Origin of the sequence: Saccharothrix sp. CCNWYY140 (assembly GCF_037401995.1) — a bacterium.
GTDB lineage: Bacteria > Actinomycetota > Actinomycetes > Mycobacteriales > Pseudonocardiaceae > Actinosynnema.
In genome coordinates, this window is the sequence record NZ_JBBEGC010000046.1 from 1 (window position 1) to 57,671 (window position 57,671).

A 57,671-nucleotide genomic window follows, 5' to 3' on the forward strand; every position below is an offset into this window, starting at 1 on the left:
ATGACACAAGCAAGAAGCCCAAGTTGCGCTGTGTCCTCCTCGGTGGACTGCCGCTTGCCGGCTCCGCCGAAGAGCACGCGCTGCGCGCGGAAGGGTGTGGAGTGGGGTGGGGGTGGCGTTGGGCTGGTGGGTGCGGGGCGGGGTGTTGTGCGGGGCGGGCAGGTGTTGTGTGTGGGTCTGGCGGGGTGGTGTGGGGGAGGACACAGTTGGGGGTTTGGGCTGGAACCGCAAAAGTGCGGATAGGCCGGACGGGTGCACACGGCGGCAGAGCCGCGTGAGGTCCACCAAACACGAGGGCTCGACGGGTAGCGTGCGCTGCCGTGACCCCATCCCCGGAGCCGCCGCCTGCGCACGTGCGTGCTGCGTTTGGTGCGCGTGATGCCGAACCGGAGTTGATCGACGCCGGGCCGGTGTGGCGGTGTGGTGATGCGGCTATTCGACCGGCGGGGAAGCCGGCCGAGGCGACCTGGGTGGCGAAGACGTTGGACACGCTCTCCGTGGACAACCTTCGGGTCGCCAGACCCCTGCGGTCCACTGACGGGCGGTATGTCGTCGGTGGGTGGGCTGCCACCAAGTACCTGTCTGGGCGGGCTGAGCCTCGGTATGACGAGGTGGTCGAGGTGGCGGTGAAGTTGCACGCTGCTACCGCCGGGTTGGCGAAGCCCCGCTTCCTGGACGCTCGTACCGACCTGTTCGCCAAGGCCGACCGGCTTGCCTGGGAGGACGAGCAGGCCGAGCTGGACCCGAGTCTGGGCGGGCGGCTGTTCGAGTTGCTCTCCGCCTACCGGAAGCCGGTCCAGCTCAAGCCGCAGGTCGTGCACGGGGATCTGTTCGGCAATGTGTTGTTCGCCGGGGACGCTGCGCCCGCGATCATCGACTTCACCGCCTACTGGCGTCCGGCCGAGTACGGTGCGGCAGTCGTCGTAGTGGACGCGCTGTCCTGGGGTGGCGCGGATCACGGGTTGATCCAGCGGTGGTCCCACCTGGCGGAATGGCCGCAGGTGTTGTTGCGCGCGACACTCTTCCGGCTCGCCGTGCACGCGCTGCACCCCCTGTCGAGCACTCAGTCGCTGGTAGGGCTCGAACGGACGGCCACGAAGGTGACCGCGTTGCTGTGACCTCACCCGCAGTCCACGCGTGGTGCCGGAGCAAGTTCGCGTGGACGAAACATTCTGCGGTTCGCCGTTAACAGCGCGTTCTTACCGTCGGCCCCGTGACCGACACCCACTGCCCGTACTGCGCGCTCCAGTGCGCGATGTCCGTGACCGGGGGCAAGGTGTCGCCGCGGGAGTTCCCGACCAACCGCGGCGGCCTGTGCCAGAAGGGCTGGACGTCCGCCGAGCTGCTGTCCTCGCCCGCCCGGCTGACCACGCCGCTGGTGCGTCGCGACGGCGCGTTGCACCCGGCCACGTGGGACGAGGCGCTCGACCTCGTCGCCGCCAAGCTGCGTGAACTGCGTGCCGAGCACGGGCCGGACTCGGTCGGCGTGTTCGGCGGTGGTGGGCTGACCAACGAGAAGTCCTACCTGCTGGGCAAGTTCGCCCGGGTGGCGCTGGGCACCTCCCAGATCGACTACAACGGCCGGTTCTGCATGTCCAGCGCGGCGGCGGCCGGCACGAAGGCGTTCGGCCTCGACCGGGGCATGCCGTTCCCCGTAACAGATCTCGATCACGCCGACGCGGTGCTGTTGGTCGGAGGTAACCCGGCCGAAACGATGCCGCCGTTCGTGCAGCACCTCAAGGGCGCGGAACTGATCGTCGTGGACCCGCGCCGCACGGCCACCGCCGAGCTGGCCACCCTGCACCTCCAGCCCGCGCCGGGCACGGACCTGGCGCTGGCGCTGGGCCTGCTGCACTGCGCCGTCGCGGACGGGTACCTGGACAAGGACTACCTCGCGGAACGCACGAACGGGTTCACCGAGGCGTGGCAGATCGCGGCCTCCTGGTGGCCGGAGCGGGTCGAGCGGGTCACCGGTGTCCCGGTCGCCGACCAGCGGGCCGCCGTGCGCATCCTGGCCGAGGCCGAGAACGCCTACGTCCTGACCGGCCGGGGCACCGAGCAGCACGCCAGCGGCGCGGACACCGTGTCGGCGTGGATCAACCTGGCGCTGGCGCTGGGCCTGCCGGGTCGGCGCGGCTCCGGCTACGGCTGCCTGACCGGCCAGGGCAACGGCCAGGGCGGGCGCGAGCACGGCCAGAAGGCCGACCAGCTGCCCGGCTACCGCAAGATCGACGACCCGGCCGCCCGCGCGTACATCCAGGACGTGTGGGGCGTGGACGACCTGCCCGGCCCCGGCCGCTCCGCCTACGAGCTCCTCGACGCCCTGGGCCAGCCGGACGGCCCGAAGGCGCTGCTGGTGTTCGGCAGCAACCTGGTGGTCTCCGCGCCCCGGTCGCAGCACGTCGTGGACCGGTTGGGCGCGCTGGACCTGCTCGTGGTGTGCGACCTGGTGCTGTCGGAGACGGCCGCGATCGCCGACGTCGTGCTGCCGATCACGCAGTGGGCCGAGGAGAGCGGCACGATGACCAACCTCGAAGGCCGCATCCTGCTGCGCCAGGTGGCGGTCGACCGCCCGGACGGCGTGCGCAGCGACCTGGAGGTGCTCCAGGGACTGGCCACCCGGCTGGGCCAGCCGGTCGAGCGCTTCCCGGTCGAGCCCGAGGTGGTGTTCGAGGAGCTGCGGGTCGCCTCCAAGGGCGGTCTCGCCGACTACTCGGGCGTCACCTACGACCGGCTGCGCGCGGGGGAGGCCCTGCACTGGCCGGTGGTGGAGAAGAGCACCCCGCGGGTGTTCCTGGACCGCTTCGCCCACCCGGACGGCCGCGCCCGGTTCATCCCCGTGGACCACCGCGGACCCGCGGAGATGCCCGACGCCGACTACCCGTTGCAGGCCACCACCGGCCGCGTCCTCCAGCACTACCAGTCCGGGGCGCAGACCCGGCTGGTGCGCGAGCTGGTCGCCGCCGAGCCGGAGGCCTACGTCGAGGTCCACCCGGACACCGCGACCCGCGCCGGCCTGCGCGAAGGCGACCTGAGCGCGGTGGTGTCGCGGCGGGGTCGGACGGTGGCGCGGGTGCGGTGCGTGCCGTCCATGCGCATCGACGTGGTGTTCCTGCCGTTCCACTTCGCCGGCGAGGGCCGCGCGAACCTGCTGACCAACCCGGCGCTGGACCCGACCAGCCGGATGCCCGAGTTCAAGGTGTGCGCCGTCCGATTGGAGTCGGTATGACCAGGAACGTTGTCGTCGTGGGCTACGGCATGGCCGGGGCCCGGCTGGCCGACGAGATCCGCAGGCGGGACCCGCGCGCGGAGCGGGTGTCCGTCACCGTCCTGGGCGCCGAGGCCCACCCCGCCTACAACCGGGTGCTGCTGTCCAGCGTGGTCGCCGGCTCGCTGTCGCCGGAGGCCGTGCGGCTGCACGACCCGGACTGGGCCGCCAAGCACCACGTCGACCTGCGGCTGGGCGACAGCGTCAGCAAGATCGACCGCAGCCGCCGGGTCGTGCACGTGGGCGACACCGAGGTCCCCTACGACTCGTTGGTGCTGGCCACGGGCGCGCGCTCGTGGGTGCCGCCGACCGCCGGCCTGCTGGACGGCAACGGCGGCCTCGCGCCGGGCGTGGTGGCGTTCCGGTCGCTGGACGACTGCGCGCGGATCGTCGCCGCGGCCTCGCCGGGCACGCCGGTCGCGGTGCTGGGCGGCGGTCTGCTCGGGCTGGAGGCCGCCCGCGGCCTGGCCGGGCGCGGCTGCCTGGTGACCGTCGTGCACCCCGTGGGGCACCTGATGGAACGCCAGCTGGACCCGGGCGCGGGCCGGGTGCTGGCCAAGACCTTGGAGACGCTGGGTATCGAGTTCCGGCTGGGCGCGCTGGCCTCGGAGTACGTGCCCGGCGAGGGGCTCGTGCTCGACGACGGCACGCAGGTGCCCGCCGAGCTGGTCGTGGTGTCGGCCGGGGTGCGGGCGGAGACGGGGCTGGCCGAGCAGGCCGGCATCGTCGTGGACCGCGGCATCCTCGTGGACGACGCCCTGCGCACCAGCGACCCGCGGGTGCACGCCATCGGCGACTGCGCCCAGCACGTCGGCACGGTGTCGGGGCTGGTGCAGCCCGCGTGGGAGCAGGCGGCGGTGGTGGCCGACCTGGTCACCGGCACCGCGCCCGCGTCGCGCTACGCCGGGACCACCGTCGTGACCCGCTTGAAGGCCCGGGACGTCGACCTGGCGGCCCTGGGTGACGTGCACTGCGAGGTGGACTCCCCGGACGCGGAAGTCCTGTGCTTCCAAGACCCCGCGCGCGGCCGGTACGCGAAGTTGGTGCTGCGCGACGACAAGGTGACCGGCGCCATCGTGCTGGGCGCGCCGGACGCGGCGGCGGCCATCACGCAGCTGTTCGACCGCGGCCTGCCCGCGCCCACAGACCGGTTGGCGCTGCTGCTGGGCCGTGCGCTGCCCGCGGAGAACGTCGCCAGCCCGGCGGACCTGCCCGCCTCCGCGGTGGTGTGCCGGTGCAACACGGTGAGCAAGGGGCAGATCGTCAGCGCCTGGCGGGCCGGCGCCACGACGGTGTCGACGATCGCGGAGAAGACCCGGGCGAGCACGGGCTGTGGGGGCTGCAAGGACGCGGTGTGCGGCATCGTCGACTGGCTCGCCGCCTCACAACCGCAGCCCGTCTGATGTGCGGCGGAGTTGCCGCCCACGACACCTGATCGCACGCCGAGGTAACGGGCCGTTCCTACGGTCTGCGCAATCACGAGCTTGGGAGGCCGCTATGAGCACGGTGGTGGAGACCGAAACCCTTGCGCCGCAGACGAAACGACGCGGCCGGTGGATCGACGACTGGAACCCGGAGGACGCGGAGTTCTGGGAGCGCACCGGGAAGAAGGTCGCGCGGCGCAACCTGATCTTTTCGATCCTCGCGGAGAACCTGGGCTTCACGGTGTGGAGCCTGATGAGCATCGTCGTGGTGAGCCTGGGCTCGGTCGGGTTCAGCTTCAGCGTCGGCCAGACCTTCTGGCTGCTGATCGTGCCGAACCTGGTCGGCGCGGTGCTCCGCATCCCCTACACCTTCGCGGTGCCGAAGTTCGGCGGCCGGGCGTGGACCACGATCAGCGCGAGCCTGCTGCTGATCCCGTGCGTCATGCTGATCATCGCCGTGACCAACCCCGGCACGCCGTTCTGGTTCTTCCTGCTCACGTCGGCGGCGATGGGCTTCGGCGGCGGCAACTTCTCCTCCTCGATGGCGAACATCTCGTTCTTCTACCCGGAGGGCAAGAAGGGCCTGGCGCTGGGCCTGAACGCGGCGGGCGGCAACCTGGGCGTCGCGATGGTGCAGCTGGTGGTGCCGATCGTGATCACCATCGGCACGGGCGTCAACCTGGCCTACGCGGCGGCGTTCTGGATCCCGTTCATCGTGGTGGCCACGGCGTGCGGGTGGTTCCTGATGGACAGCCTCACCCAGGCCAAGCCGGACGGCACGTCCTACCGCAAGGCGCTGACCAACAAGCACACGTGGGTGATGTCGTTCCTGTACATCGGCACGTTCGGCTCGTTCATCGGCTTCTCGTTCGCGTTCCCGTCGCTGATCAAGATCAGCTTCGTGGAGTACAAGTCGTTCGTCGGCCTGGCGTTCCTGGGCGCGCTGATCGGGTCGGTGAGCCGGCCGTTCGGCGGGTGGCTGTCGGACCGGTTCGGCGGCGCCCGCGTGTCCCTCGTGGTGTTCCTCGGCATGGGCCTGGGCGTCGTGGGCGTGCTGGTGAGCGTGAGCACCAAGACGTTCCCGCTGTTCTTCAGCTCGTTCATCGCCCTGTTCGTGCTGGCCGGCATCGGCAACGGCTCGACCTACCGGATGATCCCCGCCATCTTCGCCACCCAGGTGCCGGACACCGCGTCGGCCAAGCGGCAGGCGGCGGCCGTGGTCGGCATCGCGGGCGCGATCGGCGCCTTCGGCGGTGTGCTGGTCAACCTGGTGTTCAAGTTCTCGCTGGAGGGCAGCAAGACGCTGGCCCCGGCGCTGACCGCGTTCCTGGTGTTCTACGGGCTCTGCGTGGCCACCACGTGGTGGTTCTACCTGCGCAGCCGCGTCTTCACGCAGGTCCCGAGCCTCGCGTACGCGGGTATCTGAAGCCCGGGGTGTGACGCGCACGACGCTCTGAAGTGCGGCGTGAGGCTGCTTTAACACCTGCGCAACATTCGCGACCTTGTCACGACACGGTGCCCGGTGAGCATAGCCGGGCAAGAGGAAGGAATGGTCCCATGACGCGAACGCTGGTTGTCGTCGGTCACGGCATGGTCGGACACCGTCTCGTGCAGGCGCTGCGCGAGAAGGACGTCACCGACCAGTGGCGGATCGTCGTGTTCGCCGAGGAGGGGCGTCCCGCCTACGACCGTGTCGCCTTGTCGTCCTATGTGGACACCTGGGACGCGGAGACGCTGAGCCTCGCGCCGCACGAAGACCCGCTCGTCGAGCTGAACCTGAACGACCTGGTCGTGCACATCGACCGGGACAACAAGGTCGTCCGGAGCATGTCGGGCCGGGCGCAGGAGTACGACGCCCTGGTGCTGGCCACCGGGTCGGTGCCGTTCGTGCCGCCGGTGCCCGGCCGCGACCTGCCCGGGTGCCACGTGTACCGGACGATCGAGGACCTGGACGGGATCCGGGCCACGGTCGAGAACGCGCACTCCTCCGGTCGGCACGCGGGCATGGTGCTCGGTGGCGGCCTGCTGGGCCTGGAGGCCGCGAACGCGCTGCGCGGCATGGGCATCTCGCCGCACGTGGTCGAGCTCGGGCCGCGCCTGATGCCGTTGCAGGTGGACGAGGGCGGCGCCGGGCTGCTGAAGCGGCTGGTGGAGAAGCTGGACCTGACCGTGCACACCGGCACGTCGGCGTCCTCCATCGAGCGCGACGGCGACCGGCTGATCGCCAAGCTGTCCAACGGGACCGAGCTGGACCTGGACGTCGTGGTGTTCTCGGCGGGCATCCGGCCGCGCGACCAGCTGGCCCGCGAGTTCGACTTGGAGGTGGGCGCGCGCGGCGGCATCGTCGTGGACTCGGCGTGCCGGACCTCGGACGAGAACATCTACGCCATCGGCGAGTGCGCCAACCTCGACGGCATGGTGTACGGCCTGGTCGCGCCCGGCTACTCGATGGCCGAGGTGGTCGCGGACCGGCTGCTCGGCGGCACCGCCGAGTTCCCCGGCGCCGACATGTCGACCAAGCTGAAGCTGCTGGGTGTGGACGTGGCGTCGTTCGGCGACGCGCACGCGCAGACCGAGGGCGCGCTGGAGGTCGTGGTCAACGACGCCGTCGCCGGCACCTACGCCAAGGTCGTGGTGTCCGACGACGCCAAGACGCTGCTGGGCGGCATCCTGGTCGGCGACGCCTCGAAGTACCCGGCGCTGCGGCCCCTGGTCGGCCGTCCCGTGCCCGGCGACCCCGTGTCGCTGATCGGCCCGGCGGGCGGTGTCGAGCTGACGCTGCCCAACGACGCCCAGGTGTGCTCGTGCCACGCGGTGACCAAGCAGCACATCGTGGACGTCATCGGGTCCGGCGAGGCCGTGGACGTGCCCGGCATCAAGGCGTGCACCAAGGCCGGCACGGGCTGCGGCTCGTGCGTCCCGATGCTGAAGAAGCTGCTGTCGGAGTGCGGTGTCGAGCAGTCCAAGGCGCTGTGCGAGCACTTCGAGCAGTCCCGCGCGGAGCTGTTCGAGATCGTGCGGGTGACCGGGATCACCACGTTCACCGAGCTGATCTCGCGGTACGGCCGCGGGCGCGGCTGCGACCTGTGCAAGCCCGCCGTGGCCTCGATCCTCGCGTCGCTGGACAACGGCCACGTGCTGGAAGGCGAGCAGGCGGTGTTGCAGGACACCAACGACCGCTTCCTGGCCAACCTCCAGCGCAACGGCACGTACTCGGTCGTGCCGCGCATCCCCGGCGGCGAGATCACGCCGGAGAAGCTCATCGTCATCGGCGAGGTGGCGCGGGACTTCGGGCTGTACACCAAGATCACCGGTGGCCAGCGGATCGACCTGTTCGGCGCGACCGTCGACCAGCTGCCGCAGATCTGGAAGCGGCTGGTGGACGCCGGTTTCGAGTCCGGCCACGCCTACGGCAAGGCGCTGCGCACGGTGAAGTCGTGCGTGGGGACGACCTGGTGCCGCTACGGCGTGCAGGATTCGGTGGGCCTGGCGATCGAGCTGGAGCTGCGCTACCGGGGCCTGCGGTCGCCGCACAAGCTCAAGTCCGCCGTGTCCGGGTGCGCGCGGGAGTGCGCCGAGGCCCGCGGCAAGGACTTCGGCATCATCGCCACCGAGAAGGGCTGGAACCTGTACGTGGGCGGCAACGGCGGCTTCACGCCCCGGCACGCCGACCTGCTGGCGTCCGATGTGGACACCGAGACGCTCATCAAGCTGATCGACCGGTTCCTGATGTTCTACATCCGCACCGCGGACCGGTTGCAGCGCACGTCGACCTGGATCGAGGGCCTGGAAGGCGGGTTGGACCACCTGCGCGCGGTCATCGTGGACGACAGCCTCGGCATCTGCGCCGACCTGGAGGCCGCGATGGCCAAGCACGTGGACAACTACGCCGACGAGTGGCGTGGCGTGCTGGAGGACCCGGAGAAGCTGGCCCGGTTCACCTCGTTCGTGAACGCGCCCGGCACGCCCGACCCGACGATTTCCTTCCGCGAGGAACGCGGTCAGAAGGTGCCAGTTGTGCTGGGGATTCCGGAGGTCGTCCGATGACACCCGTGTGCGAGTTGAGCGCGTTGCAGCCGGAGCGCGGGGTGGCCGCGCTGCTGCCCGACGGCACCCAGGTCGCCGTCTTCCTCACCCATGACGGCCAGGTGCACGCGCTGGGCAACATCGACCCGTTCAGCGGCGCCGCCGTGCTGTCCCGGGGCATCGTCGGCGACCGGGGCGGCGTGCCGGTGGTGGTGTCGCCGGTCTACAAGCAGGCGTTCGAGCTGAGCACCGGCAAGTGCCTGGACGACCCGTCCACCGGCGTCCCCGTCCACCCGGTCCGCGTGGCCGACGGGATCGTCCAGGTCGGGTCGCCGTGAACGCCGCCCCGCTGGCCGGGTACACGGTCGGAGTGACCGCCGCCCGGCGGGCCGACGAACTGACGGCGCTGTTGGAGCGCAAGGGCGCGACGGTGGTGCACGGTCCGGCCATCCGGATCGTGCCCCTGCCCGACGACGCCGAACTGCTGGCCGCCACCCGCGAGGTGGTGGAACAGCCGCTGGACGTCGTCGTGGCCACCACCGGCATCGGCTTCCGGGGCTGGGTCGAGGCGGCGGAGGGCTGGGGCCTGGCGGCGCGCCTGCTGAACCGCTTGGCGAGCGCGCAGGTCATGGCCCGTGGTCCCAAGGCGCGCGGGGCGGTGCGCGCGGCGGGCTTGGTCGAGGCGTGGTCCCCGGAGGGCGAGAGCAACGCCGAACTGCTGGACCACCTGATCCGGGCGGGTGTGGCGGGCAAGCGGATCGCGGTGCAGCAGCACGGCGAGCCGCTGCCCGATTTCGTGTCCGCGCTGGAAGCCGCCGGTGCGGAGGTCGTGCCGGTCTCGGTGTACCGCTGGACCGGCCCGGTGGACCCCGCGCCCTTGGACCGGCTGGTGGACGCGGTGCTGGCGAGGCAGGTGGACGCGTTGACCTTCACCAGCGCGCCCGCGGCGGCGAACGTGCTGCGGATGGCTTCCGCGACCGGCCGTTACAAGGAGCTGGTGGGGGTTCTGCGGTCGGATGTGCTGGTGGTCGGGGTGGGTTCGATCACCGCCGGCCCCTTGGTCGCGGCCGGCGTGCCCGTGATCCAGCCCGCCAGGGCGCGGATCGGTGCCCTGGCCCGCGAACTGACCTTGGCGTTGCCCGCACGCGCCACCCGCCTGCGCATCGCCGGCCGAGACATCGAACTGCGCGGCCAGGCGGTCGTGGTGGACGGCGAACTCCGCCCCGTCGCACCCGCCCCGATGGCCGTGCTGCGCGTCCTGGCGGCGGCCCGTGGCCGGGTCGTCTCCCGCCGGGAACTGCTCGCGGCACTGCCGAGCGGCGGTGAAGAACACGCGGTGGAAACCGCGATCGGCCGCCTGCGGACCGCGCTGGGCGAGCCCCGGATGGTGACGACGGTCGTGAAGCGCGGCTACCGATTGGCAATGGACCCCGCTGGAGTCGCGGTATGACGTTGGTTCTGGTGGCGCACGGCACTCGTGATCCCGCTGGTGCCGTGGTCGTGGAGGAGATCGCTGCCCTGGTGCGGTCGCGGTTGGGCGGCGTGCCGGTGCGGGTGGCTTATGCGGACGTGCGGCAGCCCGATGTGACGGCTGTGCTCCGGGATGTGCCTGGGCCGGCTGTTGTTGTTCCGGCTTTTCTGGCGGCTGGGTACCACGTGCGGGTGGACATTCCGGAGCAGATTGCGGCTTCCGGTCACCCTGATGTGGTCGTGACGGCTCCCATTGGGCCTGCTTTGTTGCCGGCTGTGGTGGCGCGGTTGGAGGAGGCTGGCTGGGAGCCCGGTGACTCCGTCGTGCTGGCGGCGGCTGGGTCTTCCGATGCTCGGGCTTTGGGCGAGGTGCGGAAGGTGGCTCAGGCGTTGTCCCGGCGGGTTGGTGGGCCGGTGCAGGTGGGGTACGCGGCTACTGCTTCGCCTCGGATCGCGGACGTCGTGGCTGCTACGCCTGGGCGGGTGGCGGTGGCGTCTTGGCTGCTTGCGCCTGGGTTGTTCCACCGGGCGGTGTCGGAGTCGGGTGCGGCCGTGGTGGCGGCTCCGATCGGTGCGCACCTCCGAGTGGTGGAGGCCGTCTTGTTGAGGTACTACCAGGCCAGATGCTTCGAGGACGTCGCCTAGAACGCGCTTCGCGCTCTCAAGATCACAAGCGCCTCGCCGGCGGGCAGGCCGCCAAGGATGACTCAAAAGAAAAGGCGGGGGCTTTTTGCGTCATCCCCGTATGGCCTGGCGGAGCCAACCACAGATTTCCCCGGGTGCTGCTAAAAACTTTTGCTCGTTCCTCGCAAAACTTTTTGGCTGCACCCGGGGAAATCTGTGGTAGCCCTTCGGGCAGGCCATACGGGGATGACGCAAAAAGCCCAAGCAGGGGAGTGCCGCGCGGCAGCTTCGTGAAAAGCCGTCGCGCGGTGGCTGGCGGAACGTTGTCGTGCGGCGGCTGGCGGAAGGTTGTCGTGCGGCGGCGCGGGCGAGGCGGTGCCGCGCGGTGGCAGGGCGAGGCGGTGCGGGCTGGGAATAGTTGAGCCTTCAACCAGGTTGACCTGGTCGAGCGACCCCCGCACCCTGGAGGTCCCGCCGAAGGAGGCAGTGATGCCCGCCATCACCGCAGACACCCTGACCCTGCCCAGGCTCCCCGACCTGCCCGAAGCCGCCACGACCTGGCGTCCGGTGCGGAAGGTGGTCCAGGCGCAGAAGTTCTTCGAGGGTGAGGGCTTCCAGGTCCGGCGGCCCTTCCCCGGTGTGGACCTCGCGCTGGCCGACCCCTTCCTCCTGCTCGACCACATGGGTGCCGTCGAGTACGGGCCGGGGGAGGCCAAGGGTGCCCCCTGGCACCCGCACCGCGGGTTCGAGACGGTCACCTACATGATCGACGGGGCCTTCGAGCACCAGGACTCGACCGGCGGCGGCGGGCTCATCACCGACGGGGCGACCCAGTGGATGACTGCCGGAAGTGGAGTCCTCCACAGTGAACTCCCGCCGCAGGAGATGGTGGCCAAAGGCGGCCTGTTCCACGGCGTCCAGCTGTGGGTGAACCTGCCCAAGGCAGCCAAGTGGACGCCCCCGCGCTACCAGGACATCAAGGCGCGTGACGCCGTCCTGCTCTCCAGTGACGACGGAGGCGCCCTGGTCCGGGTGATCGCGGGGGACGTGGCGGGCTTCCGCGGTCCGGGCATGACCTACACGCCGATCACCTACCTGCACGCGACGCTCAGCGCCGGCGCCCGTCTCGCGCTGCCGTGGCCCGAGGACTTCAACGCCCTGGTCTACGTGCTGTCCGGGCGGGGGACGGTCGGGGCGGAGGGCCGTCCGCTGGAAGAGGGACGGCTGGCCGTGTTCGGGCACGGCTCGGCGTTGACCATGCGGGCGGACACCGCTTGGGACGTGCTCGTCCTCGGTGGTCTGCCGTTGAACGAGCCCGTGGCCAGGTATGGGCCGTTCGTGATGAACACCCGCCGGGAGATCCTCGACGCGATCGAGGACTTCCAGGCCGGGCGACTGGGCCGGACCCACGTGCCGCACGTGAGCCCGGCGGACGAGGAGGTCTGACGTGTCCGACATCCGTGAGCTGGTGGCCAAGGGCCGGGAGTTCCGGGCCGCCGGCGACCCGAGTGGCGCGGTGCGGTTCCTCGCGGAGGCGGCCGAGCGCGTGCCGGGCGACCGGACGGTGCTGACCGAGCTGGCGCTGGCGCACTTCCAGTCCGCCGCGCTCGGGCGGGCCGAGGTCGTGCTGCGCACGCTGGTCGACCTCGACCCGTCCGACGGCTACGCCCGGCTGCTGCTGGGGCGCACGTTGTCCCGGCAGAGCCGGCACGCCGAGGCGTTGCCGCAGTTGCGGCTGGCCGCCGCGTTGACCCGGGACCCCGACGTCGACGCGGAGGTCGCGCGGGTCGTCGCGCGGGTCACCACAGGCCCGGCGGCTCCTCCTCCTTCTCCTTGACGGCCTCTTCCCAGCGGTACGTGCGCAGGTTGACCTTCCCGTTGTCGGCCACCACGCCTTCCTCGCGCAGCAGTTGCAACTGCTCGTCGGCGATGTGCGGGGCGCACGTGCCGTTGGCCCGCAGCACCCGGTGCCACGGCAGGTCGTGCCCGTCCTGGTTCAGGATCTGGCCGACCAGCCGGGGTGACGGGGCGCGGGACAGGTCGGCGACGTCGCCGTAGGTGGCCACGCGTCCGCGGGGGATCGACCGCACCACCTCGCGGACCAACTCGTGCAGCTCTTCATCCACCGGCCAAATATTCCACGACCGCTCCTCCCGGAGGGCCGCCCCCGGAATTGTCGGTACCCCGTGGTTCTATCGGCACGTGGCACACAACCGGGCTCCGTTGCTGGTGCGCCGGGTGCGGGAGGACCGCCCCGAGCGCCACTGGGACGTGCCCGCGCGCGCGGTGTTCGACCACGCCGGCGGGCCGCTGCGGGTGCTCGGCGGCCCCGGCACGGGCAAGACCGAGCTGCTCGCGGAGGTCGTGGCCGACCGGGTGCGGCGGGGCGGGGTGCACCCCGAGCGGGTCCTCGTGCTGACACCGAACCGGCGGGCGGCGGTGTCCCTGCGCGCCCACATCACCCGGCTGCTCACCAGCAGCGCCGAGGGCGAGGTGCTGCCGACCACGCAAGAACCGCTGGTCCGGACAGTCCACTCCTACGCGTACGCGGTGCTGCGGGCGCAGGCCGTGCAGGCGGGGGAACCCGCGCCCCGGCTGCTGTCCGGGCCGGAGCAGGACGCGGTGGTGCGCGAGCTGCTGGCCGGTGACGTGGGGATGGGCGCGCGGAAGTGGCCCGAGCGGCTGCGGCCGGCGTTGGGGCTGCCCGGGTTCGCCCACGAGCTGCGGGACCTGCTGCTGCGGGCCACCGAGCGCGGCCTGGCCCCGGAGGACCTGGTCGAGCTGGGCCGGGCGCAGGGCCGGGACGAGTGGGTGGCGGCCGGGCTGTTCGCGATCCAGTACGAGCAGGTCAGCCTGCTGGCCGGGGCGGGGCAGGGGCTGGCGGCCTCCTACGACGCGGCGGAGCTGGTGGGCAGCGCGCTGCTGGCGTTCGACACCGAGCCGGAGGTGCTGGCGGCCGAGCAGCGCCGGGTCCGGCACCTGCTGGTGGACGACGCGCAGCACCTCGACCCGTTGCAGTTCGAGTTCATCTCGCGGCTGGGCGGTGCGGCGCAGGAGTTCGTGCTGGCGGGCGACCCGGACCAGGCGGTGTTCTCCTTCCGCGGCGCGGACCCGGTGCTGCTGGCCGACACCGACTGGCCCACGGTGGTGCTGCGGCGCAGCCACCGGATGGCGCCGGAGATCCGGGACGCGGTGCGGCGGCTGTCCGGTCGGTTGCCGGGCACGTCGCCGACACGGGACGTGCTGCCCACAGAAGGCACAGGCCACGTGCAGGTGCGGTTGTTCGCGTCCGGCGCGCAGGAGGCGAGCTGGGTGGCCGACCAGTTGCGGCGGGCGCACCTGATCGACGGGGTGCCGTGGTCGGAGATGGCCGTGGTGGCGCGGTCCACCAGCCGGTCGCTGCCGGTGCTGCAACGGGCGTTGCTGGCGGCGGGCGTGCCGGTGGCGGTGCCGACCGACGAGCTGCCGTTGGCGCAACAGCCCGCCGTGGCGCCGTTCCTGGCCCTGCTCCGGTGCGCCGCGTCGCCGGGCACGTTGGACGAGGACACGGCGGCGATGCTGCTGGCGTCGCCGCTGGGCGGTGCCGACCCGTTGGCGCTGCGGCGGTTGCGGCGCGGTCTGCGCCGGCTGGAGATGGCCGCCGGCGGCGACCGGCCCAGCGGTGAGCTGCTGGTCGAGGTGATCGAGGCCGACGACCGCCTGGCCGCGCTGGAGGACGCCGAGGCCATGCCCGCGCGGCGCGTGTCGGGCCTGTTGCGCAAGGCGCGCAAGGGGATCGCCGAGGGGCAGAGCGTCGAGCAGGTGCTGTGGGACCTGTGGCAGGCCACCGGGCTGGAGAACCGCTGGGTCGCGCAGTCCGCCCGGCACGGCACGTCCGGCATGCAGGCCGACCGCGACCTGGACGCGATCGTGGGCCTGTTCGAGGCGGCGGCCAAGTACGTGGACCGCCTGCCCGGCGCGGGGGCCGAGGGTTTCGCGGACTACCTGGCCGGGCAGGAGATCGTGGGCGACACGCTGGCCGCGTCCGCCCCGGTGGGCGAGGCGGTGACCGTGCTGACCGCGCACGCGTCGGCCGGTCGGGAGTGGACCGTGGTGGCGGTCCCCGGCGTGCAGGAGGGCAGCTGGCCGGACCTGCGCCTGCGCGGCTCGCTGCTGGGCGTGGAGCGGATGGTCGACACCCTGGCCGGCGTGGGCGACGAGGTCTCCGCCGTCGCGCCGCTGCTGGCCGAGGAACGCCGGCTGCTGCTGGTCGCCGTCAGTCGAGCGCGGCGGACACTGCTGGTCAGCGCCGTGCGCGGCGAGGACGAGCAGCCGTCGAGGTTCCTCGACGAGATCGAGGAGCTGTCCACCGACCAGCCCGAGCGCCCCACCTTCACCCCGGAACGCGGCCTGGTCCTGGCCGAACTCGTGGGGGAGTTGCGCCGGGTCGTGTGCTCCGACGACGAGACGGAGGACCGCCGCACCCGTGCGGCGACCCAGCTCGCCCGGCTGGCGGCGGCCGGTGTCCCGGGCGCCCACCCCGACTTCTGGTACGGCTTGGCCGAGGTGACCACCGAGGATCCACTGTGGACGGAGGAGCACACGGTCAGCGTGTCGCCGTCCACGGTGGAGGTGCTGGCCAAGTGCCCCCTGCGCTGGGTGGTGGAACGCCACGGTGGCCAGGACCCGGCCGAACTGGCGTCGATCACCGGCACCCTCGTCCACGCCCTGGCCCAAGCCGCCGCGACCGGCGCCGACGAGAAGGAACTCCGCGCCCGGCTGGCCGAGGCGTGGTCGGCCGTGGACGCCGGCGCGCCCTGGTTCTCCCGCCGGGAACGCCTGCGGGTGGAGAAGATGCTGGACACCTTCCTCACCTGGCTGGCCGCCAGCCGCGACCAGTTGACACAGGTCGCGGTGGAGCACGAGATCAACGTGGAGGTGCCCAAGCAGGAGGGCGGGCCGTGGCTGCGCGTCCGGGGCCGGGTGGACCGCCTGGAGACCGACCGCGAAGGCCGTCCGGTGGTGATCGACCTCAAGACCGGCAAGTCCCCGGTGACCAGGGAGGAAGCCCGGCAGCACCCGCAGCTCGCGGTCTACCAGCTGGCCACGTCCCTGGGCGGCTTCACCCACCTGGGCCTGGGCACGGACCCGGGCGGCGCGCGGCTGCTGTACGTGGCGAAGGAGAACAAGAAGACCGGTGCCACCGAACTGGAGCAGGCCCCGCTGGACGAGCAGGGCGTGCGGGTCTGGCTGGAGGCCGTGCAGGCGGCGGCCGGGTCCAGCGTGGGTCCGTCCTACACGGCCACGGAGAACGCCGACTGCGACCGCTGCCCGGCCCGGACGACCTGCCCCATCCACCCCTCGGGCCGGCAGGTGAGCCAATGAGCACACCCCCTCCGCCCGTGTAACGCACGCCACGCCGCCGAGCCCGTCGGGCCCGCTACTGCGGGTCGCCGAAGATTCCCCCGACCGGAGTCGGAGAATGCAGGGCGTGGTGGCGCCGGGTGGACGACGAGCGGACGAGCTGGGACAGCTCGCCAGCCCGTTCGAGGTCGCCGAAGCGCTCGGCCTGCCCAAGCCCACCCCCGAGCAGGCCGCCGTCATCGCCGCGCCCACCGCACCGGCCCTGGTCGTCGCGGGCGCCGGCGCGGGCAAGACCGAGACGATGGCCGCCCGGGTCGTCTACCTGGTCGCCAACGGCTTCGTCACCCCCGACCGCGTCCTCGGCCTGACCTTCACCCGCAAGGCCGCCCGCCAGCTGTCCGACCGCGTCCGCGCCCGGCTGCGCCGCCTGGGCGGGTCACCGCTGCTGGACCGCCTCGACCCCGGCGGCGAGCGCCGGGCCGCCGTCCTCACCGCCGAGCCGGTCATCCTGACCTACCACGCCTACGCGGGCCGCCTGGTCGGCGAGCACGGCCTGCGCCTGCCCGTCGAACCCGGCGTCCGCCTGCTCACCGAGACCGCGTCCTGGCAGCTGGCCCACCGGGTCGTGTCCACGTGGGCCGAGGACATCGACACCGACAAGATCCCGCCCACCATCACCGGCTACCTGCTGGCCCTGGCCGGCGAACTCGGCGAACACCTGGTCGACCCGCAGGACCTGCGCAAACACGCCGAGACGTTCACGCGGATCATCGAGTCCGCGCCCAAGACCGCCCGCCAACGCGACGGCCTGCCCGAGAAGCTCAAGGACGTCGTCAACGCCCAGCGCCTGCGGGTGAACCTCCTCCCGCTCCTGGAGGCCTACCAGGCCCGCAAGCGCCGGGAAGCGGCGATGGACTTCGCCGACCAGATGTCCCTCGCCGCCCGCCTCGCCGACCACTACCCGGAGGTCGCCCAGGGCGAGCGCGAGCGCTACGGCGCGGTCCTGCTCGACGAGTACCAGGACACCGGGCACGCCCAACGCGTGCTGCTGCGTGCCCTGTTCGGGCGGGGCGAGCCGATGGCCGTCACCTCCGTGGGCGACCCGGCGCAGGCCATCTACGGCTGGCGCGGCGCGTCGGCGGCCAACCTGCCCCGGTTCGTCCAGGACTTCCCGCCGGCCCGCAAGTACGGCCTGCTCACCAGCTTCCGCAACCCGCCCGAGGTCCTCGCCCTGGCCAACGCGGTCTCCGCGCCCCTGCGCGCCTCCGGCCTGGACGTGGACGAGCTGCGCGCCCGCCCCGGCGCGGGACCCGGTGACGTGCGGCTCGCCCTGTTCGACACGGTCCGCGCCGAGCTGGACTGGATGGCCGACACGGTCGCCGCCCAGTGGGAAGCACACCTGGACGAAAGCGACGAACCGCCCACGGCCGCCGTCCTGGTCCGCCGCCGCGCCGACATGGCGCCCATCGCCGCCGCCCTGCGCGAACGCGGCCTGCCCGTCGAGGTCGTCGGCCTCGGCGGCCTGCTGGACGAGCCGGAGGTCCGCGACCTGGTCAGCGCCCTGCGCGTGCTGGTCGACCCGCTCGCCGGCACTGCCGCCGCCCGCCTGCTGACCGGCTCGCGCTGGCGGGTCGCGGCCAAGGACGTCGCCGCGCTGTGGACTCGGGCCCGCGACCTCGCGGGGTCGCCCAGCCGCCAGTCCGTCGTGGAGGACCCGCTGGCCGTTCTCGCCGACGCCCTGCCCGGTGAACACGCCGAACAGGCGGGCCTGGCCGACGCGCTGGACGACCCCGGCGACCCGACCGCGTACTCCGCCGAGGGCTACCGCCGCATCCGCCGGCTGGGCGCGGAGCTGTCGGCCCTGCGCCGCCGCCTCGACCAGCCGCTGCCCGAGCTGGTCGCGGACGTCGAACGCACCCTCCTTCTCGACATCGAGGCGATGGCCCGACCCGGCGGCGTCGGCCGGGCCCACCTGGACGCGTTCGCCGACGTCGTCGCGGACTTCGCGGCGGCCAGCCCATCCGCGACCCTGCCCGCCCTGCTGGACTACCTCTACACCGCCGAGCACGCCGAGGACGGCCTGGAGCCCGGCGAAGTGGAGGTCGCGGAGAACCGCGTGCAGGTGTTGACCATGCACTCCGCGAAGGGCCTGGAGTGGCACATCGTCGCCCTGCCGCACGTGGTCAAGGACGTGTTCCCGGGCCGGAAGAAGACGTCGTGCTGGCTGAAGGCGGTCGCCGAGCTGCCCGCGGACCTGCGCGGCGACGCCCAGGACCTGCCGAAGCTGCGCATCCCGCCGGGCGCGAACCGCAAGGAGGTCGAGGAGGCGCTGGACAAGCACGCCGACGACTTCGAGGACCGCCGCCTGGTCGAGGAACGCCGCCTGCTCTACGTGGCACTGACCCGCGCCGAGCACTGCCTGCTGGTGTCCGGCCACTGGTGGGCCGAAACCGGCGACAAGCCGAAGGGGCCGTCCGCATTCCTGGTCGAACTCCGCGACGCGGTCCTGACGGCCGACCACCCACCCGCCGACATCGCCCACTGGTCCCCGCCCCCGGCCGAGGACGAGCCGAACCCGCTCGCGTCCGAGGTCAAGAGCGCCCACTGGCCCGCCGACCCGCTGGGCAAGCGCCGCGAGGCCGTGGCCGAAGGCGCCCGCCTGGTCCTCGACGCCCTGGACCGCCACCTAGCCGAACAAACCCCACACCAGGCCGAACTCCCGCTCGCCCTGGCTCCCGAGCCGTCGCCCGCGCCCTCGCCCGAGGACTTCGACCTCCCACCCGAACCGGACGACTACGACGAACCACCCGAGCCCGACGACGACCCCTACGCCGAAGAACCCCCGCTGCCCGAACCGGACGAGCCCGAAGACGCCGACCCCGCCGACGCCTTCCCCGCCGACCCCGATCCCGCCGACCCCGATCCCGATCCCGCCGACGCCGACCCTGACGACACCGACCCTGACGACACCGACCCCGAAGGCTGGGCGCGGGACGTCGAGGTGCTCCTGGCCGAACGCGCCGCCGCCGCGGACCGCCGCGAACGCGTGGTGCTGCCCGACCACCTGTCGGTCAGCCAGCTGGTCGAACTCGCCGCCGACCCGGACCAGTTGGCCCGCCGCCTGCGCCGCCCCCTGCCCTTCCCTCCCAACCCGATGGCCCGCCGCGGCACGGCCTTCCACACCTGGCTGGAACAGCGGTTCGGCGCGAGCCGCCTGCTCGACCTGGACGAACTCCCCGGCGCGGCCGACGAGGGAGCAGCCCCCGACACCGAGCTGAAGCGCCTGCAAGAAGCGTTCCTGGCGAGCAAGTGGGCCGACCGCACCCCGTACGACGTCGAGGTGCCGTTCGAGACCGAGATCGACGGGATGTCCGTGCGCGGCCGGATGGACGCCGTGTTCGCCGACCCCGACGGCGGCTGGACCGTCGTCGACTGGAAGACCGGCGCGGTCCCCGAGGAGGAACGCCTACCGGCGCTGTCCGTGCAGCTGGCGGCCTACCGCCTGGCGTGGGCGGCCCTGAAGAAGACCCCGGTGGACAAGGTCCGCGCCGCGTTCCACTACGTCCGCCACGACCACACCCTGCGCCCCGCCGACCTGCTGGACGCCGACGGCCTCCGCGCCCTGATCAGGAACGTGCCCGTCTAGCTGTTCACCCGGGCGTGGGCGGGCACTTCCTTGAGCACCCGGTCGTACAGGACCTCCAGCAGCCACCGCCCGAACAGCGACGGCCCGAACTCGGTCGACCGGTCCTCCGGCGGCACCAGCAGCTCGGCCGCACCGGCCTCGTCCACCGCCACCACCCCGATGCCGTAGTAGTCCAACTCGATCAGCGGCCACGACCGCGACCCCTGCGGCGCGGGCAGCACCACCGAGCACGGCGCGAGCGTCATCAGCGTCCCGCACGACTGGAGCGCGCGGTCCACCGTCGACTCACCCACCAGGACGCCGACCAACTCCACCGCGGGCACGGGCAGGCGGTCGTGCGCGGCCGGCTCGAACCACGACCGGAACCACGACGGGTCGGCCTGCGGCGGCCAACCGTTCGCGCTGCGCCACTCGTGCACGTCGGCACGGACCCGCACGACAGCCGACACCTGGTGTCCCAGCACGGCGACGTCGGGTACGACGATGCCGCGCCAACCGAGTGCCGACGCGGCAGGGTGGAGGAGCGGTTGCACTCGGGCATCCTAGGGCTGGTTGCGGTTTCAATGACAGTCCTCGGGCGCTCTGGGTGTCGAACCCAACGCCCAGAGTGATCAGGCTCAGCGCCGTCCGGCGCGGCACGATCGGGCTCGGCGCGACCCGGCCCCGCCCCGATCAGGCTCAGCGTGACCCGGCTCGCCCCGATCAGGCTCGGCGCGATCCGGCCGCCCCCGATCAGGCCCGCCCGGATCGGTTCCAGCGCGATCAGGCCAGTCCTGGTCGGGTCGAGCCGATCAGGACGCGCCGCGCCGCACCCTCAGCGCCCACAGCACCAGCGGCACCTGGAGCGGCAACCGCCCGTACGCGATGGCCCGGACCTTGGGCGACTTCGTCCGGTAGTCGTAGGCCATCTTCACGTTCGCCGGGAACACCGCCGCGAAGAAGGCCGCCGCGAGCAACCCGCCCCAGCGCCGCGTGCGCGGTGCCGCGACCGCCGCCGCCAACGCCACCTCCGCGACCCCGGACGCGTAGGTCCAGGTCCGGGGCTTGCCCGGCAGGGAACGCGGGATGATCGCGTCGTACGGCTTCGGCTTGGCGAAGTGCGTGACCCCCGCGGTGCCGAGGAGCGCGGCCAGGGCGAGGGCCGACCGCGAACGGGAACGAGTGGGTTCCATGCCGCCCACCCTGTCATGCCTCCCGCCCGCCGGCCCGCCCAGGGTTATCCTCCCGCACCGTGAGCGGTGATCCCGAAAATCCCGAACATCCCGAACGCGCGGCGGTGGCCGCGCTCGCCGACGACTTCCTGGCCGACCTGCGCGAGTGGATCGCGATCCCGTCGATCGGCGCGGACCCGGCCCACCACGGCGACGTGGGCAGATCCGCCCACTGGCTCGCCGACGCGTTGCGCCGCGACGGGTGGCCGGACGTGCGCGTGTGGGACACCGGCCCGGCCCTGCCCGCCGTCTACGCGTGCTGGCCGGCGGCCGACCCGGACGCGCCGACCGTCCTGGTCTACGGGCACCACGACGTGCAGCCGGTCGACCCGGTCGAGCAGTGGGAGCACCCGCCGTTCGACGCGACCGTCGTCGGTGAGGAACTCTTCGGACGCGGTGCCAGCGACGACAAGGGCCAGGTCGCCATGCACCTGCTGGCCGTCAAGGCCCACCTCGCGGCGACCGGCGCGGACCGCCCGGCGGTCACCCTCAAGCTCTTCGTCGAGGGCGAGGAGGAGTCCGGCTCGCCACACCTGCTGCGCCTGCTCGACGACCACCGCGCCGAACTGGCGTGCGACCTGGTCGTGTTCACCGACACCCCGGTCTACGGGCGCGACGCGCCGACCATCTGCACCGGCCAGCGCGGGGTCTACGGCGCGGAGGTGGTCCTCACCGGCGGCACCTCCGACGTGCACTCCGGCCGCGCCGGCGGCAGCGTGCCCAACCCGGCCACCGCCGCCGCCCGCCTGGTCGCGGCCCTGCACGACGACAAGGATCGGGTCACGCTCCGCGACTTCTACGCCGACGTCGTCGAACCGACCGACGCCGAACGCGCCGACTACGCGGCCCTGCCCTTCGACGAGGCCACCTGGCTCGCCAACTCCGGCGGCGCGCGGGCACTGTCCGGCGAGGAGGGCTGGTCCACCCTCGAACGGGTGTGGGTCCGCCCGACCGCCGAGGTCAACGGCATCCACAGCGGCTACGGCGGCCCCGGCCTGAAGACCATCGTCCCCGCCGAAGCCCGCATCAAGCTGTCCTTCCGCCTGGTCCCCGACCAGGACCCGGAACGAGTCGCCCGAGCACTGCGCGACTTCGTCGCCGACCACACCCCCGCCGGCCTGCACGCCGAGGTCCTGCCCGCGGGCGACGGCGCCCCGCCCTACGCGGTCGACGTCACCCACCCGGCCGTCAACACGCTGCGCGAGGTCTTCGAAGCGGCGTTCGAGCAGCCCGTCCGGTACAGCCGGACCGGCGGCAGCGGCCCGGCGGCACTGCTGCACCAGCGCATCGGCGTGCCGGTCGTGTACCTCGGGGCGACCTTGCCGGATGATCGGATCCACGCGCCCAACGAGCGCGTCGTCGTGCCCCAACTGCTGCGCGGCGCCGAGGCCGCGGCCCGCCTGTGGCGGCTGCTCCCGGAGAGGCTGTCATGATCCGCCGGTTCCACGCGGGCCAGCCGTTGGCCGAACGACCAGGCCACTCGCTCGTCGGCGTGATCAGGATGCCCGACGTCGTGCAGAGCCCGACGCGCGCGATCTTGAAACGCGTGATCGGGGCGATGACCGCCCTGCTCGCCGCCGTGCTCATCGTCTACCTGGACCGCGACGGCTACCGCGACGTCAACGAGGACGGCCTGTCCTTCCTGGACGCCTTCTACTACGCCACAGTGTCCCTCTCGACCACCGGCTACGGCGACATCACGCCCGCCAGTTCGTCGGCACGCCTGGTGAACGTCCTGGTCATCACCCCCCTGCGGGTGCTGTTCCTGATCGTGCTGGTCGGCACGACCCTAGAAGTGCTCACGGAACGCTCGCGCCAGGCGCTGCGCATCCAGAAGTGGAGGACCAAGGTGCGCGACCACGTCGTCGTGATCGGCTACGGCACGAAGGGACGGTCGGCGGTCAGCGCCCTCCTGGGCGACGGCATCGAGCCAGGCTCGATCGTCGTGGTGGACACCACCCAGGAGGCCTTGGACGCCGCGTCCGCGATCGGCCTGGTGACCGTCCACGGCACCGGCACCAGCAACGACGTACTCCGCGTGGCAGGCGTCCCCCGAGCCCGCGCGGTGGTGGTGGCGGCAAACCGCGACGACACAGCCGTCCTGGTCACCCTCACCGCCCGCGAACTGGCACCCAAGGCCCAGATCGTGGCCTCGGTCCGCGAACGCGAGAACGAACACCTCCTTCGCCAGTCCGGCGCCGACTCGGTGGTCGTCTCCAGCGAAACGGCCGGCCGCCTCCTGGGCATGGCCACCGCCACCCCGTCCGTGGTGGACATGGTGGAAGACCTGCTCACCCCGGACGCCGGCCTGTCCATCGCCGAACGAGACGTAGAACCGTCGGAAATCGGCGGCTCCCCCCGCCACCTCCCGGACATCGTCCTCGGCGTGGTCCGCGCAGGAACCCTCTACCGAGTAGACGCCCCGGAAGCAGACGCGGTAGAAGCCGGCGACCGCCTCCTGTACGTCAAAAAGGTCACCCCACCCAAGGAAGCCTGACCCACTCCCTGCCCCACCTCCAACCCGGGCCCCACCTCACTCGGCAAGCGGCAACCTCAACAAGAACACCGCCCCAACACCCCCTTCACCCCCAACACCCACCAACCAACTCCCCACACCTCCTCCAACACCCGCACTGCCAACGCCTGCGCTGTCGACGCCCGCGCCGCCAGCACCCTCGCCGCCCACCCCGGCACCAGCCTCGTCCCCCGCTCCAGCAGCACCCCCGGCAACCGCCCCACCAGACGCCGCCCCGCCGCCTGCCGGGGTGCGGCCCGATTGCGCCCCGGCGCTCGCCGCGCCGCCGTCCGATACCGGTCCGCCGCCTGCCGCGGTGGTGCCCGGTGCTGCGGTACCGCCCGCGGCAGTGGCACCCGGTGCCGCCGCACCGTTTGCCGCCGTGCCGCCCGGTGGCGCCGCGCCGCTTGCCGCTGTGCCGCCCGCCGCCGCGCCCCTTGCCGGGGTGCCGCCCGGTGCCGCCGCGCCGTTTGCCGCTCTGCCGCCCACCGCCGTGCTGCCGGCTTCCGTCGCGTGTGCCGTGTCGCCTGCTCTCGTCGCGTGTGCCCCGCCGCTCGGCCCCGTCGTGGGTGCGGTGGTGCCGGTGAGCGGGTCGGCGACGAGGTGCGTGGTCGGGTGCGGTGGGATCGGGGTCGTCGGCTCGACACAGGACAGTTCGCCCCCGTGCGCCCGCACCACACCCCGGGCGATCGGCAGCCCCAAGCCCGAGCCACCGGACCGGCGGTCCCGCGCCTCGTCCAAGCGGACCAGGCGGTCGAAGATGCGCTCCCGTTCCTCCGGCGGCACACCCGGCCCGTCGTCGGCGACCGCCAGCAACGCGTAGCTGCCGGCCGTCGAGACGTGCAGCCGCACCAGGCCCGACGGACCCGTCGCCTGACGGGCGTTGTCGGCCAGGTTCGCCAACACCTGCGCCAACCGCTGCGGATCGCCCCACACGTGTGCCGACGTGCCGGTCGCGGCGATGTCGAAGTCCGGCGCGACCAGCCGGGTGCGCCCCACCTCGGCTTCCGCCAGGGCGAGCAGGTCGACGCGCTCCCGGTGCAGCTCCAGGCCCGCCTCGATCCGCGCCAGCGCCAACAGGTCGTCCACGAGCCGTCCGGCTCGGCGGGACTCCCGCACCAGCAGCAGGTTCAGCCGCTCCCGGTCCTCGGCACTGCCCGTCTGCATCAACGCCTCCGACACGGCCTGCACGCCCGCGATCGGCGTCCTCAGCTCGTGCGCGGCGTCCGCCACGAATCTCTTGGTCCGCTCCTCCGATCCCTCCAACGAGTCCAGCATGTCGTCGAACGCAGCCGCCGCCCGGCCGAGTTCGTTGTCCGTCCGCGACGGGTTGAGCCGGTGCCCCCGGCCGCCGCCCGCGATCGACCGGGCCAGCGTGGTCATCGCGTCCAACGGGGCCAACGCCCGCCGGACCACCCACACCAGCGCCACCGCGGTCACCCCGAGCGCGCCGAACCCGACGAGCAGCAGCAACCGCCGCAGCCGGGCCTGGGCGTCGGTGATCACCGACGACTCGGCCCACAAGATCAGCTGCGACCCGTCCGGCAACTCCCGGCTGATCTTGTGCGCCACGTCGTCGGCGGCCTGGTGGCCGAACGCCGTGCCGTCCGGCGTCACCACGTACGCCTGCACGCCCCGGCCTTCCAGCCGGTTCACCAACTCCTGCCCGCGCATCCGCGGCTGCTTCATGTACAGGTTCTGCGCCACCCGGTACTTCTCGGCCAACGTCGTCTCGACGTCCCGCCGGGACTGCGCGGCGAACATCGCGTCCACCACCAGCACCAGGCCGACCAGCACGAGGCCGAGGACGATGATCGCCGAGGTGGTGACCCTGCGGCGCAGGGACACCGTCCGCAGGCTCACGTCTCGTCCGCCCTCAAGACGTACCCCAACCCCCGCACCGTGTGCAGCAGTCGAGGGCCGTGCTCCTCGAGCTTCCGGCGCAGCGCGCTCACGTGGACCTCGACCAGGTTCGGGTCGTAGTCCTCGTAACCCCACACCGCCGTCAGGATCTGCGTCTTGCCCACCACCCGGCCCCGCTGGGCGGCCAGGTAGCGCAGCAGCCGCAGTTCCGTCGCGGTCAGCTCCACCGGCACGTCACCGCGCAGCACCACCGCCGAGTCCGCGTCCACCAGGAGGTCGCCGATCTGCACGGTCGACGGCGTCCGGCCCAGCCGCCGGAGCACCGCGCTGACCCGGGCCACCAGCTCCGCGAGCACGAACGGCTTCACCACGTAGTCGTCCGCACCGCGGTCCAGCCCGCGCAGCCGGTCCGCCACACCGTCCCGGGCCGTCAACATGACCACGCCCGCCCCGGTGGTGCGCCGGATGACCTCCAGCAGCATGAACCCGTCCCGGCCCGGCAGCATCACGTCCAGCACCACCAGGTCCGGGCGGAACCGCGCCAGCTCGCCTTCCAGGTCACGGCCGTCCGGACGGACCTGGACCTGGTAGCCGGCCTCGCGCAGCGCCGAGCTGACTGCGGCGCCGATGGCCTCGGCGTCTTCGATCACCAGCACCCTGGCAGCAGATGACACCTCCTCATTCTGCGCGGTCGAGTTCGCGGGACACGTGGTGGACGTCGGGCACCGCCCACCTCTTCAGCCATCGCTCAGCTCCGGGCACCTCACGGTCCCCGCGCGGCGCGGCGAAGACGTCTGGCCCAGCCGGGGCGGCGCCCGGGCGGTCGGGGAACGGGTGGTCGGGTCGTGGGATCTCGTCGGTTCGTCATGAGACCAGTTTCGAACTGGTGTTCGAATGCGTCAAGATCACGATCGGGTGATCGTCAGCGGCCCGGACCGCCCGAGGCCACGGCGACAACCAGCCACCTCGTCTGCGACCATCCACGCTGTGGCGGTTCGGCTGAGCCCAGTGCGCTGGGCGCTGGTCCTGCTGGTCCTGGGACTGGCGGGCATTGCGGCGGCGGTCGCGTTCTGGTGGCCCGCCGGCTCCACGACCGCGCACCGGACCTCCGCCACCGTCGTCACCCCGGCGCCCTGCGGCGGCGGCGACGCCTACGACCGGGTCGAGTTCAAGCTCGGCGACCAGACCCGCACCGCCCGGCTCGACGGCTGCGGCCACCAGGAGAACGAGGTCGTCGACGTCATGGTTCCCGCCGACACCAGCGGCGACTTCACGGTCCAGGCCGCGACCAGCGCCCCGTCCGGCATGCCGCTGGAGACCCGCCTGGCCGTCCTGCTCACCTGCCTCAGCGGCATGGCCGGCGGCCTCTACGCCCACCTCATCGGCGGACGGCACAGACCTCAGGCGACCGCGTCCGCCGAGGCCGTATAGGTGTTGCACGAGGTCGTAGTGCCCGATTCGTACCCATAAGACGCCCACGTGCCCTGGTTCTGCGGGCTACCGTGCGCGTTCTTCTCCGGAGGCTCCTCGACGGCGTACTGGAAGTCGTCCGTCGCCTCCCTCGCGAGGTCCTCGCCGATCGAAGCGGACGTCGCCATCAGGAACATCCCCGCGAAGCAGTTGGCCTGCAACTCGATCCGGCGCGACATCTCGAGCCCGGCCGGCGTCTCCTCGCCCGCGTCGGTGATCTTGCTGTCCGCAGCCCGCAACAGCCCGGTCAACGCCTGCACGTGGTGCCCGTACTCGTGCGCCAACGTCGCCAAGTGCATCCCCGGGCGCTCACCGCCGCCGTTGTCCCGCAGCCTGCTCGTCGGCATGTAGATGGTCCGGTTGCGACTACAGTAATAAGCCACGGCTTCACTCTCAGCGGGCGCGGCACCGCACGGACCGTCCTTGAGGTCCGGGGACGCGTCCAGCGCAGGCGGTTCGAACGGCAGGTTCACCTGCGCCAACGCCGGCTTCCACGCCTCGTCCAAACACGCCACCCCGGCGGTGTAGTACGCCGACAGCTCGGCATCGGACAGCCCGAAGTCCGGCAACGCGCACCCCGCCGCCGCCAACTTCACGGGTGAGGTCAGCAACGGGTGGTCAGCCAGCCGATGCACCGCGCGCGGCCGTGGCGCCTCGGTCGTCGTAGGGGTCGGAGGCGCTGTGTAAGGGCCCGCAAGCGCCTTACCAGGGATCTTGCGGGCGTTGTCCCACTGGTTCACCAAGCCGAGACCGAGGACCGACGCCACGATCAACACGAACACGCCGACGAGCACCATCGGATTGTTCTTGGGCTCCTCAGGCGTGTGCACGGTCCTCCAGTCGGGTCAGCTCACGTCCTCCGCGCTCGCCAGCCAAGTGTTGCACGCACTGGTCTCGTTGTTTTTGAAGCCGTGGTTGACCCATGCCGCGTTCCGCTCCGGCGCGCCGTGGTCGCGGTTCGGGTAGATCGGGTAGTCGCCCCGGTTCCCGGCGTCACTCAGCGCTACCGAGATGACGTCGCCAGGCACCGCACCGTGTGACAGCGGGGCCAGCGTCATGCCACCGAAGCAGGTCGCCTGGAGCTCCTTGCGCCGGTTCAGGTCCAGGCCCGCCGGAGTGTCCCAGCCGCCCTTGTCGTACTGCGCCTGGCCCGACGCGCGCAAGATGCCCGACAGCCACTGGACGTGGTGGCCGTACTCGTGCGCGAGCTGGCCCAGGTACTTGCCCGGGTGGTTGGGGTTGGCCGCGCCCTGCTCGTTCGCGTAGTGGTTCGGCGTCCAATAAATGGTGCCTTCGCAGTACATAGCGGTCCGGTCCGGCCCCATGCCGCCACACGGGTTGGTGATCTGCGAGGTCACCATGACCAGTTCCACCGGCTGGTACGGCAGGTTCGCCTTCTGGAAGGACGGCTTCCACATGGCCTCGATGCACGGCAACGCCGACCGCAGGAAGTCGTCCTGACCCGCCGGCGAGTAGTTCATGGCGGGCAGCGGGCAGCCATCGATGTTGAATGCGCCCAGACCGGCACCGTGGATCGGGTTGTCGCCGAGTGCGATAACCGCCTTAGGGCCGGCCTTGGTGGTGCTGGTGGACGTCGACCGCGTTGTAGTGGTCGTCGTCGTTGTGGTCGTCTCCGTCGTCGTGGTCGTCGTCGGGTACGAGTAGGTGTAGCTGGAGTAGCCCGAGTAAGCCGAGTCGTTCAAACGCTTCGGCTTGCTGGTCGCGGCCACGATTCCGATCGTCGCGATACCGAGGACGACGACCCCGATGATCACGCCCGCCACAAGAGGGCCGTTGTTCCTCTTGCGCGGCAGCGGCGGGTAAGGCTGACCGGGCGGTCCCCAGCCGGGCTGCGGACCCCAGTTCGCGGGCGGTGGCTGCGGCGACGCCATCGGAGGCGGCTGGGGTGCGCCCGGAGGCGGTCCCATCGGCGGCATCCCCGGCGGCGGCGTGGCCGGCGACTGCGGATACGGCTGGTGCGACCCGGGGAACTGCTGACCAGGGGACTGCGGCTGCGGGGCGGGCGGCCACGGCTGCTGCTGGCCGGGCTGCTGAGCGGGCGGCGGCTGCTGGGTCGGCCACGGACGGGTGGGCTGGGGATTCAGCGGAGCGGGCATGGGTGGCGGCCCAACCGGTCGTGGTGGCGGCCAGCCACCCGGCGGCGGTGGTTGCGTCATCGCTGGTGATCCCCCAAATCGCGGATGCCCGAATCAGCACAGAAGCATAGGGCGGCTCCGCTATTCTCCGCGGCCGTGTTGAAAAACTGGGGAGCGGCGATCTTGTGCGCCGTCGCGCTGTGCTCGTTCGTCGGCACCGCGTCGGCGCAGCCGAGCAGTCCTGTGGGGCTGCCCGGCACGGTCGGCGCCGACGTGCGCCTCAAGCTGGAGCGCGACGGCAAGCTGACCGTGACCGAGGTCGTCAGCGTCCCCGAGGGCAAGAGCGCCAAACGTGTCGTACCGCTGCGCATCGCCGTCGGCGACAACCGCGACCGTGTGTTCGACGTTACCGACGCCTCTGTAGAGGGCAATGGGTCCGCGACGGTCGCTGAAGACGAACTGACGATCGCGCTGCGCCCCGGCACGTCCACCGTCAAGTACACGGTCGTGGGGACCGTGGCGAAGATCGGTGACACGTTGGAGCTGCGTTGGCAGCCCGCGAGCGGCTGGGACACCGTTCTGGACTCGGTGAAGGTCTCCGTGATCACGCCGGACGCCCCCAAATCGGTGAACTGCCTGGCCGGGGAGCCGGGCACGTCCAAGCCGTGCACGTCCGCCGACCTCGGCGACGGCCGTGGCGTCCGCGCCACCGAAATCGGCCTTTCCGCAGGTGAGCGTATCGACGTGGCGGTGGGGTTGCAGGACGGGACCGCGCCCGCCAACGCTCGTGTGGAAGAGACGTCCGGCCTGGCCGCGGCGTTCGCGCTGACCCCCGCGACCGGCCTCGGCCTGGGCGGCTTGGTCGTGCTCCTGCTCGGCGGCCTCGCCCTGCTGTGGTACCTGCGCGGCCGGGACGCCCGTGCGCTCGCAAGCGACGTCGGGCCGGTGAACGTGCTGGTCACGGACCCGTCCGGGCGGGTCGCCTTCGCGTCGCCGGACGGTGTGCTGCCCGGGCAGGTCGGGACCGTGGTGGACGAGCACGTGGACGTCGTGGACGTGACCGCGACCGTCGTGGACCTCGCCGTGCGCAACTACGTGTGGATCGAGGAGGTCGGCGAGCGGGACTGGCGGTTCGTGCGCCGCAACCCGGCCGACTCGTCGCTGTCCGGCTACGAGCGTGCTGTCTATCAGGCGGTCCTACCCGACGGTGTGGACTCGGTGCTGCTGTCCGAGCTGAGGGGTCGGCCGATCGACCTCACGCGTGTGCGCGATGAGCTTTATGCGGACGTGGTGGCGCGTAACTGGTTCGTGCGGCGTCCGGATGCCGAGCGCAGCCTATGGTGGTGGGTCGGGCTCGCCGTGGTGGCGTTGGGTGTCGCCGGAACCGTGGGATTGGCGCTGGTCTCTGGACCCGCCTTGTTCGGACTCGTGGTGGCCGTCGCGGGCGTCGGGCTGGCGCTGGGCGCGCGGTGGATGCCGGCGCGCACCAAGCGCGGTGCCGCGTTGTTGGAGCACGTGCGGGGGCTGCGCGGATACCTGCACACGGCATCGCCAACGGACATCCCGGAGCAGGACCGGGAGATGGTGTTCTCGCGTTCGCTGCCGTATGCGGTGGTGCTGGGCGAGACCGAGCGCTGGCTGGGGACGTTCGCCGGTGGTCAGCCGGGGCTGTACTGGTTCGGCCAGTCCGACCGTTCGGCCGACCTGGGCCGGTTCGCGCAGCGGTTCCCGCACTTCGTGGGCGCGCTGGACGGGGTGCTGGCGCAGGCCGGCCACCTGCGTTCCCTCCGATGATCACCCGATCGTGATCTTGCGCTGATTCGAACTCTCGTTCGACAATCTTGTCGTCCGGCCACTCGAACCGACGGGCATCGGGGCGGTGGGCGGAGGGGTGTGGCCGGGTGTCCGCGCAGTTCGCGCTGGGCTGACGCCGGGCGGCCGTCCGGGCGGGCGACCTGCGGTCCTCACGGGGGTGGAAACCCGTAGGCTGCGTTCATGGCGCTACCCGAACTGCACAGGTTCACGCTTCCCAACGGCCTGCGGGTGGTGCTCGCCCCAGACCCGAGCGCTCCGGTCGTCGGGGTGAGCGTGCACTACGACGTGGGATTCCGTTCGGAGCCGGAGGGCCGCACAGGTTTCGCGCACCTGTTCGAGCACCTGATGTTCCAGGGCAGCGAGAGCTTGGAGAAGCTCGCGCACTTCCGGCACGTGCAGTCCTCGGGCGGCACGTTCAACGGGTCCACGCACCCCGACTACACCGACTACTACCAGGTGCTGCCGTCCGCCGCGCTGGAGCGGGCGCTGTTCCTGGAGGCGGACCGCATGCGGGCGCCGAAGCTGACCGAGGAAAACCTGCGCAACCAGATCGACGTGGTGAAGGAGGAGATCCGACTCAACGTGCTCAACCGGCCGTACGGCGGGTTCCCCTGGATCCTGCTGCCGCCGGTCCTGTTCCAGACGTTCCCGAACGCGCACAACGGCTACGGCGATTTCACGGACCTTGAAAACGCAACAGTGGATGATTGCGCCGCATTCTTCGACACCTACTACGCGCCGGGCAACGCGGTCCTGACCGTGGCGGGCGACTTCGCGCCCGAGGCGGCCCGCGCGCTGGTGGAGAAGCACTTCGGCGACGTGCCCGCACGGCCCGTGCCCGTGCGGCCGTCGTTCGCCGAAGCCCCGCCCAAGGGCGAGCTGCGGGCCGAGCACACCGACCCGCACGCCCCGATGCCGGCCATCGCGCTGGGCTACCGCATCCCGGACCCGGTCGCCGACGTCGAGGGGTACCTCACCTACCTGGTGCTCGCGGGCGTGCTGACCGACGGCGACGGCTCGCGGCTCCAGCAGCGGCTGGTTCACCGGGACGCGATCGTGGTCGACGTCGGCGCCGGCTGCGGGCTCTTCGGCCCGCTGGAGGCGCGCGACCCGGACACGTTCAGCATCACCGCGATCCACGCGCCGGACGTCCCGTCCGAGCGGGTGATCGCGGCGGTGGACGAGGAGCTGCTGCGGTTGGCGGAGGAAGGACCTTCGGCGCAGGAACTGGCGAAGGTCACCGCGCGGTGGGTGTCCACCATGCACCGCGAGCACGACCGGTTGACCAGCCGCACCCTCGGACTCGGCTCGGCGGAGCTGCTGTTCGGGCGGGCGGAGCTGCTGTACGACCTGCCGGAGAAGCTGGCCGCCGTCACCACCGAGGACGTCGCCGCGGCGGCCAAGGCGCTGCGGGCGGACTCGCGGGCGGTCCTGCTGCTCAAGCCGGCGGGCGACGTGGAGAACGACGAGAACAACGGAGGTACCGAGTGAGCGCCCCGACGACGCACCGCAGCGCCGAGGAGATCGGCCGCACGGAGCGGGGGCCGCGTCCGCTGCCCGAGCTGGGCGAGCAGCGGGCCGCCGCGGACCTGACCTCGGTGGACGTCGAGCTGTCCAACGGGCTGCGGGTCATCGCGGTGCGCCGGTCGTCGGTGCCCCTGGTGGAGGTGCGGCTGCGGATCCCGTTCGCGGACCCGGCCGACTCCAGCACGGGCTCGGCGCACGCCGCGCGGGCCGAGGTGCTGGCGAACACGATCCTGACCGGCACCGCCACGCGCAGCCGGGTGGACGTGGACACCGAGCTGGCGCTGGTCGGCGGCGAACTGGACGCGGTCGTCGACCCGGAGCGGCTGGCGTTCTCCGGCAACTCGCTGGTGTCGGGCCTGGACACGGTCCTCGACGTGCTGCGGGACGTGCTCACCGGCGCGACCTACCCGGCCGAGGAGGTCGAGCGGGAACGGGCCCGGCTGGTGGAGCGCATCCGGCTCGCGCGGTCGCAACCGAACGTGATCGCGCGGGAGGCGCTGCAACGCCACCTGTACGGCGACCACCCGTTCGCCAAGGAGATGCCCGAGGCCGAAGAGGTCGCGGAGGTCGGGCGGGACGACGTGCTCGCGCTGCACGCGCAGGCCGTGCTGCCGCGCGGGTCCGTGCTGGTCGTGGTCGGCGACGTCGAGCCGGATGCCGCGGTGCGCGCGGTCGAGGCGGCGCTGGGCTCGTGGACCGGAGAGGGCACCGCGGTGTCGCTGCGGCCGTTGCCGCCCGTCCAGGGCGGTGACGTGCTGTTCGTGCCGCGTGCGGGCGCCGTGCAGTCGCAGATCCGGCTCGCCGGGCGCGGCGTGGTGCGCACGGACCCGCGGTACCCGGCGTTGCAGATCGCGAACCTGGTGTTCGGCGGGTTCTTCTCGTCGCGGCTGGTGGAGAACATCCGCGAGGACAAGGGCTACACCTACAGCGCCCGCTCGCACCCGGAGTTCACGCCGGGTGGGGCGACGCTGCTGGTGGACGCCGACACGGCGAGCGAGGTCACCGCGGCGGCGCTGCTGGAGACGCGGTACGAGCTGGGCCGGCTGGCGCTGGTCCCGCCGACCGAGTCCGAGGTGGACACCGCCCGCCGGTACGCCATCGGGTCGCTGCTGACGGCGACGTCGTCGCAGGGCGGGCTGGCGTCGTTCCTGGTGAACCTCGCCGGGCTCGGCCTGGGCATCGAGTGGTTCACCGGGCACCCGGACCGGCTCGCGGCGGTCACCGTGGAGCAGGTGGCCGAGGCGGCGCTGGAGTTCTTCGCGCCGACCGCGTTCACCGGCGTGCTCGTGGGCGACGCGGACCTGCTCGCGCCGCAGCTGCGGTCGTTGGGTGGTGTCACCCTGCCGTGAGTTTCGAGCTGGTGGAGCTGCCCGCCCTGTCGCGGTTCACCGTCGACCGGCGGGAACCGCTGCGCGGCGACACCGAGCGCATCGCCCAGCTGTGGCCGAAGGCCCGGTTCATCACCGTCGACACGCACGGCCGGGCGTTGGTGGCGGACAAGGGCACTCGGCTGGTCGACCGGCCCGCCACCGACCTCGGTGACGGGCCGCCCGACACCGCCGTCCTGCTCGGCGAGCAGGACGGCGTGGCCTACTGGGCGGTGCCGACCGCGGACGAGACCGACGTGGCCGCGCCGGCCGGTCGGGCGTGGTTCCTGCCCGACCTGACCGACGAGCCGCAGTGGCTCGACCTGCGAGCGGTCGGCGCGCTGCTCGACGACGCCGGGGCGGGTCTGTTCACCTCCGCCGTGGCCCTGTTCCACTGGCACCGCTCCGCGGCGTTCTGCGCGAAGTGCGGTGGGACGACGGAGTCGGTGAAGTCGGGCTGGGCGCGGGTGTGCTCGCGGTGCGGCCGTGAGGAGTACCCGCGCACCGACGCGGCGGTGATCTGCCTGGTGCACGACGGCGCCGACCGGGTGCTGCTCGCGCGCGGCGAGGGCTGGCCGGCGGGCCGGTACTCCGTGCTGGCCGGGTTCGTCGAGGCCGGCGAGTCGCTGGAGGCGTGCGTGGCCCGGGAGATCGCCGAGGAGGTCGGCGTCGAGGTGACCGGTATCCGGTACCTCGGGAGCCAGCCGTGGCCGTTCCCGCGGTCGCTGATGATCGGTTTCGAGGCGATCGGCGATCCGGATGAGCCGTTGCGGTTGGCCGACGGCGAGATCGCCCAGGCGAAGTGGGTCACCCGGGCCGACGTGCGGCAGGCGTTGGCGGAGCCGGGCAGTGTGCCGGACCTGTTGCTGGCGCCCGGTGCGTCGATCGCGTACCGGATGATCCAGTCGTGGGTGGCGGCGGGCTAGTGCCGCTTGGCGGTGCCGTGGGTGGAGAGCAGGTCGGCCCACGGCACCGTGCGCACGATGTCGGCGTACCGGTGCCAGGTGATCTCGGGGAGTTCGGCATGCAGCGCGGGCACGTCGATGTCCGTGCCGACCTCGGTGAAGTAGCGGAACATCGCGGCGAGGTCGGTCGAGTGGCGTTCCACCACGTCCAGCGGAGGGCGGTGGTGGCGGATCGGCCGGCCGATCGCCTCGGTGAGCGCTGCCGCCATCCCGGCGGGGGTGAGGGCTTCGCCGGCGAGGTCGAGGCGGCGGCCGGTGAAGCGGTCCGGCTGTTCGAGGGCGAGGACCGCGACGGCGGCGATGTCGGCGACGGCGACCAGGTGCAGTGGCTTGTCCGACGGTATGGGCAGGCCGAGGATGCCTTGGCGCAGGCCTTGGAGGGTCCATTCGCCGAACTTGTCGTCGATGAACGCGGCGGGGCCGAGGACGGTCCACGGGACGTTCCCCGCGGCGAGGCGTTCTTCGATGACGTACTTGCTGTCGAAGTGCGGGATGCCGGTGCCGCGGTCGGCGTTCGAGGCCGACGTGAAGACGATGTGGCCGACCTCGTGGGCGGCGTCGACGAGGGCGAGGCCCTGGCGGATCTCGGTGTCGACGTCGGTGCCGAAGGGCGTGGTGACGGCGAAGACGGCGCCGATGTCGTGCAGGGCCGCCTTCAAGGAGATCGGGTCGTCGAAGTCGCCGTGGGCGATCTCGGCGCCGGCGGCGCGGAGTCGTTGCGCCGCAGGGCTTTCCGGGTTGCGGGTGAGGGCGCGGACGGGGTGGCCGCGGTCGAGCAGGAGGTGGGCGACTGCGCCGCCCTGGGCGCCGGTGGCGCCGGTGACCAATGTCGTTTCCATGCTCAAAGCTTGACGAGGAAAATGTTCTGTTGTCAAGCGAGTTGGTAGGGTGGCGGTCGTGGAACGCTTCGAGCCGAGTGAGGCGCTGCTGGCGTGGCTGTACGTGCAGCAGGGTGTGGACGCCGTGCGCGTCGCGATGGGCGAGCGGGTGGAGGCGGTGGCCGGGTGTTCGCTGCTGGAACACGAGGCGCTGTACCGGATCCACATGAACGGGCGGCTGCCGATGTCCGAGCTCTCCGACCTCCTCGCGGTGAGCCCGAGCGGGGTGACGCGGCTGGTGGAGCGGCTCGTCCGGCGCGGGTGGGTGGAGCGTTCGCAACTGCCGGAGAACCGGCGGGTGGTCTACGCGGCGCTGACCGACGAGGGCAAGGCCGTGCTGGAGTCGACCACCGCGCCCGCCTACCGGGCGGCTGTGGCGGAGGAGTTCGCGGGAGCGCTGACCGAACGCGATCTCGCCGACCTGCGGCGGATCGGGCGCAAGTTGCTGGAGGCGCACGGCAAGTGGGACGCCCAGCGGTTCGCCCCCTGACGGTCTCCGCGGTGCCCTGAGCGCGGGGTGGCTACCGGCGGGTCGGTTCAACGGGTTCCGGCGCGCCGGGTCGACCGGTAACGGGGCCGCGGCTCGCGGCGAGTGGGCGGCTGACCTCTGCTCCGCTTGCGCCGGGTGGCTCTTGGCCGGTCGTTCGCGGGTCGTCTGGGGAGGTCGCCATGACGTGCCGGCGGCACTCGGCTTGGATGAGGGGGTGACGGTGCACCGCAAGCTGACCGTGCGCGACCTGCGCGCCGGGAACCGGGCGCGGGTGTTGCGCGCGCTGTACTTCGACCAGCCGCGCAGCCGGCAGGAACTCGCCGGGATCACCGGGTTGAGCCAGGCGTCGGTCAGCAACGTCGTCGGTGAGCTGATCAACGACGGCGTCGTGGTGGAAGCCGGGCAGGTCGACTCGGACGGCGGGCGGCCACGGGTGTTGTTGCGGGTCAACCCGTCCTTCGCGGCCGTGGTCGGGGTGGACGTCGGTGAGACGCACGTGCTGGTCGAGGTGTTCGACCTGACCTTGCGGCGGCTCGCGATGGCCACCTTCCCGATGGACCCCGGCGCGTACCCGGCGGACGAGGTCGCGCGGCAGGTGCTGGTCGGACTGGAGACCTGCCTGGCCGAGGCCGGGGTGGACGACGTGCTCGGGGTCGGGGTCGGGCTGCCGGGGCTGGTCGAGCAGGGCGTCGTCTACACGCAGACGGTCGGGTGGCACGGGGTGCCGTTCGAGCGGATGCTGCGCGCGGGCACCGACCTGCCCCTCTACCTCGACAACGGGGCTAACACGCTCGGGCAGGCCGAGTCCTGGTTCGGCGCCGGGCGCGGGACGGACGACGTGGTCGTCGCGTTGATCGGGTCCGGGGTGGGCGCGGGTGTCATCGTGGGCGGGGTGCCGTACCGCGGGGTGTCCGGCGGTGCGGGGGAGTGGGGGCACACGACCGTGGCGCTGGACGGTCGAGCGTGCCGGTGCGGTGGGGCGGGGTGCCTGGAGGCCTACATCGGGGCGGCGGGCGTGGTGGAGCGGTACCGGGCGCTGGAGAGTGGCGTGCCGGAGGAGCAGGAGGCCGCGTTGCGGGCGCTGGTGGGCAGCGACACACCTGCGGCCCGGGAGGTGCTGGCCGAGACCGCGCGGTTCGCCGGGTTGGGGATCGGGAACCTGATCAACATGTTCAACCCGTCCCTGGTGGTGCTGGGCGGGTGGGCCGGGCTGCTGCTCGGTGAACGGCTGCTCGACACGATCCGGGCGGAGGCCGCCACGCACGCGTTGCGCCGGCCGTTCGAGCAGGTGTCGATCACGCTGTGCGAGCTGGGTCCCGAGTCGGTGGCGCTCGGGGCGGCGACGCTGCCGGTCGCCGACCTGCTGGCGTCCGGTGGGGTGAAGCGGGTCCCCACCCGGGTCGGGTAGGGACGGTCCGGCACTCGACGCGAGCCCGGGCGCGGGACCACCAGCCGGGTCTGGGCCGAACCAGGCAGCCTGAACCAGGCGACCCGGATCGGTGCCGAAGCCGGCGGCCCGACCCGGGTGGCACCTGGTCAGGGGTCGATGCGGTCCAGGGCGGTGCCGTCCCAGGTGGTCTGGGTGCAGGCCACGCCGCGGCCGTTCTTGGGGCGGAGCACGTCGTAGATGTGCATGCGGGGGATCTTGTCCGACACGCCCCACCCGCTGGGCCAGGTGATGACCCAGTCCATGTCGAGGTTCACTAGCAGACCGAGCATGCGCGCGATGGTGGGGTCGTCCAGCCGCTCGAACGCCTCGTCCAGCAGCACCAGCCGCAACGGTGCGAAGTCGCCGGTCACCGCGTCGTAGAAGGACGCCGCCGCCGCGAACAGGGTCACGTACGAGATCAGGCGGGTCTCGCCGGACGACAGCTGCCGAAGCCGTCGCTCACGCGGGTTGCCGTCGGGACCGGTGTCCGCGACGGTCACGGTGAACTGGTGCCACGTCCGGTAGTCCAGCGCGCGGGACAGGATCTCCGCGTAGCTGCCCGAGTGCGCGTCGCGCTCGGCCTCGATCCGCTCGGTGAACACCCGCCGCAGCACGGCGTCCTGCTCGGGGTTGCGGTCCGCGTAGGGCAGGCGGACCAGCGCGAGCGCGTCCCGGGTCTCCTCCTCCAGGGCCGCGGAGGGCTTCCACGCCAGCTTCACGTGCACGCCTTGCGAGGACCGCGCCCGGCCGAGCACCTCGTTCATCCGCCGGCACAGGTCTTCGGCCACCGCGATCTGCCCGCGCAGCCACTCGGCGAGGTCGCGGATGAGGTAGTCGGCGAAGATGTTCTGGTACCGCTCGTCCAGGAAACCGCGCTGCTCGGCCAGCTTCGCGGTCACCTGCCGGGCCGCCACCGCGACCGGGCGCGCGCCCTCTTCACCGGTCACGGTCACCGTCAGCAGGCCTTCGTGCTGTTCGGCGGCGATGTCGTGGCTGCCCGCGAGCGCCGTCTGCAACGCCTGGAGCTTGGTGATGACCGTCGCCTCGCCCGCGCCGCGCCGGTCGGACATCGCCAAGGCGGCCCGCACCGACTCGACGTCCTCCGGCGCGTCCGGCAGTGCCGCGACCAGCAGGCCCGGGGCGGCGATGGTGGCCTTGAACTGCTCGACCGCCCGCACCCGAGCGTCCTGGGCCGACGTCAGTTGCTCGGCGGCGGTGTCGAGCTGGGCGGACAGCTTCGCCGCCTGCTCGCGGGCGGACGCGACGCGTTCCCGGACGCCCTTGAGCTCGTCCCGCATCTCGCGGCGGGAGCGCTCCAGGGTGGACAGCTGGGTGGCGATCTCCTTGGCCTCGCCGCCGATGGCGTCGGTCAGCTCGGCCAACGTGCTCGCCTGGGTCGCGTAGTCCACGCACCGCGCCTCGGCGTCGGACTCGGCGGCCACCCGGTCCTCGACCGCCGAGTGGTACCGGTGGCCGGCGTCGGTGAGGTCGGCCAGGGTGGCGTGGCACTGGCGGCGGAGGACGTCACCGAGGCGGTCGGCGGTGCGCTGGGCCTCGACGGCGGCGCTCTGGGCCTGACGGAGGCCTTCGGTGGTGGCGGGGAGGCCGGCGTCACCGGCTTGGCGCACGACCTCGGCGTGCGCGGCCTCACCCCGGACCTGCGCGGATTCGAGTTCGGCGCGCAGGTCGGCAGCACGTTTGGCGGCGCGGTCGGCGGACTCTTGCGCGGCTTGGAGGCGGCCGTGCTTGGCGACCAGCACCCGGTCGGTGGGGAAGCGGTCCAGGTGCGCTTCCCACTGACCGACCAGGCCGCGCGCGGCGGCCAGGTCGGCTTCGGCGGTGCCCAGGTCGGACCGGAGGGCGGCGAGCTCGTCCTCCAGTTCGGCGATGCGGCGGCGGCGGGCGGCTTCGCGGGCTCCGGCGCCGATGAACTCGGCGGCGTCCTTGTGCCACGAGCCGGTCAGCACGCCGGCGGTCCACCGGCCGTCGGCCGTGACCGCGAACGCGCCTTCGGCCGGGGTCAGGGACACCGACGCCAGCAGCGCTGCCACGACGTCCGCCGGGACCGGCGAGCTGGGGTCCACGGCGGGCACCAGCACCGACGCCAACGACGGCCCGGCCACCGGCTCCCGAGGCACGGCGACCACCCCGCCCGGCGCTACGGCAACACCGGCGGACGAAGCGGAGCCGGCAGGTGGGGCGGAGTGGGCAGGTGGGACGGAGTGGGTGGGTGGGGCGGAGTGGGTGGGCGAGTCGGTGTCGGTGTCGGTGTCGAGGGTGCCTTCGGCGGTCACCCAGGCGTCGAGCAGGCCGGAGGCTTCCAGGGCCGCCTCCAGGCCGGCGCGGTCCGACTCCGGGACGGCGGGGGCGAAGTCGACCAGTCGGTAGAACGGTGACCCGACCGAGGAATCCCGCTCGGCGGCGGCGAAACGGCCCGGCTCCGGGGAGCGGGAGGTGCCGGAGCGGAGGCCGGCGAGTTCGGCGTCGAGTGCGTCGATGGCCGTGTGCAGTTCGGCTCGCCGGGCCGCGCCGGCGTGGGCGGTGTCGCGGGCGGCGGCCACCAAGGGGCCCACCCAGTCGCGGGCGGCGGAGGTGAGTTTGCGGGCCGCCGTGGGGTCCACCGAGGTCGGGAGCGGCAGGTCCTCGGCTGGGCGGGCGGGTGCGGAGTCCCGCCACGCGCGGACCTCGTCGAGCCAGGTCAGGGCCACCTCGGCTAGTTCCTGGGCCTCCTGGTTGCGCAGGGCCGCCGCTTCGGTCGCCGTCTGCTGGGCGTCGCGGGCGGTCTGGTGGAGGGCGTCCACCTTGCGCTGGGCGGCTTCCAGTTCCTCCGCCTGTCGGTGCAGGGCCAGGGCGAGGGCTCCGCGCCGGCGGGCCAGGGAGGCGATCTCCTCGGTGCGGTCGGCGGCGGACAGGTCCAGGTTCGGCACCGGTGGCGGCAGGCGGCGTTCGATGGGCAGCGGCTCGGCCTCGGGGTCCGGCTTGGCGCGGACGGACTCCGTGCGCACCTCGGGCTCCAGCACCGGCGCCCGGGGCACGTCCGGGACCAGCGCTGGGTCCAGGCCGGCCACGCGCAGGTGGTGGCGCAGGGGCTCGACCAGCTCGTCGGCCGCGGACAGGTCGTCGGCCAGGCGACGCAGCAGGCGGAGCACGCCGTCGACCGCGCCGTCCTCCTGCGACCGCTGCTTGCCGGCCATGTCGAGCGCCGCGATGGCCGAGGACCGCTTCTCCGCCACCAGTTTCTCGCGGGTCTGGAGGTCCTGGAGGTCGCGGAACGCGGGCAGCTCCTTCAGCGCGCCGATGGTCTCCTCGGCCTGCTGCTCACCGGATTCCAGCGCCTCCAGCGAGGCCTCGGCGGCGGCGCGCTCGGCCAGGGTCTCCGTCAGCGACGCGGACAGCTTCGCCGACGCCCGCTCCAGCTTGCGCACCGACTCCTCGGCCGACGCCAACCGGTCGGCCGACGCCCGCAGGCCACCGAAGGCGTAGTCCGAGTACGTCTTCAGGAACGTCCCGAGCGCCGCGTCCGCCGACGACAGCCGGACGATGTTCTCCCGGATCGACTCCAGGTCGTCGAACGACGTCGCCAGCTGCTCCACCATCGCCTGGTCCAGCGGCGGCAGGGCGTCGGACAGGATCTGCTCCAGCTGCCCCTCCAAGACCTTCAACCCGACGTCCGGGTTGCGCAGGGTCCGCTGGAGGTGCAGCAGGTCCCCGTACCGGGCGGCGGGCACGCCGTACACGGTCTCGGCGATCTTCGCCCGGAACGCGGCCTCCTCCAGCACGCAGTCCGCGCCGATCAGGTCCCGCAGCTGCGCCGGCCCCAGCGGCGTCCGCTCCGCGCCGACCAACGTGAGGTCGTGACCGACCCGCCGGGACGTCACGAACCGCCACGAGTCGGTGATCGCCTGGGACGTCTTCGACGCCTTCACGCCCAGCCCGCACGTCAGGTACTCGTCGTCACCGCGCACCAGCTCGACCCACGCGTACCCGATGCGGTTGGGACCGCCGTCGTAGTCGTCGAGCATGAGCCGGCGCAGCGACACCGTGTCGAAGCCCTTCGAGCCGACCTGCCGCAGGTCGCCGTCCAGGCACAGCGGCAACAACAGCTCCAGGGTGCGCGACTTGCCGGACCCGTTGGTGCCCTGGAAGATCGCGCGGCCACCGGAGAAGTCGAACGTCTGCTCGGTGTACTGCCAGATGTTGACGATGCCGCCGCGGTGCAGCCGCCACCTGTTCACACGCTCTCCTCATCGAACAACGACCAGCTCGGCACCTCGGGGACCGCCACCGGTTGTTCCACTTCGCGTTCCGGGTCACCGTCGGGCTGGGGCAGCCACCGGTGGGCGGCGGCGTTCAGCAGCCAACCGTCCTCTGTGGACACCGCCAGGCCCATGCGCCGCAGCAGTTCCAGCACCTCGTCGGCCAACCGCTCGAGGTCGTCGGTGAACTGCTTCGACCACGCCGCCGGGTAGTCCTCCACCAGCTCGCCGCACACCTGGAGCAACCGCTCGCGCGCAACGGGGTGGCGACCGTCGGACCGGGGCTCCTCCTCCAACAGCGGGGGCAGCGCCAGCAACGCCAGCCGCGCCACCGTGGAGGTCCCGGGGAAGTACAGGTCGGTCAGGTAGTCCTCGGGGTCGGCCGCCAGCACGCCCTCGGACCGGCTCTCCGTGTACAGCCCGAAGGAGGTCTCCAGCAGCACGGATTCCTTGCGCTGGTTGCGCCGCAACCACTCGGCCTGCTCCGGCGGCAGGTCCGCGTACAGCACGACGGGGTTCTCCACCAGCTTGCGCCGCACCGCGTGCTCCACCCCGCGCGGACCGGGCCGGGCCGCCAGCTCCACCAGCCGCTCCGGCGACGACGCCTCGCCCACCGGACCGGTCAGCAACTGACCGAGCAGGTCGGTGTCCACGGTGATCAGCGCCTCGGTCTGCATGTCGACCGTGCCCTCGGTCTCGTGCAGCACGCCCAGCGACACCAGGTGCCGCAGCGCCGCCGTCAGCGCCCGCCGGTCCACCACGTCGTCCACGACGTCCAGGCCCGCCTCCACCGCCGCCGCCCGCACGTCCGCGACCAGGCGGGACAGCAGGGTCTGCCGACCGATGCCGATCAGCACCGCCATCGTCAGCGCCACGTACGCGTACCCGCGCGGCGACAGCCCCAGCACGCCGCGCGAGTCGTCGTCGCCGGGACCGGCCTTGTAGAGCCGGGCGAACCGCCGTTCCACCACCAGCCGGTAGCCCAGCAGCCGCGCGAACAGGTCCTGGAGCACGAACCGGTGCCGGTACACCAGGGCCACCAGCTCGCCGTCCGGCCCGTCGGCGCGCAGCAGGGGCCGGCGCAGCAGGGTCCGCGCGCAGCGGACCACGTTGGCGGCGTCGATGTCGGAGAGGTCGTCGAACATCAGTCCAGCACCAGCGTCGAGTCGTGCAGGGTCAACGTCCCGCCGTGCGAGCGCACCACCGCCGACCGGCCCGGCGCGTGCGCCACGGTGACCCGCAGGCCGCGCACCGGATCCGTGGCCGACCCGGAGTCCGAGGCCGTGTCGCGCTGCGCCATCGCGAGGGTGAGCAGCTCGCACAGCACGCCCAGGGCCTCACCGGACAAGGTCGTCGTGGCCAGCCGGGGCGCGGCGGCGGACAGTTCGGCCACCGACGCCGCCCGCCGCTCGTCGGCCTCCCGGGCCTCGGCCAGCAGGGACTGCTCGGTCATCGGGTCGTCCAGGATGCGTGAGGTCTTGCCCCTGCCGGCCCGGTCCGCGCGGCTGCGCACGCTCACCGTCACGTCCACCACCGGGCCGTCACGCCACGGGGTGCGCTCGTTGTCGCTGTCGTGCTCGGGCGCGGGGGACAGGTGCCGCGCCGAGTGCAGCCCGAACGCCGCCGCGTACAGGGTGTGCGCCTGCGACCGGGTGCCCGCGTCGAACCAGGCGGCCAGTTTGAGCAGGTCCGCGCGTCGGGACGGCAGCAGCCCGCCGCCGGAGGTGGCCCGCTTGACGCTGGCCAGCAGCGACCCGATGGCCCGCGCGGTCGCCTCCCGCAGGGCCGTGACCTGGCTGGGCCGGCCGGGCCGGTCCACGAACCAGTCGGTCAGCTCCTGCCAGTCCGCGTCGGTGCGCCCGCGCGCCCGTTCCACCCGGTCGCCCAGGTCGGCGCGGCCCAGCAGGCGCAGCAGCTCGCCGCGTGCCCCGTTCAACCGGGCCAGGGCCTCGGCGATGGCGGGGGTGTGCCGCAGCACGTCCTCCACGACCATCTGGATGTACTCGACCAGCAGGTTGCGGAAGCCGGAGATCTCCTCGGGCGCCAAGTGGTGCCGGGTCACGACCTGGCCCAGGTAGGCGTAGAAGTCGCGGACCGTGGCGGCCAGCTCGGCGTGCTGGAGAAACAGCGTGGTCACCTGCTCGGCCAGCACCTCGCGCGGCCGGCGGCCCTCGCTCATCAGCGCCTCGGACAGCGTGTGCCCCAGCGCGCCCAGACCGCGCTCGACGGCCGGCAGCAGCTCCCGGGACACCTCCCGCGCGCCCTCGGGGACGCGCAGCAGCTCGTCCACGTCCCGCTGCACCCGCACGGCCAGCTTGGACACCTGGTAGCGCACGCTGCCGTGCTGGAACTCGGCGATGCTGGACGCCACGACCTCGCGCCGGCCCTGCACCAGGTTGCCCCACTCGACCAGCTGCTTGAGCCGGTTGATCACGTTCTCGATGCGCGACTCGCCCGGCTCGACCCGGCCCTCCCGCTCGGCGCCGGCCAGTGCGCCCGCGACCTCACCGGCGGACAGGTCGGCCAGCAGCGTGGACGTGAACAGCCGCATGATCGCCAGGTAGGTGCGCTGGTGATCACGGGCGTCCAGGTACGCGTAGAGCTTCAGGCGGGCCGGTTCCACGGGAGGCACCCTAATGCGGGGCACCGACTCCCCGCGGGATACCGTGCCACCGTGAGTGTGGGACGCGCGGTCGGGTTGGTGCTGGGGGTGGCCGCCGACGCGGTGTTCGGGGACCCCCGCAGGTTTCACCCGGTAGCGGGATTCGGTCGGGCCGCCGCGGCGCTCGAACGCAAGCTCTACCGGGACCACAAGGCCGCCGGCGTCGCCTACACCGCCGCTCTGGTGGGCGGCACGGTGCTGGCCGGTGTCGCCGTCGAACGGGCAGGCCGGAAGCACCCCGTGCTCCAGGCCGTGACCACCGCCGCCGCCACCTGGGTCGTGCTCGGCGGCTCGTCGCTGGCTGACGAGGGCACCGCGATGGGCCGGGAACTGGACGGCGGCGACCTGGACGCCGCCCGCCGCCGCCTGCCCAACCTGTGCGGCCGGGAACCCGCCCGCCTGGACACCCTCGGCCTGGCCAAGGCGACCGTCGAGTCCGTGGCGGAGAACACGTCCGACGCCGTCGTCGCCCCGCTGTTCTGGGGCGCGGTCGCCGGGGTGCCGGGCCTGCTGGGCTACCGCGCGGCGAACACGCTGGACGCGATGGTCGGTCACAAGAACGCCCGGTACACCCGCTTCGGCTGGGCCTCCGCCCGCCTGGACGACGTGGCCAACCTGGTGCCGTCCCGGCTCGCGGCCCTGCTCACCACGGCCGGGGCACCGGTCGTCGGCGGGTCGGGCGGCGAGGCGTGGCGGACGTGGCGGCGGGACGCCTCGGCGCACCCGAGCCCCAACGCGGGCCAGGTCGAGGCCGCGTTCGCGGGGGCGCTGGAGATCCGGCTGGGTGGCCGCACGGTGTACTCGCACGGCGCGGAGGACCGCCCGGTGCTGGGCCACGGCCGCAACCCGGACGCGGGCCACGTGACCCGGGCGGTGGAGTTGTCGCGGGTGGTCGGCGCGGGCGCCGCCGCGGTCACCTCGGTGCTGGCGCTCCTGCTTCGTCCTCGGCGAGCATCTCGGCGACGGACTTCCGCTTCGCCTTCGGCTCGCTGAGCGCGCCGCCCGGCCGGGCCTCGCGGACGGTGAAGTACAGCCAGCCGGCCAGCGCCATCGCGCCGAACGCGATCCACTGGAGGGCGTAGGAGAAGAACGGTCCTGCGTCCAGCTTGGGCAGCGGGAGCGCCTCCTCCAGGCCGGGCTGGCCCTCGGTGAGCTGGAAGTAGCCGGGTCGGATGTCCAGGCCCGCGGCCCGCCCGACGACGGCGGAGTTGATCGCGTACACCTCGCGGTGGCCGTCGCGCTCGATGGCGTCCCGGTTGTCGTTCTCCCCGGCCCGCACCCAGGCGATCAGGGTGACGGTGTCCGTCGGCACCGGCTTGAGCTCCGGCACCTTCAGCCCGTTCACCGGCCGCACGTACCCGCGGTCGACCAGCACGATCTCGCCGCTGTCCAGCCGGAACGGGGTCAGCACCTCGGAGGCCGCCTCGCCCTGCACGGTCCGCAGCCGCGCCACCGCCTGCCCCTCGGGCAGGTACCGGCCGGTCATGGTGACCCGACGCCACTCGTTGGCCGAGTTCGGCTCGCCCAGCACCTGCGCGACCGGCACCGGCGCGTTGCGGATGGACGAGGTGACGGCGCTGTTCTGGGCCTCGCGCTCGGCGTCGCGGCTGAACTGCCACGGCGCGAGCAGCGCGAAGCACGCGCCCGCGAACACCCAGACCGCCAGCGTCAACGCGAGCCAGCCGGGCCGGAACAGGAAGCTCAACCGCACCGCTCCACGGTAAGCCCTAGGCCGTTGTGACCTGCACCCGGTCGAACCGGACGGCGAAACCGGGCCCCGTGGGCGCCGCCGCCATCACGCCGGCCAGCACGGTCACCTCGGGCGGGAAGTACGCCAGGCGCAGCATGGTGGTCGGCTCGTCGTCGCCCAGGCCGTACCGGACGGTCACGGCGTCGCCTTCGCGCGCGGCGGAGACCGTCACGCGGGTGACCCGCCCGGCGGGGACGACCGACCAGTCCGAGAAATCGCGCGTGACGACCGCGCTGACCTGGAACTCGTCGTCCACCAGCTCGACGCCCGCCTTGATCCAGTTCCGCTCGTCGACCCGCAGCGCGATGCCCGCCTGGTCGTACTGGGTGGCGTAGTCGGCGGTGAAGGAGGCCAGCAGGCTGAAGTCGCCGGTCAGCGGGACGCCCAGCACGTGGCCGGTGTCCCGGACGAACCCGTAGTGGGTGGTGCGCCAGAAGTCCGTGTCCGGGGCGGTGGTGAAGGTCAGGCCGCCCTCGTCGGACCAGGAGGCGGGCTCGTTGAGCCACTGCCAGTCGTCGCGGTCGAACGCCGAGATCCCCATGTGGTCATCATGACAGCGCGCGGGCGGCGGCCAGGGTCTGTTGCACGTAGCTGCCACCGAACAGCACCACGTGGACCAGCAGCGGGAACAGCTGGTGCAGCGGGATCCGGTCGTGCCAGCCGTCCGCCAGGGGCGTGACCTCCTGGTAGGCGGCGACGATGCGGTCCAGGTGGGTGCAGCCGAACAGGTGGAGCATGGCGAGGTCGCTCTCCCGGTGCCCGCCGTGGGCGGCCGGGTCGATCAGCCAGGCGCGTCCGTCGGCGGCCCAGTGGACGTTGCCGTTCCACAGGTCGCCGTGCAGCCGGGCCGGGGGTTCGTCGGGCGCGTCGACCCGCACGGCCTCGACGACCCGGGCCTGGTCCGGGCTCAGCGCACCTTGGTCGACGGCTTTGCGCAGGTAGAAGTCGATCCGGTCGGCCTTGAACCAGTCCGCCCAGGTCTCGTGCGGCCGGTTGACCATCGGAGCGAGCCCGATGGACGCGTGCTCGGGGCCGTCGGGCGGGGGAGCGCCGAACGCGGGCGCACCGGTGGCGTGCAGGGCGGCGAGCCGGCGGCCGAACTCCTCGGCCGCCTCCGGCGAGGGGCTTCCGCGCTCGACCTGGTCCATGACCAGCCAGTGCTCGGCGTGGGCGCGGACGCCCGGCACCGGCGGTCCCTCGGGTTCGGCCAGCCACTCCAGGGACTTGGCCTCGGCGAGCACGGCGTTCGGGTCGTCGTGCCGCTTGACCACGACCAGGTCGCCGTCTTCGAGGTCCACTTCGAAGACGGAGTTGCCGAGGTGCCGCACCTCCAGCGCTCGCACACCGGTCAGCTCGGCAGCGGCCTGTCCAGGGGTCACAGGTTCTCCCGCACCCAGGCCAACAGCCCCGGCATCGCCGCCTCGACCTGGGCGATCACCAGGTCGAACCCGGCCTTGTCGCCGTAGTACGGGTCGGGCACGTCCGGGCCGTCCGCGTCCGGGTCGAACGAGCGCAGCAACCGCACCCGCTCGCCGTCGCCTAGCAGCCGCCGGAGGGCGCGGGCGTGACCGGAGTCCAACGCGACCAGCAGGTCCGCGTCGAGGTGGTTCTCGTCGACCTGGGCGGCCGTGTGCTCGGTGGGATAACCGTTGTCCGCCAACGACTTCGCCGCGCGCGGGTCGGCCGGGTCGCCGACGTGCCAGCCGCCGGTGCCCGCGCTGGTGACGGTGACGTGATCACCCAACCCGGCCCGCCGCAGGTGCTCGCGGAATATGATCGCGGCCACCGGGGAGCGACAGATGTTGCCGGTGCAGATGAAGGTCACATGCAGGAGTGCCACGGCGGACGAGTCTGCCAGGTTGGGCGCTCCGGGTGAGGGTTCTGGACTCCGGCGTCCGGCGCGCACGACCATCGGACCCACCGGCTCGTTGGGGGACTTCGATGTCAGGCGTTGTCGGCGTGGTGCTGCTGCTGTGCGCGGGTGCGGTGGTGTTCGCCGCGCTCTCGTGGTGGCAGCGGTCGTGGCCGGAGACGCCCGTGTTCGCCCGGCCCCGCCCGTCCGGCGCGGTGGAGCGCGGGTTGCGGCCCGATGCCAACGCCGGCTTCTTCACCGATCGCGGGTTCCTGTTCCGGAAACGGCATTTCTTCGTGGCCACCGGATGCCCGCCGACGCGAATCGCGGACTTCTCGTCACTGGACGTGCGCAGGCGTGTGCAGCCCGTGCGTGTCGCTCGGGTGGGACTGCGTTCGTGGTGGTGGTTCGAGGACGCTTTCTACCGGGAATCCGCCGGTTACTCGGAGCGTGACGTATTGGCGCTCGTGCGTGACCAGGAGCATCGTGAGCAGGCCAGACGGGACCGGGCGAAGCTGATCTCCGAGATCGACGCGAACCTCCGCAAACGCGATCAAGGGTAACGTCCGGCGCATTTCCCGCGAAAGCTCCTGTGTAGTGGTAAATCCTCGGGGAGAGGACATGTGCGAACCCATGAGGGACTTCGCGGCCCATGACGCACGCCCGCCGATGCGGTGGCATTGGGTGCTGTGCGTCCTCTTGGTGTTGATCGCGGTCGCGGCTTCGATGCTGTAGCTCTCAGCCGCCTCTCAGCGGGCCGCCGGATCTCAGCCCGCTCTCAGCGGGCTCGCGCGACGATCGAGCTGTGAGCACCACGACCATGCCGACCATCCCGGCGCTCGCCGACGCGCTGCCGGTGGTCGAGGACGAGATCCGGCGGCTGGCGACGTCGTCCACGCTGCCGATCGTCAACACGTTCTCCGGCCGCATCACCGCCGCCGGCGGCAAACGCTTGCGCTCCGTGCTGATCCTGGCCGGCGCGCTGGCGCTGTCCGGGCGGGTCGGGCCGAAGGCGGTCACGTCGGCGGCGTGCGTCGAGCTGCTGCACGCCGGTTCGCTGGTGCACGACGACCTGATGGACAACGCCGCCGAGCGGCGCGGCGTGCGCACTGTCAACGCCGAGTGGGGCACCGGTCCCGCCGTCCTGGTCGGCGACTTCATGCTGGCGCGGGCCAGCCAGACGGCGTTGGAGCAGATCTCTCCGTACGCGGCGGGCCGGCTCGCGGAGGCCGTCGCGGACCTGGTCGAGGGTCAGGTGCTGGAGGTCCTCGACCTGTTCGACCCGCACCGGACACCGGAGAACGCGTTGCGCTCCATCGCGTTGAAGACCGGTGCGCTGTTCCGGGTGGGCTGCGTGCTGGCCGCCCACGTCGCCGGGGCGGACGAGGAGACGACCGTGCGGATGTCGGAGTACGGCGCGCACTTCGGGCTGCTGTTCCAGATCCTGGACGACCTGCTCGACCTGGCGTCCACCACCGAGCGCCTGGGCAAGCCCGCAGGCAACGACGTCCGCCAGGGCGTCTACACGTTCCCGCTGCTGCGGGCGGTCACCGACGCGCAGCGCGAGCTGCTGGCGGCACGCGGGCGTGAGTTGACCGACACCGACGTGTCCGACCTGCTGCGGGAGTTGCGAACATCCGGCTTGGTGCCGGACACGCTGGCGTACTGCACCAGCCTGGCGGCCCAGACGGTGCACGCGCTGCCGGACCTGCCGGAGTCCGACGCGTTGGGCGTCTTGCGCGAACTGCCCGGCGCCTACCTGGACTGGGCGTCCTCCCGGATCGCCTGACCGGCCCGGCGTGGGTCGACCGACTCGTCGGCGCGGCGAGCTCGGGCGGGGCTCGGCGGCGGGTTGGGGTTGGGGCGGGGGGCAAGGCCGGCTGGCGGGTCGGGTCGGCGGGGGTCGAGGCTGGCTCGGTGGCTCGGTGGCTCGGTGGCTCGGTGGCTCGGTGGCTCGGTGGCTCGGTGGCTCGGTGGCTCGGTGGCTCGGGGTGTCGGCGGCGGGGGTCGGGGCCGACTGGGCGGGTCGGGGGTCGGTCGGCGGGGGTCGGGGGCGGCTGGGCGGCGCGGGGTGTCGGCGGTGAGTCGGCCGACGTGCGGTGGGCGCGGGTCGTGGTGGGTCGATCGCCTAGACTCCCGGCGATGACCAGCCAGGATTCGGGCCGGGCGCTGTTGCGCCACCACGGGGACGTCGACGCGGCTCCCGGCCTTGTCGACTTCGCCGTGAACGTCCGGATGCCCGCACCGCCGGCGTGGCTGAAGGACCGGCTCGCGGCGGTGCTCGACGGGCTCGGCTCCTACCCCAGCGCCGACGCGGACCGGCTAGCGCGGGAGACCGTCGCCGCTCGGCACGGTCGCCGGCCCGACGAGGTACTCGTGCTGGCCGGTGCGGCGGAGGGGTTCGCGCTGCTGCCGTCGCTGCACCCGTCGTTGGCGGCCGTGGTGCACCCGTCGTTCACCGAGCCGGAGGTGGCGCTGCGGGACGCGGGCGTGCCCGTGCACCGGGTCCACCTGTCGGCCTCCGACGGCTACCGGCTGCGGCCGGCGCTGGTGCCCGACGACGCGGACCTGGTGGTGGTCGGCAACCCGACGAACCCGACGTCCGTGCTGCACCCGGCCGACGTGGTGGCGTCGCTGAGCCGGCCCGGTCGGATCGTGGTGGTGGACGAGGCGTTCGCCGACACGGTCCCGGGCGAGCCGGAGTCGCTGGCCGGGCGCGGCGACATCCCGGGCCTGTTGGTGCTGCGCAGCCTGACCAAGACGTGGGGCCTGGCGGGCCTGCGCGCCGGGTACGTGCTGGGCGCGCCGGAACTGCTGGCGAAGCTGGACCTGCACCGTCCACAGTGGCCGGTGAGCAGCTTCGTGCTGGAAGCGGTCACGGCGTGCTGCGAGCCGGCCGCCGTCGCCGAGGCGGAGGCACTGGCCGTCGAGTGCCGGGAACACACGCGGCACGCCGTCGAGGCCCTCGGTGACCTGGTGGTGGTCCCGCCGGACGCGCCGTTCGCGCTGCTGTGCGTGCCGGACGGGGAACGGGTGCGGCTGGCGTTGCGGGACAAGGGGATCGCCGTGCGGCGCGGGGACACGTTCCCCGGCCTGACCCGCGACCACCTCCGCGTCGCCGTGCGCGCGCCCGAGGAGTTCGCACTGCTGGTGGACGCCCTGCGAGTCGTGCTGGAGGAACGGTGACCACGCTCGGCGACGTCCTCGCCGCCCTGGAACGCGCCTACCCGCCCGCGACCGCCGAGTCGTGGGACGCGGTGGGCCTGGTGTGCGGCGACCGCGCGGAACCGGTGTCCCGCGTGCTGTTCTGCGTCGATGTCGACAAGTCCACTGTGGACGAGGCGGTCGAGGTCGGCGCACAACTGCTGGTGGCGCACCACCCGCTGCTGCTGCGCGGCGTGACCGGCGTCCCGGCCGACGACCCGAAGGGCGCGCTGGTGCACCGGCTCATCCGGTCCGGCGTCGCCCTCTACACCGCCCACACCAACGCCGACGCCGCCAACCCCGGCGTGTCCGACGCGTTGGCGCAGGCCATCGGCCTGGAGGTGACCGGCCCGCTCACCCCGAACCCCGGCCGCGAGCTGGACGTCCTGGCCACCTACGTGCCCCTGCCCGACGCCGCGAAGGTGCTCGACGCCCTGCACGCCGCCGGCGCGGGCTCGATTGGCGACTACCGCGACACCGCGTGGACCGTGGACGGCGTCGGCCAGTTCCGGCCGGTCGAGGGCGCGAACCCGGCGATCGGCAGCGTCGGCGAGCTGGAGCGCCTGCCCGAGACCCGGATCGAGATCGTGCTCGACCGCCGCCTGCGCGCCGAGGTGATCAAGGCCCTGCGCGCGGCGCACCCGTACGAAGAGGTCGCGTTCAACCTCAACGAGGTCCCCGCGCTGCCGTCGGACACCGGCATCGGCCGCATCGGCGTGCTGCCCGAGCCCGAGCCGCTGCGCGTGTTCGCCCAGCGCGTCGCCGACGCCCTGCCCCCGACCGAGTGGGGCGTGCGCGCCGCCGGCGACCCGGAGCGGCCGATCCGGACCGTCGCCGTGTGCGGCGGCGCGGGCGACAGCTACCTGGCCGCCGCGACGCGCGCGGGCGTCGACGCCTACGTCACCTCCGACCTGCGCCACCACCCGGCCGGCGAGCACGTGGCCAAGGGCGGTCCGGCGCTGGTCGACGTGGCGCACTGGGCGGGGGAGTGGCCGTGGTGCGGCCAAGCGGCCGGCGTCGTGCGGACCGCGTTCGGCGGTACGGTCGATGTCCTCGTCTCCACCCGCCGGACCGACCCGTGGACCGTCGGCGCGACGAGCCGAACTGGAGGGCGCTGAAAGTGAAAGCCGAACCCGCCGTGCAGCGCAGGCTGCTCGACCTGGCGCAGGTCGACGCCGAGCTGTCGCGCGTGGCCCACCGCCGCCGGACGCTGCCGGAGATCAACGAGATCGCCGAGGCCGAGAAGCAGGTGCGGGCCAAGCAGGACGCCCTGACGACGATCGAGACGACGCTGGGCGACCTGGACCGCGACGTCAAGCGCCAGGAGACCGAGATCGACCAGGTCCGCGCCCGCGAGGACCGCGACCGCAAGCTGTTGCAGGGCGGCACCGTCGGCGCCAAGCAGCTCACCGACCTGGAGCACGAGCTGGCGACGCTGGAGCGCCGGCAGGCCGCCCTGGAGGACGATCTGCTGGAGCTGATGGAGCGGCGCGAGGCCGTCGAGGCCGACGTGCAGCACGCGCGCGTCGAGCTGGACAAGGCGCAGGAGGCCCTGTCCGACGCGGCGCGGCGCCGGGACAGCGCGCTGGCCGACCTGGAGTCCACCGAGGCCAAGCGCACGGCCGAGCGCACCATCGTGGTGAAGCAGTTCCCGGAGCCGTTGCTGGCCCTCTACGACCGGGTCCGCAAGCACAAGGGCATCGGCGCGGCGCTCCTCCAGTCGCGGCGGTGCGGCGCGTGCCGGATCGAGCTGGACCGCAGCGCGTTCGCCAACGTCAAGGAGTCCGCGCCGGACGAGGTCGTGCAGTGCGAGGAGTGCGGCGCGATCATGGTGCGCACCGGGGAATCGGGCCTGTGAAGGTCGTCGTCGAGGCGGACGGCGGCTCGCGCGGCAACCCCGGCCCGGCGGGCTACGGGGCGGTCGTGCGGACGCCGTCGGGTGACGTGCTGGCCGAGCGGTCGGCCGGCATCGGCATCGCCACCAACAACGTCGCCGAGTACCGGGGCCTGATCGCGGGCCTGCGGGCGGCGGCGGAGGTGGGCGCCTCGGCGGTGGTCGCGCGGATGGACTCGAAGCTCGTGGTCGAGCAGCTGTCCGGCCGCTGGCAGGTCAAGCACCCGGCGATGAAACCGCTGGTGGCCGAGGCGCGCGAGGCGGCGCTGGCCTTCGAGTCGGTCGTTTACGAATGGGTGCCGCGCGATCGCAACAAGCACGCCGACCGGCTGGCCAACGAGGCGATGGACGCCCAAGCGGGCCGCTCCGCGACGACCCCGGCGACCGCCGAGCCGCGGCCTCCGGCCCCCGCTTCCATTGTCCCACGGGGTACCGACAATCCGGCCGGAGCGCCCCTGGGGTCCATTGTCCCAGGCGGTACCGACAGTGCGGGTGGAGCGCCCCCGGATCCGATTGTCCCAGGCGGTACCGACGATTCCGGGGGTGTGCTCGCCCTGGACCTGTCGAGTGCCGAGGAAGGCGTCGGTGGGGCCGAGACCGCGCCGCCGGCCTCGTGGACCGGGGCGATCGGCGAGCCGACCCGGCTCTACCTGCTGCGCCACGGCCAGACGGAGCTGTCCGTGGCCCGGCGCTACTCCGGTCGCGGCAACCCGCCGCTCACCGAAGTGGGTCGTCGGCAGGCCGAAGCGGCGGCGCGGCGGCTGGCCAAGGTCGACCGGGTGACCGCCGTCGTCTGCTCACCGCTGGACCGCGCGCACCAGACCGCGCAGGCCGTGGCGCAGGCGGTGGGGCTCGACGCCACCACGCACGACGGGCTCATCGAGACCGACTTCGGCGGCTGGGAGGGCCTGACCTTCGCCGAGGCCGCCGCCCGCGACCCGCAGGTGCACCGGCTGTGGCTGGGCGACCCGGCGGTGCCCGCGCCCGGCGGCGAGAGCTTCGACCAGGTCCACGAGCGGGTCCGCGGCGCCCTGCGCGAGCTGCTCGACCGCCACCCCGGCGGGAACGTCGTCGTGGTCAGCCACGTCACGCCGATCAAGCAGTTGCTGCGCATCGCGTTGGATTCCGGCCCGTCGCTGCTGTTCCGGCTGCACCTGGACCTGGCGTCGCTGTCGGTCGTCGAGTTCTACCCGGACGGCCACTGCTCGGTCCGGCTGGTCAACGACACCTCGCACCTGGGTTAGCCGGGCTACACGGCGGGGCGCAGGTGGGCGCGCTTGCGGCGGAACCGGGCGTCCTCCACGGCCAGCGCGAAGCCGTCCACCGCCGTGCGGATCGCCTCCGCGGGGCCCGGGGCGATCACCTCGCCCTCGATGTCCGGGTCCAGCACGAACTCGCCGCGCAGGACGGTGTCCGCGCCCTTGCCGGTCAGCAGCGGGTTGAGGGCGTAGTCCATCGCGACCAGGAACCCCTGGCTGCCGCCGGTGGCCAGGGGCAGGATCACGCGTCCGCGCAGCGCCCTCTTCGGCAGCAGGTCCAGCAGCGCCTTCACCAGCCCGCTGTACGCCGCCCGGTACACGGGGCTGGCCACGACGATGCCGTCCGCGCGCAGCACGGCGCTCACCGCCTCGCCGATCTCCGGGTCCTGGAGGTCCTCGGTGAGCAGCGACAGCGTCGGCAACCGCCGCACGTGCAGCACCTGGACGTCGTAACCCGCCTCGCGCAGCAAGTCGTCGACGTACTGCACGACGATGCCCGTGCGCGACGCCGGAGAAGGGCTGCCGGAAATGACCAGAATGGACGACATGGCTCGCTGACACCTTCCGGGAAAAAGGCTCGGACTACGAGGTGAAATGTGTCAGCGACAACAGATCGCAGCCGCCGCGCGACCGAAGTCGATGTGCCTGCGGCGGGTGAGTCCCCCGATTCCTGGCATGTTTCGAGTAGAGCAGGACGTTCCACATCACGACAAGGTTTCGGGTGGTCGGTTCCACTGCCTGGGACGTCGTCGAGTACGATGGGCGCCGGATGAGTCGGCAGGGCGGTCGCGTCGACAGATTTCATGTCTGTCGCCGAGGAAAGTCCGGACTCCGCAGGGCAGGGTGGTTGTTAACGGCAACCAGGGGCGACCCTCGGGACAGTGCCACAGAGAACAGACCGCCCCGGCGACGAGCCGGGGTAAGGGTGAAACGGTGGTGTAAGAGACCACCAGCGCCCCGGGTGACCGGGGCGGCTAGGTAAACCCCACCCGGAGCAAGGCCAAGAGGGTGCCCCCGGGCACCTGCGCAGGCGATCGAGGGCGGCCCGCCCGATGCCTGCGGGTAGGCCGCACGAGCCTGTCGGCGACGGCAGGCCGAGATGGATGGCCGCCGAACGGGACCGCCGCGAGGCGCCCGGGAACAGAATCCGGCTTACATGCCGACTCATCCGACCCACTGCGGTTCCCCGCACGCGCACCGCGTTGCGCCATTCGGCTCCGGCGCAGGTGGTAAACGCGAAACGGGCGCACTGGTGCGCCTATAAATCCTTTGCACCTCAACGGTGTTACACATTTGAGGCCGTTCGAGTGGTCCTCGGTATCACCGGGTCCGGAACGAAGTCCTCCTGCCGAACCGCGGGGTCCTGCCCCCGCGGTCACCGAAGAGGAGGGAACCCATGTCCACCACCAAGCGGGCCACCACGTGGCTCGCCTTGACCGGACTCATCGGCGCGGCGTCGCTCGGCAGCACCGTCACCGCCGCCGCGGCCACCGAACTGCCGGTCTACGAGGTCCGCGGCTCCGGGCTCAGCGCCGAACAGGCCACGGCCCTGCAAAGAGCGTTCGGGCTGAAGGACTTACAGCGCGATGACACCGGTGCCGTCACGTTCGCCGACGAGGCCACCTACCTGAAGGTGCCTGGCCTCGACCAGGGCGCCGGCCGTGCCGACGAGGACGGCCTGGAGACCCAGCAGACCGCCCTGGACGTCGAACGCATCAAGCAACTGCGCGCCATCCCCACCGACGACGCCACCAAGCGCGCCGTCGAAACCCTGCGCGGCGCCGGCCTGCTCCCGACCAACGCCATCGCCGCCGCGCGGCACACCACGCTCGAACTCGTGGACGTCAACGGACGCCCCTTCCACACCGCGCCCATCGACACCGCGGTGTCCTTCTCGTTCAACCTGGACGGCATCCCGCTGGAAGGCGCCGGCGCGAAGCTGCGCATCGCCTTCGACGGGCAGGGCGCGGTCGCCGGTCTCACGCACAGCACGCGCGACTTGGCGAAGGTGGGCACCATCCCGGTGCTCGACCTGACCCAGGGCCGTGAGCGGTGCGCCAAGCAGTTCGGCGGCGCGGTGAAGGTCACCGACGTCTCCTACGTCTACGACGCGCCCGCGCTGTCCGAGCGCATCGACAAGCTGGAGCCGAGCCTGCGCTGCGCCGGCGTCACCCCGGACGGCTCCGCCGCCCAGTCGGTGACCGTGCCCGCTGCGGTCGACGGCTCCCTGCCCGCCCCCGGCCCCCAGCAGCCGCCGCGCGCCGAGGGCGTCATCGTGCCGCAGTGGACCAACCGGATCGACGTCGGCAGCGAGGGCACCGGCGCGTGCTCGGGTCTGCCGTGGACGCACCTGAACGTGGGGGCGTTCAACGGCCAGTTCACGAGTCGCGGTATCCCGGTGCAGTTCAGCTGGCTCAACGCCAACGCGTGGGAGCGGGACTTCAAGGACCCGGCGTTCCCGGGCGGCTTGGACCACGTGTACGCGGACGACGTGGACATGACCTACTGGCAGGGCCACGGCTCGCCGACCGGTTTCTCGTTCTCCGGGTGCAGCGCGAACACCGACAGCTTCCTGTCCAACAACGACGCCCGCTGGGGCAACCGGGACGTCGAGTGGATGAGCCTGTTCACCTGCTCGATCCTCCAGCAGACGTCCGGTGGTCTGAACTGGGCGCAGCGCTGGGGCAAGGCGTTCCGCGGGCTGCACCAGATCAACAGCTTCGACACGGTGTCCATGCACAGCGCCGTCCACGGCGGCCGGTTCGGCAACTACCTGCTGCGGACGCCGTTCCTGTGGTGGAACAAGCCGATGAAGGTCCGTGACGCGTGGGCGCAGGCGTCGATCGACACCCAGCCGGCGTGGGTGGTGTGGGCGACGATGGGCCCGATCGGCAACGCGTGGATCGCGAACTTCAACGACTACTTCTGGACCAAGGGCGCGGTCGGCCCGGACACCCTGCCGACCGTCGGCTACTGGCGCTTGTCGGGCACCAGCTGACCACTGCTCCCCGACACCAAGGGGTCCTTCCGCTGAACTGGGGGCGGAAGGACCCCGTTCGTGGGGAACTCGCGGCGCTCTGACCACGTTGAACGGGCCGGCGGGCACGGTTGGACGGGCGGCGGGCGCGGGTTCCCGAAGTCTCACCCGATCGAGCGACATGTCAGTTTGGGCACCGATCGCCGACTCGCGCGTCCCGTGGAATGAGGAGCGCGGGCGAACGGGGAGATCGCTCGGGCGGGGCCTGGCTCGCTTGGGCCGGTCTGGGGCCGCTCGGTGCTCGGGCAGCGCCGCGGCGATCGCGGCCGGGGCCACTTGGGTCGGGCGCTCCGGTAGGGCCTGGCGAGATTGGCTGTCCCCAGAGCCGCG

The 57,671-nt window shown here is 72.5% G+C and carries 45 protein-coding genes and 1 other RNA gene; 30 read left to right on the top strand and 16 right to left on the bottom strand.

What is annotated here, in order from left to right:
* The first annotated feature begins 320 nt into the window (after positions 1–320).
* The 10 genes from WBN91_RS20840 (at position 321) to WBN91_RS20885 (ending at position 12,649) form a co-directional block, all read left to right on the top strand.
* The gene (locus WBN91_RS20840; protein ID WP_337724754.1) at positions 321–1,118 is read left to right on the top strand and encodes a TIGR02569 family protein; all 798 of its coding nucleotides are present in this window, start codon (positions 321–323) and stop codon (positions 1,116–1,118) included.
* A 95-nt stretch (positions 1,119–1,213) separates the two neighbouring features.
* Complete coding sequence (locus tag WBN91_RS20845; protein ID WP_337724755.1) at positions 1,214–3,229, top strand: molybdopterin oxidoreductase family protein; 2,016 nt, start codon at positions 1,214–1,216, stop codon at positions 3,227–3,229.
* The gene (locus tag WBN91_RS20850; RefSeq protein ID WP_337724756.1) at positions 3,226–4,671 is read left to right on the top strand and encodes an FAD-dependent oxidoreductase; all 1,446 of its coding nucleotides are present in this window, start codon (positions 3,226–3,228) and stop codon (positions 4,669–4,671) included. The genes WBN91_RS20845 and WBN91_RS20850 overlap by 4 nt, the downstream gene beginning before the upstream one ends.
* Before the next feature lie 94 nt (positions 4,672–4,765).
* Positions 4,766–6,118, top strand: coding sequence for a nitrate/nitrite transporter (locus tag WBN91_RS20855; protein WP_337724757.1), 1,353 nt, complete (start codon positions 4,766–4,768; stop codon positions 6,116–6,118).
* Positions 6,119–6,249: 131 nt separating this feature from the next.
* Positions 6,250–8,739 carry a nitrite reductase large subunit NirB gene (gene nirB, locus WBN91_RS20860; RefSeq protein ID WP_337724758.1) on the top strand — a complete coding sequence of 830 codons (2,490 nt, stop codon included), beginning with the start codon at positions 6,250–6,252 and terminating at the stop codon, positions 8,737–8,739.
* Entirely contained in the window at positions 8,736–9,056 is a 321-nt protein-coding gene (gene nirD / locus WBN91_RS20865) for a nitrite reductase small subunit NirD (protein ID WP_337724759.1), read from the top strand. Before nirB ends, nirD begins: the two co-directional genes overlap by 4 nt.
* A complete protein-coding gene (locus WBN91_RS20870; protein WP_337724760.1) occupies positions 9,053–10,168 on the top strand; it encodes a uroporphyrinogen-III synthase in 1,116 nt (371 codons plus the stop codon). The genes nirD and WBN91_RS20870 overlap by 4 nt, the downstream gene beginning before the upstream one ends.
* Positions 10,165–10,833, top strand: a complete 669-nt coding sequence (locus WBN91_RS20875) for a sirohydrochlorin chelatase (RefSeq protein ID WP_337724761.1) — start codon at positions 10,165–10,167, stop codon at positions 10,831–10,833. The genes WBN91_RS20870 and WBN91_RS20875 overlap by 4 nt, the downstream gene beginning before the upstream one ends.
* Positions 10,834–11,301: 468 nt before the next feature.
* Positions 11,302–12,258 carry a pirin family protein gene (locus WBN91_RS20880; RefSeq protein WP_337724762.1) on the top strand — a complete coding sequence of 319 codons (957 nt, stop codon included), beginning with the start codon at positions 11,302–11,304 and terminating at the stop codon, positions 12,256–12,258.
* A 1-nt stretch (position 12,259) separates the two neighbouring features.
* A complete protein-coding gene (locus WBN91_RS20885; protein ID WP_337724763.1) occupies positions 12,260–12,649 on the top strand; it encodes a tetratricopeptide repeat protein in 390 nt (129 codons plus the stop codon).
* On the opposite strand, the gene WBN91_RS20890 is transcribed toward WBN91_RS20885, so the two are convergent.
* Positions 12,612–12,938, bottom strand: a complete 327-nt coding sequence (locus WBN91_RS20890; RefSeq protein ID WP_337724764.1) for an MGMT family protein — start codon at positions 12,936–12,938, stop codon at positions 12,612–12,614. The two genes, WBN91_RS20885 and WBN91_RS20890, sit on opposite strands and share 38 nt — an antisense overlap.
* 76 nt (positions 12,939–13,014) lie before the next feature.
* Between WBN91_RS20890 and WBN91_RS20895 the strand changes: the two genes are divergently transcribed.
* Positions 13,015–16,176 (top strand): ATP-dependent helicase, encoded by a 3,162-nt coding sequence (locus tag WBN91_RS20895; protein WP_337724765.1) that lies wholly within the window; start codon positions 13,015–13,017, stop codon positions 16,174–16,176.
* A 97-nt stretch (positions 16,177–16,273) separates the two neighbouring features.
* Positions 16,274–19,801 carry an ATP-dependent helicase gene (locus WBN91_RS20900; protein ID WP_337724766.1) on the top strand — a complete coding sequence of 1,176 codons (3,528 nt, stop codon included), beginning with the start codon at positions 16,274–16,276 and terminating at the stop codon, positions 19,799–19,801.
* Here the strand turns inward: WBN91_RS20900 and WBN91_RS20905 are convergent.
* Both WBN91_RS20905 and WBN91_RS20910 read right to left on the bottom strand, forming a co-directional pair.
* On the bottom strand, positions 19,798–20,334 hold the full coding sequence (locus WBN91_RS20905; RefSeq protein WP_121222819.1) for a hypothetical protein: 537 nt from the start codon (positions 20,332–20,334) through the stop codon (positions 19,798–19,800). The genes WBN91_RS20900 and WBN91_RS20905 overlap by 4 nt on opposite strands.
* Before the next feature lie 258 nt (positions 20,335–20,592).
* Complete coding sequence (locus WBN91_RS20910; RefSeq protein WP_337724767.1) at positions 20,593–20,973, bottom strand: DoxX family protein; 381 nt, start codon at positions 20,971–20,973, stop codon at positions 20,593–20,595.
* 59 nt (positions 20,974–21,032) lie between these two features.
* Between WBN91_RS20910 and WBN91_RS20915 the strand changes: the two genes are divergently transcribed.
* Both WBN91_RS20915 and WBN91_RS20920 read left to right on the top strand, forming a co-directional pair.
* The gene (locus WBN91_RS20915; protein WP_337724768.1) at positions 21,033–22,445 is read left to right on the top strand and encodes a M20/M25/M40 family metallo-hydrolase; all 1,413 of its coding nucleotides are present in this window, start codon (positions 21,033–21,035) and stop codon (positions 22,443–22,445) included.
* Positions 22,442–23,509: a potassium channel family protein gene (locus WBN91_RS20920; RefSeq protein ID WP_337724769.1), complete on the top strand. Its 1,068-nt coding sequence runs from the start codon at positions 22,442–22,444 to the stop codon at positions 23,507–23,509. The genes WBN91_RS20915 and WBN91_RS20920 overlap by 4 nt, the downstream gene beginning before the upstream one ends.
* A gap of 36 nt (positions 23,510–23,545) precedes the next feature.
* Here WBN91_RS20920 and WBN91_RS20925 read toward each other — a convergent pair whose 3' ends face one another.
* Together WBN91_RS20925 and WBN91_RS20930 are read right to left on the bottom strand one after the other, a co-directional pair.
* Positions 23,546–25,390 (bottom strand): sensor histidine kinase, encoded by a 1,845-nt coding sequence (locus WBN91_RS20925; protein ID WP_337724770.1) that lies wholly within the window; start codon positions 25,388–25,390, stop codon positions 23,546–23,548.
* The gene (locus WBN91_RS20930) at positions 25,387–26,064 is read right to left on the bottom strand and encodes a response regulator transcription factor (protein ID WP_337724771.1); all 678 of its coding nucleotides are present in this window, start codon (positions 26,062–26,064) and stop codon (positions 25,387–25,389) included. Before WBN91_RS20930 ends, WBN91_RS20925 begins: the two co-directional genes overlap by 4 nt.
* Positions 26,065–26,377: 313 nt before the next feature.
* Here WBN91_RS20930 and WBN91_RS20935 point away from each other — a divergent pair, with 313 nt between their 5' ends.
* Positions 26,378–26,821: a hypothetical protein gene (locus WBN91_RS20935; RefSeq protein WP_337724772.1), complete on the top strand. Its 444-nt coding sequence runs from the start codon at positions 26,378–26,380 to the stop codon at positions 26,819–26,821.
* Here the strand turns inward: WBN91_RS20935 and WBN91_RS20940 are convergent.
* Both WBN91_RS20940 and WBN91_RS20945 read right to left on the bottom strand, forming a co-directional pair.
* On the bottom strand, positions 26,791–27,690 hold the full coding sequence (locus WBN91_RS20940; protein WP_337724773.1) for a neutral zinc metallopeptidase: 900 nt from the start codon (positions 27,688–27,690) through the stop codon (positions 26,791–26,793). The genes WBN91_RS20935 and WBN91_RS20940 overlap by 31 nt on opposite strands.
* A 15-nt stretch (positions 27,691–27,705) precedes the next feature.
* A complete protein-coding gene (locus tag WBN91_RS20945) occupies positions 27,706–28,788 on the bottom strand; it encodes a neutral zinc metallopeptidase (RefSeq protein ID WP_337724774.1) in 1,083 nt (360 codons plus the stop codon).
* Positions 28,789–29,112: 324 nt separating this feature from the next.
* Here WBN91_RS20945 and WBN91_RS20950 point away from each other — a divergent pair, with 324 nt between their 5' ends.
* The 4 genes from WBN91_RS20950 (at position 29,113) to nudC (ending at position 34,591) form a co-directional block, all read left to right on the top strand.
* The gene (locus WBN91_RS20950; RefSeq protein ID WP_337724775.1) at positions 29,113–30,750 is read left to right on the top strand and encodes a DUF2207 domain-containing protein; all 1,638 of its coding nucleotides are present in this window, start codon (positions 29,113–29,115) and stop codon (positions 30,748–30,750) included.
* 201 nt (positions 30,751–30,951) lie between these two features.
* Positions 30,952–32,262, top strand: a complete 1,311-nt coding sequence (locus WBN91_RS20955; protein WP_337724776.1) for a M16 family metallopeptidase — start codon at positions 30,952–30,954, stop codon at positions 32,260–32,262.
* Positions 32,259–33,647: a M16 family metallopeptidase gene (locus WBN91_RS20960; protein ID WP_337724777.1), complete on the top strand. Its 1,389-nt coding sequence runs from the start codon at positions 32,259–32,261 to the stop codon at positions 33,645–33,647. Before WBN91_RS20955 ends, WBN91_RS20960 begins: the two co-directional genes overlap by 4 nt.
* Positions 33,644–34,591: an NAD(+) diphosphatase gene (gene nudC / locus WBN91_RS20965; protein ID WP_337724778.1), complete on the top strand. Its 948-nt coding sequence runs from the start codon at positions 33,644–33,646 to the stop codon at positions 34,589–34,591. The genes WBN91_RS20960 and nudC overlap by 4 nt, the downstream gene beginning before the upstream one ends.
* Here the strand turns inward: nudC and WBN91_RS20970 are convergent.
* A complete protein-coding gene (locus WBN91_RS20970; RefSeq protein ID WP_337724779.1) occupies positions 34,588–35,469 on the bottom strand; it encodes an NmrA/HSCARG family protein in 882 nt (293 codons plus the stop codon). The two genes, nudC and WBN91_RS20970, sit on opposite strands and share 4 nt — an antisense overlap.
* Before the next feature lie 58 nt (positions 35,470–35,527).
* Between WBN91_RS20970 and WBN91_RS20975 the strand changes: the two genes are divergently transcribed.
* Positions 35,528–35,998, top strand: coding sequence for a MarR family winged helix-turn-helix transcriptional regulator (locus tag WBN91_RS20975; protein ID WP_337724780.1), 471 nt, complete (start codon positions 35,528–35,530; stop codon positions 35,996–35,998).
* 220 nt (positions 35,999–36,218) lie between these two features.
* On the top strand, positions 36,219–37,406 hold the full coding sequence (locus WBN91_RS20980) for an ROK family transcriptional regulator (RefSeq protein ID WP_337724816.1): 1,188 nt from the start codon (positions 36,219–36,221) through the stop codon (positions 37,404–37,406).
* 128 nt (positions 37,407–37,534) lie between these two features.
* Here WBN91_RS20980 and WBN91_RS20985 read toward each other — a convergent pair whose 3' ends face one another.
* From WBN91_RS20985 to WBN91_RS20995, 3 genes are read right to left on the bottom strand one after another with little or no spacing between them, the layout of a single operon-like run.
* Entirely contained in the window at positions 37,535–41,662 is a 4,128-nt protein-coding gene (locus tag WBN91_RS20985; RefSeq protein ID WP_337724781.1) for an SbcC/MukB-like Walker B domain-containing protein, read from the bottom strand.
* Positions 41,659–42,828: a TIGR02678 family protein gene (locus tag WBN91_RS20990; RefSeq protein ID WP_337724782.1), complete on the bottom strand. Its 1,170-nt coding sequence runs from the start codon at positions 42,826–42,828 to the stop codon at positions 41,659–41,661. Before WBN91_RS20990 ends, WBN91_RS20985 begins: the two co-directional genes overlap by 4 nt.
* Positions 42,828–44,306, bottom strand: a complete 1,479-nt coding sequence (locus WBN91_RS20995) for a DUF2397 domain-containing protein (protein ID WP_337724783.1) — start codon at positions 44,304–44,306, stop codon at positions 42,828–42,830. Before WBN91_RS20995 ends, WBN91_RS20990 begins: the two co-directional genes overlap by 1 nt.
* A 51-nt stretch (positions 44,307–44,357) precedes the next feature.
* On the opposite strand from WBN91_RS20995, the gene WBN91_RS21000 reads away from it, so the two are divergent.
* Positions 44,358–45,338 (top strand): cobalamin biosynthesis protein, encoded by a 981-nt coding sequence (locus tag WBN91_RS21000; protein ID WP_337724784.1) that lies wholly within the window; start codon positions 44,358–44,360, stop codon positions 45,336–45,338.
* On the opposite strand, the gene WBN91_RS21005 is transcribed toward WBN91_RS21000, so the two are convergent.
* From WBN91_RS21005 to WBN91_RS21020, 4 genes are read right to left on the bottom strand one after another with little or no spacing between them, the layout of a single operon-like run.
* Positions 45,259–46,056, bottom strand: coding sequence for an SURF1 family cytochrome oxidase biogenesis protein (locus tag WBN91_RS21005; protein WP_337724785.1), 798 nt, complete (start codon positions 46,054–46,056; stop codon positions 45,259–45,261). The two genes, WBN91_RS21000 and WBN91_RS21005, sit on opposite strands and share 80 nt — an antisense overlap.
* Before the next feature lie 16 nt (positions 46,057–46,072).
* A complete protein-coding gene (locus WBN91_RS21010; RefSeq protein WP_337724786.1) occupies positions 46,073–46,636 on the bottom strand; it encodes a DUF1349 domain-containing protein in 564 nt (187 codons plus the stop codon).
* Between the two features lie 7 nt (positions 46,637–46,643).
* Positions 46,644–47,474 carry a fructosamine kinase family protein gene (locus WBN91_RS21015; RefSeq protein WP_337724787.1) on the bottom strand — a complete coding sequence of 277 codons (831 nt, stop codon included), beginning with the start codon at positions 47,472–47,474 and terminating at the stop codon, positions 46,644–46,646.
* On the bottom strand, positions 47,471–47,926 hold the full coding sequence (locus WBN91_RS21020; protein ID WP_337724817.1) for a low molecular weight protein-tyrosine-phosphatase: 456 nt from the start codon (positions 47,924–47,926) through the stop codon (positions 47,471–47,473). The genes WBN91_RS21015 and WBN91_RS21020 overlap by 4 nt, the downstream gene beginning before the upstream one ends.
* Before the next feature lie 128 nt (positions 47,927–48,054).
* Between WBN91_RS21020 and WBN91_RS21025 the strand changes: the two genes are divergently transcribed.
* The 6 genes from WBN91_RS21025 to WBN91_RS21050 all read left to right on the top strand — a co-directional run bounded on the left by WBN91_RS21025 (position 48,055) and on the right by WBN91_RS21050 (position 54,289).
* Positions 48,055–48,510 (top strand): hypothetical protein, encoded by a 456-nt coding sequence (locus tag WBN91_RS21025; RefSeq protein WP_337724788.1) that lies wholly within the window; start codon positions 48,055–48,057, stop codon positions 48,508–48,510.
* A gap of 242 nt (positions 48,511–48,752) precedes the next feature.
* Positions 48,753–49,736, top strand: a complete 984-nt coding sequence (locus WBN91_RS21030) for a polyprenyl synthetase family protein (protein ID WP_337724789.1) — start codon at positions 48,753–48,755, stop codon at positions 49,734–49,736.
* Positions 49,737–50,089: 353 nt separating this feature from the next.
* Positions 50,090–51,133, top strand: coding sequence for an Rv2231c family pyridoxal phosphate-dependent protein CobC (gene cobC, locus WBN91_RS21035; RefSeq protein WP_337724790.1), 1,044 nt, complete (start codon positions 50,090–50,092; stop codon positions 51,131–51,133).
* Positions 51,130–52,269 (top strand): Nif3-like dinuclear metal center hexameric protein, encoded by a 1,140-nt coding sequence (locus tag WBN91_RS21040; RefSeq protein WP_337724791.1) that lies wholly within the window; start codon positions 51,130–51,132, stop codon positions 52,267–52,269. Before cobC ends, WBN91_RS21040 begins: the two co-directional genes overlap by 4 nt.
* Before the next feature lie 2 nt (positions 52,270–52,271).
* On the top strand, positions 52,272–53,009 hold the full coding sequence (locus WBN91_RS21045) for a zinc ribbon domain-containing protein (protein WP_337724792.1): 738 nt from the start codon (positions 52,272–52,274) through the stop codon (positions 53,007–53,009).
* On the top strand, positions 53,006–54,289 hold the full coding sequence (locus WBN91_RS21050; RefSeq protein ID WP_337724793.1) for a bifunctional RNase H/acid phosphatase: 1,284 nt from the start codon (positions 53,006–53,008) through the stop codon (positions 54,287–54,289). Before WBN91_RS21045 ends, WBN91_RS21050 begins: the two co-directional genes overlap by 4 nt.
* Positions 54,290–54,294: 5 nt before the next feature.
* On the opposite strand, the gene ssuE is transcribed toward WBN91_RS21050, so the two are convergent.
* Positions 54,295–54,852 (bottom strand): NADPH-dependent FMN reductase, encoded by a 558-nt coding sequence (gene ssuE, locus WBN91_RS21055; protein ID WP_337724794.1) that lies wholly within the window; start codon positions 54,850–54,852, stop codon positions 54,295–54,297.
* A gap of 222 nt (positions 54,853–55,074) precedes the next feature.
* Here ssuE and rnpB point away from each other — a divergent pair.
* Positions 55,075–55,475: RNase P RNA component class A (rnpB, locus tag WBN91_RS21060), an RNA gene on the top strand.
* 225 nt (positions 55,476–55,700) lie between these two features.
* Positions 55,701–57,302: a DUF6345 domain-containing protein gene (locus tag WBN91_RS21065; RefSeq protein ID WP_337724795.1), complete on the top strand. Its 1,602-nt coding sequence runs from the start codon at positions 55,701–55,703 to the stop codon at positions 57,300–57,302.
* The last annotated feature ends 369 nt before the right edge of the window (positions 57,303–57,671 follow it).

Excerpts from the sequence above, each read along its gene's own strand:
- WBN91_RS20990 (WP_337724782.1), bottom strand. The coding sequence starts at position 42,828 with ATGTTCGACGACCTCTCCGACATCGACGCCGCCAACGTGGTCCGCTGC.
- WBN91_RS20945 (WP_337724774.1), bottom strand. The coding sequence starts at position 28,788 with ATGGGACCGCCTCCGGGCGCACCCCAGCCGCCTCCGATGGCGTCGCCG.
- WBN91_RS20955 (WP_337724776.1), top strand. The coding sequence starts at position 30,952 with ATGGCGCTACCCGAACTGCACAGGTTCACGCTTCCCAACGGCCTGCGG.
- WBN91_RS20970 (WP_337724779.1), bottom strand. The coding sequence starts at position 35,469 with ATGGAAACGACATTGGTCACCGGCGCCACCGGCGCCCAGGGCGGCGCA.
- WBN91_RS20910 (WP_337724767.1), bottom strand. The coding sequence starts at position 20,973 with ATGGAACCCACTCGTTCCCGTTCGCGGTCGGCCCTCGCCCTGGCCGCG.
- WBN91_RS20850 (WP_337724756.1), top strand. The coding sequence starts at position 3,226 with ATGACCAGGAACGTTGTCGTCGTGGGCTACGGCATGGCCGGGGCCCGG.
- WBN91_RS21065 (WP_337724795.1), top strand. The coding sequence starts at position 55,701 with ATGTCCACCACCAAGCGGGCCACCACGTGGCTCGCCTTGACCGGACTC.
- nirD (WP_337724759.1), top strand. The coding sequence starts at position 8,736 with ATGACACCCGTGTGCGAGTTGAGCGCGTTGCAGCCGGAGCGCGGGGTG.
- WBN91_RS20875 (WP_337724761.1), top strand. The coding sequence starts at position 10,165 with ATGACGTTGGTTCTGGTGGCGCACGGCACTCGTGATCCCGCTGGTGCC.
- WBN91_RS21010 (WP_337724786.1), bottom strand. The coding sequence starts at position 46,636 with ATGGGGATCTCGGCGTTCGACCGCGACGACTGGCAGTGGCTCAACGAG.
- WBN91_RS20920 (WP_337724769.1), top strand. The coding sequence starts at position 22,442 with ATGATCCGCCGGTTCCACGCGGGCCAGCCGTTGGCCGAACGACCAGGC.
- WBN91_RS20880 (WP_337724762.1), top strand. The coding sequence starts at position 11,302 with ATGCCCGCCATCACCGCAGACACCCTGACCCTGCCCAGGCTCCCCGAC.
- WBN91_RS20900 (WP_337724766.1), top strand. The coding sequence starts at position 16,274 with ATGCAGGGCGTGGTGGCGCCGGGTGGACGACGAGCGGACGAGCTGGGA.
- ssuE (WP_337724794.1), bottom strand. The coding sequence starts at position 54,852 with ATGTCGTCCATTCTGGTCATTTCCGGCAGCCCTTCTCCGGCGTCGCGC.
- nirB (WP_337724758.1), top strand. The coding sequence starts at position 6,250 with ATGACGCGAACGCTGGTTGTCGTCGGTCACGGCATGGTCGGACACCGT.
- cobC (WP_337724790.1), top strand. The coding sequence starts at position 50,090 with ATGACCAGCCAGGATTCGGGCCGGGCGCTGTTGCGCCACCACGGGGAC.
- WBN91_RS20855 (WP_337724757.1), top strand. The coding sequence starts at position 4,766 with ATGAGCACGGTGGTGGAGACCGAAACCCTTGCGCCGCAGACGAAACGA.